This window comes from Ruegeria sp. F5, assembly GCF_056533845.1.
In genome coordinates, this window is the sequence record NZ_JBQFOU010000012.1 from 55,216 (window position 1) to 110,280 (window position 55,065).

The following is a 55,065-nucleotide window of genomic DNA, read 5'->3' on the forward strand; positions in this document are numbered from 1 at the left end:
CCGTCGGAAGAGGCCATGAACAATACCTATATCAAGGGCCCGTATCCGCAGAAAACGCAGCGCGTCGTGACGCGTATGTGGACCAAGATCAAGTCAGGCACCTGATCTGACAGCGCGGGGCGGCCAACGCCCCGCGCCTTTCCTGTCCGGACCGATATGCGGGGGCCGCTTTGAACTCTGACGTTTTTGCGCCGTGGGACGACCCACAGGCGAAACCCTTGATCCAGTTCCAGAATGTCACCAAACGTTTCGGAGCGTTCACGGCAATCGACAACCTGTCGCTGGACATCTTCGAGCGCGAGTTTTTCGCCCTGCTCGGGCCCTCGGGCTGCGGCAAGACAACCATGATGCGGATGCTGGCGGGGTTCGAGACCCCGACCGAGGGGCATATTCTGCTGGCCGGGCAGGATATCGACCCGATCCCGCCCAACAAACGGGCGGTGAACATGATGTTCCAGTCCTACGCGCTGTTCCCGCACCTAAGCATCTGGGACAACATCGCCTTTGGCCTGCGCCGGGACAACATGCCCAAGCATGACCTGGAAGAGCGGGTCGAGGAAATGCTGCGCCTGACCCGGCTGGAACAGTTCGCCCGCCGAAAACCGCACCAGATTTCCGGCGGGCAAAGGCAGCGGGTGGCGCTGGCGCGGTCGCTGGCCAAGGCACCCAAGCTGCTGTTGCTGGACGAACCGCTGGGCGCGCTGGACAAGAAACTGCGGCAGGATACGCAGTTCGAACTGATGGATATTCAGGAAAAGACCGGCACCACCTTTGTCATCGTCACCCATGATCAGGAAGAAGCGATGACTGTCGCCAGCCGCGTGGCGGTGATGGATCAGGGCAGGCTGATGCAGGTCGCCACCCCGGATCGTATTTATGAAAACCCGAACTCGGTCTACGTGGCGGATTTCATCGGCGACGTGAACATCATCCAAGGCCGCGCGACGGCGAACGGGGAACAGACCTTTCAGATCGACTGGGCCGAGGGGCAGGCGCCGCTGACCGCAACCTCGGCAACCGATCTGTCGCACGGCCAGTCCTGCCACCTGGCGATCCGGCCCGAGAAGGTGACGATCTCGGTCGACCGCCCGGCAGATGCGATCAACGCCATTCAGGGCAAGGTGCATGACATCGCTTATTTGGGCAATCTGTCCACCTACCACGTTGAACTGGCAAACGGCACGATCATCAAGGCGCAAACGGCCAATACCCGCCGTATCTCGCGCCGGTCCTTTACATGGGAAGACCCGGTCTGGCTGTCCTGGACAGCAACCGCCGCGGTCCTGCTGGCAGACTGATGCGCCGCGCCCTGCTGATCGCCGTTCCTTATGTCTGGCTGCTGGCGCTTTTTCTGGTGCCGTTCTTCATCGTCCTGAAGATTTCGCTGTCGGACACCGAACTGGCGATTCCGCCCTATACCCCGACGCTGGACCTGTCGCAGGGATGGGCGGGCATCCGGGATTTCTTCAGCCAGCTGGACTTTGAAAGCTTCGTCTGGCTGACCGAGGACGATCTGTATTGGAAAGCCTACCTGTCCAGCGTCAAAATCGCGCTGATCTCGACCTTCTTCACGTTGCTGGTCGGCTATCCCATCGCCTATGGCATGGCCCGCGCCCCGGAAGAGTGGCGGCCGACGCTGATGATGCTGGTGATTCTGCCGTTCTGGACCTCGTTCCTGATCCGCGTCTACGCGTGGATGGGAATTCTGTCGAACGAAGGCTATCTGAACCAGTTCCTGCTGTGGACCGGGATCATCTCGACCCCGCTGACCATTCTGAACACCAACACGGCGGTCTATATCGGCATCGTCTATACCTATTTGCCGTTCATGATCCTGCCGATCTACTCGGCGCTGGAACGGATGGACGGCTCACTGATCGAGGCTGCCGAGGATCTGGGCTGTTCTCGCCTGCAGGCGTTCTGGCTTGTGACCATTCCGCTGTCGCGCCCCGGTATCATCGCGGGCTGTTTCCTTGTGATGATCCCGGTAATCGGTGAGTTCGTCATCCCGTCACTGCTGGGCGGGTCCGGCACGCTGATGATCGGCAAGGTGCTGTGGGAAGAGTTCTTCTCGAACCGCGACTGGCCGGTGGCCAGCGCCGTGGCGGTGGTTCTGCTGCTGATCCTGATCATCCCGATCGTGCTGTTCCAGCGCAACCAGCAGAAACAGACGGAGGCCGAGAAATGAACAGGCTGAGCTGGTTCAATACGGTCTCGCTGACGCTGGGCTTTGCCTTTCTGTATATCCCGATGATCATCCTGATCATCTTCAGCTTCAACGAAAGCAAGCTGGTGACGGTCTGGGCGGGTTTCTCGACCAAATGGTACGCCGAGGTGGTACAGAATCAGGCTTTTCTGGACGCCGCCTGGGTGACCGTGCGCGTGGCAGTGTTTTCGTCGACGCTGGCCACCATTCTGGGCACCGCCGCCGCGCTTGTTCTGGTGTGCGGCGGGCGGTTCCTTGGCCGCACGCTGTTTTCCGGCATGATCTACGCGCCGCTGGTGATGCCCGAAGTGATCACCGGCCTGTCGCTGCTGCTGCTGTTCATCGGCATCGGGCTGGACCGGGGTATCCTGACCATCGTGCTGGCCCATACGACGTTTTCCATGTGTTATGTCTCGGTTGTCGTCTCCTCGCGCCTTGTGACCTTTGATCAGTCGCTGGAAGAGGCCGCTTTGGACCTTGGCTGTTCCCCGGCACAGGCGTTCCGGCTGGTGACGCTGCCGATCATCGCGCCGGCGGTGATCTCGGGCTGGTTGCTGGCCTTCACCCTGTCGCTGGACGATCTGGTGATCGCGTCCTTCACCTCGGGCCCGTCGGCCACGACCCTGCCGATCAAGATATTCTCAGCCGTGCGTCTGGGGGTCAGTCCCGAGATCAACGCGCTTTCCACGATCATGATTGCGGTTGTCACGGTCGGCGTGATCACGGCATCGCTGGTGACAAAACGCGCGATGGTGCGCCAGCGGCAGGATGAGATGGCCGCCGCGCGCGCTGAATGAGGCGGATTTTCCCGGACTACACCTATGGTCCGGGCCCCCGCGACGGGTGCTGGTGGGATGAGACGATTGCCAGCCCCGACTGGCCCACCCATCAGGGCGATCTGCGCGTAGATACTGCCATAATCGGCGGCGGGTTCACCGGATTGTCCGCTGCGTTGCATCTGGCCGAAAGCGGGACCTCGGTCGCGGTGTTCGAGGCGGAAACGCCGGGCTGGGGCGCCTCGGGGCGCAACGGCGGGTTTTGCTGTCTGGGTGGATCGAAGCTGGATCATGCAACTCTGGCGCGCCGCGTTGGGCCTGTCGCTAGCGAAGGCTATGCGAGGGCCGAGGCGGAGGCCGTGCATCTGGTCTCCGATCTGCTGGCGCGCTATCGGATCGATGCCGACACCCATTCCCAGGGCGAAACCCAGCTTGCCCATTCCCGGCGCGCAATGGACAGGCTGCGCCGGGATGCAGAGGAAACAGGCACATTGCACGCGGCAAAGGACTTGCCAGCGCTGGGGCTGAGCGGGCCGTTTCACGGCGGTTACACGCTGCCGGTGGGCTTTGGCCTGAACCCGCGAAAATACCTGTTCGGTCTTGCCAGCGAGGCCCGATCTCAAGGGGCTGAGATGTTTCAGAGAAGCCCGGTTCTGAAGGTCGACAAAAGCGGGTCGGGGTTCGATCTGCGCACACCAACAGGTCGCGCTACAGCTGAAACGGTTCTGATCTGCACCAACGGCTATTCCAGCGAAGACATCCCGGCCTGGATGTCCGGTCGCTACATGCCCGCCCAATCCACGGTTCTGGTGACGCGCCCCCTGACCCCGGCCGAGCAGATGGCGCAGGGCTGGACCTCGGGTCAGATGTGTTACGACACCCGCAATCTGCTGCACTATTTCCGGCTGATGCCCGATGGGCGGTTCCTGTTCGGCATGCGCGGCGGGTTGCGGTCGTCCCCGGCCTCTGAGGCCGCGATCCGGCGCAAGGTTCAGCAGGACTTCCGGCGCATGTTCCCGGCGTGGTCCGGGGTCGAGGCAACGCATATGTGGTCGGGCTTGGTGTGCCTGTCCGGCAATCTGCTGCCCTATGTCGGGCCGGTCCCCGGGCAGGCGGGGATGTTTGCCGGGTTTGCCTATCACGGAAACGGCGTTGCGATGGGCACCTATTGCGGGCGGGCCCTGGCGCGGCTGGTGCTGGGTCAGAACAGCCAACTGCCCGCGCCTATGACGCAACCGCCCCGGCGTTTCCCCTTTGGCCGATGGCGCAGGGCACTGATGCCACCGCTCTACGCCCTGATGGCGCTGGCTGATCTGAGGTGACAGCGCGACTAAATCAGCGCCAGTTCCAGTTGCAGACCGTCGGCATAATCTGCCGCGCCGCGCTCGGCCCGCCACAGACAATAGGCGGCCATGCGCCAGGCAAACCAAGGGCGAAGAGTTTGGTACCGAGAGACAACCTCGGCATTGTCATAGGCCATCAGGAATTGCTGGATTTCCGCCGGGCTCAAAGGCGTTCCGCGATACAGGCGCTGCATCGCGGGGGACAGAAACAGCGCGAGGTCTTCGCACGGATCGCCCCTGGCCGGGCATTGCCAGTCAATCAGGGTCAGCCGGTCGTCTGAGACCAGAATGTTCCCCGCCACGGGGTCGCCGTGGATCAGACAGGTCTCGGAAGCCGGTGGTACATGAATTTCGGGGCGCTGATGCATAAGCGGTTTGGACGTATCGGATGTACAATCCGCCAATATACGCTGCCCGTGCGCCGCCAGATCCTCGCTGCCATTGCAGGCTTTTGGCAGGGGCATCGACACCGGTTGCGCATGCAGGTTGCGCAGCAAGACCCCCACCGCCTCGGGTCCTGCGCGCCAGGGCGATCCGGGCGCGTGGTCATAGAGAACCCAGTGATCGGTCCGGTATTGCCCCGTCGCGCGCAGGCGCGGCACAAAACCGGTGGGTTCAAGCGCTTGCAGGCATCCGGCCTCAAGCTCGGCATCGTTGCGGAACAACGGATTCCTCAGGTCGGTGCGATAGAGTTTCAGGACCTTGTCGCCATCCTCGCCTAGAACCTTCCAGACCTGATTGGTGCGCCCGCCATAGAGTGTTTCGAACCTCACGGCAGAGGTCACCAACCCCCGCGACAGAAGTTGCCGGGTCAGGTCGGACGGTGGATCGGGCAGGTCGGACAGCGGAGTTACCAATCGAGCGAGTCGGGATTTGCCAAGGTTTGACCCGTCCTGCCTGACAGATCAAGCGCCGGTTCTGACACCAGTGACGGAGGTGGCCTGAACCGCCAGACCGCCCTGCAGAGTCAGGATCACCGACCCTTCGGCGATCTGTGCTTCGATCACTTTGGAATAGGCCGCTGCCGGGGCTTCGGAAACAAGCTCATCCTTGCGATGGCTTTCCAGCGTCGCCGTGTAATTGCCCACAGGCAAAGGGTTGCCCTGCGCATCCGTACCGGCCCAGACAAATTCGGCGTCGGTTGCGGGCAGAGTCGCGCGGCTGACCTCATCCCCCTGATCGTCGCGCACGACCAGCGTGACCTCATCGGCGGTCGGGTCGGGCTGGGCGAACAGCGTGACCGGGGTACCGTCAAAGTGAAACCCTGAACCGGAGCGCACATCCATGCCGACCCAGTTGCCAAGATCCGCAAGATTGACGCTGCCCAGAGCCGTGGCCAGGGACGACAGCAAGTCGTTGGTCTGGACCTGCTGCTCGACCATCGAGAATTGCGCCAGTTGCGATGCGTAATCCGAAGCGTCCATCGGCTCTAACGGGTCCTGATTCCGCGCCTGCGTTGTCATCATCAGCAGAAACGTCTCAAAATCTGACGTCACCGCGGCGGTTTTGGACGCGGGGCCGGGCTGAGCGGCTGGCTGCACAGAGTGGGTTGGCGTGATCATGTGTTAAAGCCTCATATCAATACCGGTGGCCGGGGTGCTGCGCTGCGGATAGGTCGGCGCGCCGGCCTCGGCAAATTCCGTTTCAATGACCTGTCCCGGCTGGGAGTCGGGCTGGTCTTGATGCGACTCTGACGGCGTTCCCAGATCCAGCGAGAGGTCGCCAAATCCCAGTTTCTGAAACTCGGTCGTCAGAACCGCGATGTGTCGGCGCATCAGGTCCAGCGTCTCTGGCCGTTCCGCCATGATCGCCAGATGCAACCCGTCATCGCGTCCGTTCATGATGATCGACACGCGCCCCAGCTCCTCGGGGTTCAGGGCAATCTCGACCGCGCCGGACCCGGGCCGCGCGGTGATCGCAGCCGCCATCTGACCGGCGATAGCCCGCGAGATTTCCGCCCGCGCAATCGCCGAGGCCGCATTCGGTTGCGGGGCGATGTCGCGCGTAAGCTGCAGCAACTGCTCGGATCGGGTGTTGTTAAGCCCTTCGCTTTCAGAAACCTGCGGTGCGTCTTCTGTTTCGGCGGATTTCATGGATGCGGTTAGCTGCATCTGCGCGACCGTGGGGGGGTGAACCGGCAGGGCGGGTTTGGGCGATTCGACCGGTGTGGCAGAGGCCTGCGGGTTGCCGTGCCTGACGTCGATATCCGGGATAGGTTCATCTGGCGTTCCCATGGGAAGGGGCGTCTTGCCCACCACACCCAGTTCAACCTTTTGCGGAGCGTTGGCGTGTGACGGTTCGGCGATGAGGGGTGGTGCAGGCTGAGTCTGCGCAGCGACGGGCATGTCAGCACGCGACTCAGTCTGCGAGATGGCCAGACCGGCTTTGTCATGTACCATCTTCGCTTCAACCGGAACCTCAGGGGCCTGACTGTTGATTTGAGATGCCGCCACGGATCCCTCCGCGCCCTCGACCGGGGCGGGAGGCGTTTGGGCAAGCGCATCGGGAACCGGTTCGACGTCAACCTCAGCCGCTTCGATATTGGCATCCGCATGGGTAGGAACGGCTGTTTCCCCACCGGGTCCCGCAGAATCCGTAAGTGTTACCAAGGTCAGAACACCCTGAAAATCTGTGGACACTTCGGCCTCGCCGTCGTGCCGTTGCAGGACAGCGGGCTTTGCCGCCGTGGCTGGCGCTGCGGGTGTCAGGGTAAGAGGGTTGGGCATTTTGCTCCGGCTCCATCTGGTCTGACCGCAAACCTGACCGCAGGAAGTTACGTTTATTTTAACTGCTTTCGCCTTTGATCGAAAAAGTTCGATGCAATTTTCGGAGAAAGCAATGAAGGTTTCCGCACCCCCTCCGATGGCGCAAATGCCATCCCCCCCGGACAAGCTGCGGGCAGCGGCGGTTGAGCTTGAGGCCGCGTTTCTGGGCGAAATGCTGAAATCCGCCGGTTTGGGCAAAACGCGCCAGGCATTTGGTGGCGGGGCGGGCGAAGATCAGTTCGCGTCCTTTCTGGCGCAGCATCAGGCGCGGCAGCTGGCACAATCCGGCGGCGTCGGCCTGTCCGAGGTCATTTTCAAATCACTGATGGAGAACTCTGATGACGGCTGACCGCGACCTCTCGCTGATAAAGTCCCTGGAAGAATTGCTGGATCTCGAGCGTACGGCGCTTGTCGATGGGGACCTGGATCGTCTGACCCATATGGTGCCGGAAAAGGAAAAGCTGATCGGCGCGATCAACGATCTGCAGGTGCGGGACAGCGCACAGTTGATTCAGGTGCAGAAAAAGGTCGAACGGAATCAGGCTTTGCTGAACAGCGCTGCCGACGGGATTCGTGCCATTGCCGCCCGGATGGCCGAGCTGCGGCGGGTTCGGCAGGAATTCAGCACCTACGGGGCCGACGGGCAGCGCAGCGGGTTCACTGTGCGCGGCGCACCGAAGCTGGAAAAACGGGCATAGCGACCGGGTTGATTCAAATCCGAAATTTCCGGTCGGGGCGTCTTAGCACTCCGTTAGGAGATCGGGGCCAAAAGTGAGCCTGCACCTGAAACAGCAGGTGGCGCGAATGGCCCTATGGCATGTCGCACAGGTCAGAAAGACGCCAAGGCCCGCGAGGCGCGCGGGGTGAACAAGGGCAAAATGGCCCAAACCTGAAAGGATGACATCTATGTCCAGCATTCTGACAAACAATGGCGCAATGGTTGCGCTGCAGACCCTGAAATCGGTCAACAAGAACCTGGAAATGACCCAGAACGCGATTTCGACCGGCAAGGACATAGCAACGGCAAAAGACAACTCGGCCGTTTGGGCGATCTCGAAGGTCATGGAATCGGACGTCAAGGGCTTCAATGCGATCAAGGACAGCCTCGCACTGGGCGAATCGACCGTCGCAGTGGCGCGGAACGCATCGGAAACGGTCACTGACCTGCTGACGCAGATGAAGGAAAAGGTCATCGCGGCGCAGGAAGACAATGTTGACCGCGACAAGATCAACGCCGATGTGACCGCTTTGCGCAATCAGATTGAATCGGTTGTCGGGGCAGCGCAGTTCAACGGGCTGAATCTGGTCAACGGGGTGACGGGCGCAACAATCCTGTCTTCGCTTGACCGCGACAGTTCGGGCGCGGTGACGCCGAACACGATTTCGGTGGCGGCGCAGGATTTGTCGATTGGCGGTTATACGGCCAAGGCGGTTCTGGACGGTTCGACAGGTCAGACAACCGATGACGACACGGCCGGGTTCACGATGGACAAGGCGGGCGGCACTGGCAACATCGTGATCGACAGCTCGGTCGATAACTTTGCGGTTGGCGATTCGATTTCGATCACCGTCGGCGATCAGCGGGTGTCCTACACCGTTCAGGCCAGCGATCTGGAACCTTCGGGCACCTATGACGACGCTTACACGGATGCGCTGGTCGCGGTTGGCCTGAAGAACCAGATCGACGCGCTGGGCATCACCGGGGTGGCGGTCGATTACGACTCGGGCACGCCCAACACTCTGACCTTCGTGACCGGGGCGGCAACGGCAGGGGCGGATGCGGATCGTGACGTGACCGTTTCGGCGCAATTCACCAATGCCGGAGCCGGTGGTCTGGGCGCGCTAAGCTCGATCAACGTGTCTACCGCAGCCGGCGCGTCCGCAGCGCTTGGCACGATTGAAACCCTGATCGACAGATCGATCGATGCCGCAGCGGCGTTTGGGTCGGCGCAGAGCCGTATCGAAACCCAGAACGACTTTGTGTCCAAACTGACCGACTCGCTGAAATCCGGTATCGGCTCGATGGTTGACGCCAATATGGAAGAAACCTCGGCCCGTCTGCAGGCGTTGCAGGTGCAGCAGCAGCTGGCAACCCAGTCGCTGTCGATTGCCAACCAGGCACCGCAGTCGATCCTGTCGCTGTTCCGCTAATTCCGGAACCGGATCGGGGCGCGGTTTTTGCGCCCCGGTTCTGACTGCCTGATGACTGCTCATAGGAAGGATTGCACGTGACACCGCAAACGCTCGCCCATACCGCCTACGCCCAGACTGCCGCCCCGACAAGGACGCCGCGGGATACGGAGTATGAGGCGATTTCGAAAATCACCCGCCGTCTCAAGGCCGCAGCGGCCAGACAAAAGGCGGACTTTGCGGGATTTGTTCAGGCCGTGCATGAAAACCGACGTCTGTGGACCGTCCTGGCCACGGGGGTCTCGGATTCCGCCAACGCGCTACCCAATGACCTGCGCGCGCGCATATTCTATCTGGCCGAGTTCACGGAACGGCACAGCAGCCAGATTCTGGGCAATAACGCGACGGTTGATCCCTTGCTCGAGATCAACACCGCCGTTCTGCGCGGGCTGCGCCAAGCGGGGGCGATGTGATGAGTGGTTTGGTTCTTAAGCTGGCGCCGAAAGAAAGGGTTCTGATCAACGGCGTGGTGATCGAAAACGGCGACCGCCGCAGCCGGTTCTCGATCATGACACCGCAGGCGAACGTCTTGCGGCTGAAAGATGCCATTCACCCGGATGAGGTCAACACGCCAGTGCGGCGCGTGTGCTATGCCGCGCAGCTTGTCTTGTCCGGAGATACCGAGCCCGATCAGGCCCGCCAGCAATTGCTGCGCCGGGTTGAGGAGTTGAGCCAGGTTTTCACCGACGCGGACAGCCGCCGTGTTCTGGCCGAAGCAACGGATGCTTTGGTCGGAGAGCACTACTACAAATGCCTGAAATCCCTGCGGTCGCTGCTGTCCCGGGAAGAGCGGCTGATGGCCTATCAGCAATGAGTTTTCAGCCTGTCATACCCTCGGGCGGGCTGGTCGGCTGGCGGTTTCTGCAGCGAACCTATGATGCGCAGCTTCAGAGTTTTACGTCTTCGAATGTGAACGAGCGCGAAACCAAGTATTTTCTGGACAATATCGGCAAGGTCGAGACGGCTGGGGATTTGGTCTCGGATCGCCGGTTGCTGCAGGTCGCATTGGGTGCATTCGGGTTAGAGGGTGATCTGAACAATCGTTTCTTCATCCGGAAAATTCTTGAAGACGGTACAAATGCGCAGGACGCGCTGGCCAACCGGTTGTCGGATAAACGGTACCGCGAATTCTCTGACGCGTTTGGCTTTGGCCCCGGTGAGGTCAGGAAAACCGGCCTGACCACGAATATGGAAAAGGTCGCGCAGGATAGTCTGGTCACGCGGTTCGAGGTTTCGGTGGGGGAATCCGATGAAACGATGCGCATCTCGCTATACGCCCAGCATAGGCTGTCGGACCTGGCCCGGGGCGATGCGAGTGTGGATACGAAATGGTTCGACCTGATGGGCCTGCCGCCGCTGCGCAGCATGATGGAAACCGCCCTCGGCCTGCCGCCATCCTTTGCGCAGCTGGATCTGGATACTCAGTTGGGTGAGTTCAAAGACAGGCTGTCCCGTCTCACCGGCTCAGACGATCTGGCGCAGTTCGCGGACGAGGAGGCAATCGGGAAACTGACCGACACCTATCTGGCACGCAGTCAGATCGCGCAATTGCAAAGCAATGTTTCTCCGGCTCAGACGGCTTTGATTCTGTTGGGCGCAGCTGGGTGAGCCAATTTGGCTACGACGCGGAAAACCAATGCTGGCACATAACTCATGCCGAACATAACGCGTCCAGCCGCTTTCGGCGGGTCGCGCCATAAATCCGATGGATCAGTGACATCCGCCCCGTTCGTCACGCGTCCAGAACAGCATCTGCCGAGGTTCGCAGCGCATAGCTGGTAACCGGTTGCGACACGTTATGCAGTTTGACCTCGCCCAGCGGCAGGGCATTGGAGCAGGCAGGTTCGATGTCTTCGGACACAACAATGCGATGGCTGACCGTTTTGCCGTATTCCCCCAAACGGGCGGCTATGTTGGCGGCCTGACCGATGACGGTGAAATCGAGACGTTCGCGAGAGCCCACATTGCCATAGGTCACACGGCCATAAGCGAGGCCGATCGAGCAATCGCAATGAACCTCGGCTCCGGCTTCCCGCAGCTCGCCCAGTTTTTCGACGATCCCAATGGCCGTGCGTTGGGCATTGACGCGGGCCGCCCCTTCGTTTTCGCCGGATGGGAACACCGCCAGCACAGCGTCGCCGATGAACTTCAGCACTTCGCCGCCATTGGCATGGACGATTTCGGACACGGTTTCAAAGAACTCATTCAGCAGATTGATATAGGCGGTCCGGCCCAGCCGTTCTTCCAGACTGGTCGAATTGCGCAGATCGCAGAACATGATCGCGGCATCGATCTCATCACCGTCGCCGCGCCGGATCTCACCGCCCAGCACCCGCGCGCCCGAGCGTTTGCCCACATAGGTCTCGAGCAGAACCTGCGCGTTTTCGCGCTGCATGAACACTTCGTAATAGCGGGCGATCACCGTCGAGCATTCGAATACCAGCCCCAGATTCTCGGTGGTGAAGCCATCGGGATGATCGCAGGTCAGGGTCAGCACATTGGTCCGTCCGTCCGAGAAAGACATCGGCATGGCGACGTAATCGGTGGCCCCCTTGGCGCGCAGATCCTCGATGATGGGGAAACTGTTATGCGGATTGTCGTCGTTCACCCGCTGGCGGACCCCGCCCAACCCGTTCGAGACATGCCGCAGCGGGCTGTTGATAAAGGCCGGGTGATCGTAAATTTCATAGGTCGGCGCGCGGGTCAGAATCTCGGCCTGATCTTTTTCCCAGATATAGTGTTTCCCCGCGATCAGAGGGTGCAGGGACCAGGCCAGAATGCTCAGGCGCTGAATGGCGATGCCGTGTTCCAGCATCTTTTCGGCCAGCGCCTTGGTAAAGGCTTCGGGCGTGTCCGACAGCGACGCGCCGCGCATCAGCCAGTCGATCAGAGGCCCGCTGATATTCCCGTCATCGGGTTCGCGCAGGCGGTTCTCGCCCAGATCGATGTCGGTATAGGCGCTGGACATGAAACCGATATGGCCCTGGATAGCCACGCTTTCGGGCAGCGCCTCTTCATAGGCCCAGACGCAATTGGCCAGCCGCTCGCCGGCCAGTTCGATATCGTGATAGGTTGCCGTGCCTTTGAACGGGCAGAAGGTCTGCAACTCGGTCTCTTCGCTCAGCTCGACAAGAACGTCCTTGCGGGGGATGTAGATCGTCGGCTGCAGGCGCGTTTCATACATCACCTTGGCGTCTTCGCTTTCGGCCAGAAGGATATCATCGCGGTAAACGGCGATCCTGCCATTCAGCCGCTCTACTGAAATCTCATAGCCTTTGAGTTTAGGTGTGGCGTGGACGTTCATCATCGACCTCCCTTGCCCGGAGTCTTTCTAGAATGGGTCTTCGGGGGAACTATTCCAAGGGGGATAATGCGAAATTTGCCAATCGGGAGCGTGCGAAGCGCGCCCTCAGACCATTTGGATAACGTCCTTTTCGATGGACAGCATATAGCCCTTTTTGGCGATATTCTTGACCAGCAGCTCACTGACCATCTGGTTGCCCAGCGCATCGCGCAGCCGCTTGATCCGCGTGGCCCCGGCGGCCTCGTCACAATCGGCGGCGTCGCGGCCCGAGATCATCGCCTCGATCTGCGCGCCCGACAGCACCTCGTCATCCAGCCGGGATTCGGCCAGAACCGACAGGGTTTCCATCGCGGCAGTGGTCAGTTTGAAATCCATATTGTTCAGGTAAACGGTGTTTTCCTCGCGGCTGATCAGCAGCGAAGTGACCTGAATGCCGGTGCGTTCGATCTGGGCCATGCGCCGGTTCAGCAGGACCAGCATTACCAGAAACACCAGCGCCGAGATCATCATGGCGCAGGCAAAGACCAGCAGCACGTAAATCACCATGCGATAGCTGGACAGGGTGTCGGCAAAGGCGGTGCCCGATTGCGCGAGGATTTCCAGCAACCGGATTTCGGCCTGCGAAGTCAGGTCGCTTTCCACGAACAGACGCTCCACCCGCGCGTTGAAGGCGTTGGCATCGGGCAGGGTGGCAAACAGGAACACGGCGGCGGTGATCAGAATCACGACGATGGCTGCAAGGCCCAGACCAACCAGCCGAACGCCGGACCGCCGCGCCTCAGTAACGGAGATAGAATTTTCCGGCATTGGCCTTCCTTTGATCCAACCCTTCCGGCCCAAACACGGACTGGACGTTCAGCAAGGTCCAGCCCGACGCTTTCAGGCGCTGGGCGACCTCGTTCTTTGCCTGCCCCTTGTTGCAGGACGACACCTGCATCACGCCATAGTGCAGGCGCAGCGGATTGTCCTGTTTGGCCTTGTAATCCGCATAGCAATCCGCGGCGGAGGCGGCAGAGCCAACCGATATCAGGGCCACCACGGCCAGAGAAGAGATGATCTGTTTCATAGGCCGCATCCTGCGCATGGCTTGGGCGGATATTCAATAACCCAAGGGGTTTGCGGGGCCTGATATCGGATAACAAATCCCCGTTATTGCTTGTCTGCAGGGGGTGGGCCCAGTGTCGGTGCAACAAATACGCGGCCCGAGGCAGGTCGCCCAATCACTCGAAAGGACAGGTGCCATGCATAAGAAATTTATCGCTCTGATCATTGCGGCCGCCGTTGCCGTAACCGGGATTTCAGCCTCACAGGCGCGGGCAGCGGATACCGGGGATATTCTGACCGGGCTCGCCGCGATTGCGATCCTTGGGGCCGCCGTCAATCATTACTCCAAGGACAGGCGCGAGGATAAGGTCGAGCGGCATTACCACAATCACGTGTACCAGGAGCCCAGGAAGAAGCGCCACAAGTCCAAGCGGCTGCCCAAACGCGTAAAGCGTTACGACATCCCGCAGCGCTGCCTGCGCACCTACGAAGGATATGGCAATCGCCCGCTGCTGCGGCCGAAATGCCTGAACAAGCATTACAAACATGCCAACAGCCTGCCGCAACAATGCAAGGTTGGTTTCTGGAATGGCCACAAGGTGAAGCGGGCCTATGAACCCGCATGCCTGCGCCATCACGGATACCGTGTGGTTTACTAGTACCTATTTCGAGCAGGAGCGGTGCCACAGAAGCACCGTTACGGGAGAGGGCGGCGCAAGCTGCCCTCTCTTTTTTTGCTTGCGGTGTCGGGCGAAACGCGGTTTGCCGGGGGGATGAGCTTGCCGAATCTTGATCTGGAACAGGCGCTGCTGTCGCGTGGCCATACCCGCATCGCCGGGGTGGATGAGGTCGGGCGTGGCCCCCTGGCCGGGCCGGTGGTGGCCGCCGCCGTCATCCTGAACCCGCAGGACATTCCCGACGGGCTGAATGATTCGAAGGCACTGACCGCCAAGCGGCGTCTGGCATTGGATGACGCCTTGCGCGCGCGGTCCGAATTTGCCGTGGCCGAGGCGTCGGTGGCCGAGATTGATGAGATGAACATCCTGCGCGCCTCGCATCTGGCGATGGTGCGGGCGGTCGCGGCGCTGGACCCCGCCCCGGATTTCCTGCTGATCGACGGCAACATGATTCCGCGCGGCATGAAGATCCCGTCTCAGGCGGTGGTCAAAGGGGATGCGCGGTCGGTGTCGATTGCGGCGGCCTCGATCATCGCGAAAAACTGGCGCGATCAGCGGATGGTGGATTTAGCGCAACAGCATCCCGGCTACGGGTGGGAGACAAACGCAGGCTATCCGACAAAAATGCATCGCGAGGCGCTGCGAAATCTCGGCGTGACCCCACATCATAGACGTTCGTTCAAACCGGTCCACAATATCTTGTATCAAGAGTAAATCGTAAGTCGCTGATTCAAAAAAGAATTTGACGGCGAATCGTCTTTGACTCATCCTTGTCTCAACCAAATGAGCGCAAAAGCGCCGTGGACACTTGAGGCAGTGATATGACAACGACCACCAAAAAGGGCGCAAAGGCGCTCCCTTTAAACATGATTCTATCCGGGGACTGCATCGAAGCGATGAACAGTCTGCCCGAGGCGTCGGTTGACCTGATTTTCGCGGACCCGCCCTATAATCTGCAACTGAAAGGGCAGTTGCACCGGCCCGATAATTCTCAGGTGGATGCGGTTGACGATCACTGGGATCAGTTTTCCAGCTTCGGGGCCTATGATCAGTTCACCCGCGACTGGCTGAAGGCGGCGCATCGGTTGCTGAAACCCAATGGCGCGATTTGGGTGATTGGCTCTTATCACAACATTTTCCGCGTCGGCTCGGCCCTGCAGGATGCGGGGTATTGGATTCTGAACGATGTCGTGTGGCGCAAGTCGAACCCGATGCCGAATTTCCGTGGCAAGCGCTTTACCAACGCGCATGAGACGATGATCTGGGCCAGCAAGCGCGAAGGCGCGAAATATACCTTTAACTACGAGGCGCTGAAGGCGCTGAACGAAGGCGTGCAGATGCGCAGCGACTGGGTTCTGCCGATCTGTACCGGGCATGAGCGCCTGAAAGATGAAAACGGCGACAAGGCGCATCCGACGCAGAAGCCGGAATCGCTGCTGCACCGGGTCCTGATCGGCTCGACCAATCCCGGCGATGTGGTGCTGGACCCGTTCTTTGGCACCGGCACCACCGGCGCGGTTGCCAAGATGCTGGGGCGCGAGTTCATCGGCATTGAGCGCGAGGAAAGCTATCGCAAGGTCGCCGAAAAGCGCATCGCCAAGGTCCGCAAGTTCGACCGCGAGGCGCTGGAGGTCAGCGCCAGCAAACGCGCCGAGCCGCGCGTGCCCTTTGGTCAGTTGGTCGAACGCGGCATGCTGCGTCCGGGTGAGGAACTGTATTCCATGAACCAGCGCCACAAGGCCAAGGTCCGCGCCGACGGCACGCTGGTCGGCGATAACGTCAAGGGTTCGATCCATCAGGTCGGCGCGCATCTGGAAAACGCGCCCTCCTGCAATGGCTGGACCTATTGGTGCTTCAAACGCGATGGCAAAACCGTGCCTATCGACGTGCTGCGCCAGCAGATCCGGGCCGAGATGCACAACTGATTTCCAGAACACCGCCGGTGCCTGTGGCCTGACACAAGGCACTACGCCTTGCCCCGCCGTTTTCGGCGGGGTCTTTTGTTTTCATCCTATTGGTGATTGCATAAGGCACCCCTGACAGACCCCGCGAAAGGCGCAGGCCATGACTGACAGCACCGCAGGCGAATCCCGCTTCGGCAGGTTCTTTGTCACCCAGCCGGACAAGTACGACCTGGACAATAAATATACCGAGGCCGTCCTTGAACGGCACAAACGCGAAGGGCTGGAACTGGCCGTGCGCGCCCGGTGGATCGCGATGGGGCTGACCGGAGTTCTGCTGATCTATCTGAACCCGCACCCCGAGGTGCTGTGGTATCACTTCATCCTGCTGCTGATCTGCGGCAACGGCTGGCTGATCCGCCGCGCGGGCCGGGTGGGGCAATCGCGGACCGAACTGTTGCTTATCTTCGTCGATCTGCTGATCATGACCCTTGGTATGATCATTCCCAACCCGTTCAGCGACGATGTACGGCCTTTGGCGATGCAGTACCGGTTCGATAACTTCCAGTATTTCTTCATCATTCTGGCGGCGGGCACACTGGCCTATTCCTGGCGCACGGTGATCGCCATCGGGTCCTGGACCGCCATGATGTGGACCGTTGGCTGGATCATCGCGTGGTGGGTGGCGACCCCGATACCGGGCATCAGCGAACGGGTGGCGCAGGCTTTGCAGGGCTACCCGGATGTGGCGGACCTGCTGGATCCGAACAGTTTCATGGTGTCTCAGCGCATTCAGCAGGTCATCGTCTTCGTGATGGTGGCGGTGACGCTTGGGGTATCGCTGCGGCGGCTGAACAACCTGCTGATGACCAATGCGGGGCTGGAGCGGGAAAGGGCGAACCTGTCGCGCTATTTCTCGCCCAATGTGGTCGAGGAGCTGAGCCAGAATGACGAGCCGCTGAAACAGGTGCGCAAGGAGAACATCGCCGTCCTGTTCATCGATATCGTCGGCTTCACCCGGTTTTCTGCTGGTCGCGATCCGTATGAGGTGATCGAGATTCTGCGCGGATTTCATGCCCGGATGGAGACCGAGGTGTTCCGGCATCACGGCACCCTGGACAAATATCTGGGCGACGGGCTGATGGCGACTTTTGGCACGCCGGTCCCGACGCCGCTGGACGCGACAAATGCGATCTCGTGCGCGCGGGCGATGGTTGCGGCCATCGAGCGCTGGAACACCGAGAGACGCCGGAATGGCGAGCCCGAAATCAATGTCGGGATCGGTGTTCACTACGGGCCTGTCGTGTTGGGAGATATTGGGGCCAACCGGCTGGAATTTGCGGTGATCGGGGACGCGGTGAATGTGGCGGCCAAGCTGGAAGCGATGACACGTTCGCTGGGCACCCGCGTTGTCATCAGCGACGCCCTGCGCAATCAGGCGGTCAGCGAAGGCCCGGCGGCGCAGACGGTGATTGAGGGGTTCGAGTCCCGCGCCGCGCTGGCCGTGCGCGGCGTCGAAGGCCCAATGGATGTGTGGGTGATCTGAACCCCTCCCGCCGGGCAGCGCGCCGCGGTCACGCGTTTGGCTGCGGGTTGAGCGCCTTGTTGTAGGGGTGCCAGTCGGTGATTTCGGGGTAATATTGCCGCCGCCATGCGCGCACCCTGGGGTTCATGACCCGGCGCCACAGAGGCGGGATCATCGCGGCCACGGTCATGACCGGATAGCCATAAGGCAATTGCGGTGCGGTATCCGGTGTGTGGTGTTGCAGCAGCGGAAAGCGGCGGCTCGGTTTGTAATGGTGGTCCGAGTGCCTTTGCAGGTTGATCAGCAGCCAGTTGGACGCTTTCTGCGAGGCATTCCAAGAATGGCGCGGCAGGACATGTTCGTATTTGCCTTCGCCCATGTGCTTCCGGGTCAGGCCGTAATGTTCGACATAGTTGACCAGTTCCAGCTGCCAGATGGCGACGCCGGCCTGCAGCAGGAACAGGCCCAGCCCGGACCAGCCGCCAACCAACAGCGCCAGCAGCATCATGCCGCCTTGTAGCGCCCAGTATCGCCAGAACGGATTTGCGCGGTCGGTCCAAGGACGGTCCTTGCGCGCCAGTTTGGCCCGTTCGGCCCTGAAAGCCGACGCCAGACATTGCCAAAGAACACGGGGATAGAAGCGGTGGAACCCCTCGTTATAGCGGGCGGTGACCGGATCGCGCGGGGTACCGACATAGCGGTGGTGGACCAGCAGATGTTCGGACCGGAAGTGGGAATACAGCACCATGGCCAGAAGGACATCGCCCAGCCAGCGCTCGAACCGCGATTTCTGGTGCATCAGCTCGTGGCTGTAGTTGATCCCGATGGTGCCCGAGATTACGCCCATCCCGAAAAACAGCCCGAGCTTCGCCGCAATCGTCAGGTGATCGGCGCGGGTCGCGTACCAGAGCAGGCCGTACAGGGTCAGGAACTGCACCGGCACCCACAGTTTGGTCAGCAGGATGTACCAGCGCAGCACCCCGTCGGGCGTCTCGGGGTCGGCGTTTTGCAGGTTCAGCCCGGTCAGGCGGTCAAGCACGGCAAACGCCCACCACGTGGACAGCGGCACCAGCAACACCCATCCGCCGCCCGCCACGGCCGTTGCCAAGATCAGCGGGATCAGCAGGAAGGACAGCCAGAAGGGCAGCGCCGAGTGCCAACGTGACAGGGTGTCTGATGCGATCATTACGGTGCTCCGAAAGGATGCGGTCAGCCTATCCCTGACTGACCAGTTTGCACAGCGGCCTGGTGGCCGCGCCAGAGGTCATGGGCCTTGCGCATCACAGTGGGCAGGTCGCCGGGTTTGAAACTGTGTTTGTCCAGCACGGTCAGCCCCTCGGGGCAAATGCCTGCAGGCAATTCTGCGGTCCAGATGCTTAACACAAGGTGAAAATGCGTGAAGGTGTGCCGCACCTCACCCGGCAGGACGCGCCAGTTGGCGGGAAAGGGCGGGGCCTCGGACGGGGTGTCGGACCAGTCCGAGCCCGGCCAGCCGAGCATGCCGCCCAGCAGGCCCTTGTCGGGACGGCGTTCCAGCAGCATTGCGCCATTTGCGCTGCGGGCGATGTAGACATGTCCGAACCGGGTGGGTTTGGGCTTTTTCGGCGTTTTCTTCGGCAAGTCCGCCTGAGTTCCGGCCACCCGCGACAGGCACGGATCGCGCAAAGGACAGATGCCGCAGGCCGGGGATTTGGGCGTGCAAATGGTCGCGCCCAGATCCATCACCGCCTGCGAGTAATCGCCGGGCCGCTTCGTCGGGGTCAGCGCTGCGGCTTTGTCCTTGAGCGCAGGTTTCGACCCCGGCAGCGGGTCGTGGATGTCGTAAAGCCGGGCCATGACCCGTTCGACATTGCCGTCCAGCACCGTCTCGGGCCGGTCAAAGGCGATGGCCGAGATCGCGGCGGCGGTATAGGGCCCGATGCCCGGAAGCTGCAACAGCGCATCATGGGTGTCGGGGAAGCACCCGCCATGCTCATCCGCCACCACCCGCGCGCATTTCAGCAGATTGCGGGCGCGGGCGTAGTATCCCAGCCCGGCCCATTCGCCCATGACCTGATCGTCCGGCGCGGCTGCCAGCGCTTCGACGGTTGGCCAGCGGGTGGTGAACCGGGTGAAGTAGTCGCGCACGGCGGCCACGGTGGTTTGTTGCAACATCACCTCGGACAGCCACACGCGGTAAGGGTCGGGTTGCACCCCGGCCCTGCGGTCTGCCGGACCTACACGCCACGGCATGTCGCGCGCGTGGCGGTCGTACCAGTCGAGCAGGGCGGTGCTCACGTCAAATTCACCGATGTCACGCAAGTTTTATTCATCTCTCTGTCGGGTTTCGCTGGCACCTGCCGGTCTGCCCATTACAATAGTGGCGCAGGAGTTGGAAACCAGATGCAGCGCAGACGTTCTTCGACCCGCGGGTTCAAACGCACCGCGACTTTGCTGAACGACCAGATTCGGCGCGCCGGGGAAACCCGCGGCTTTGCCGTATCGCGCCTGTTGACACATTGGGCCGAGATTGTCGGGCAGGACACCGCCGCCATCGCGCGCCCGGTGAATGTGGGCTATGGCCGGGGCGGCATGGGCGCAACCCTGACGGTACTGACCACCGGGCCGCAGGCCCCGATGCTGGAGATGCAGAAGGATCAGCTGCGCCACAAGGTCAACGCGGTCTACGGCTACAACGCCATCAGCCGCATTCGCATCACCCAGACCGCTCCGACCGGATTTGCCGAGGGGCAGGCCAGTTTCGACCACAAGCCGAAACAAGCAAAACCTGAAATTGCACCCGAAATCGCAGCCGAGGCTGACAATGTGTCGCGCGACGTAAACGACAGTGATTTGCGCGCTGCCCTTGAACGTCTGGGCCGCAACGTTTTATTCAAGCAGAAACGCTGAGAAAGGGCCGAGAATGAGCCGTATTGCAACCGGAATCTGTGCGGCTGTCGCCGTGGCCGCAGGCGGCTACTGGCTGTCGCTGTCGAACTCTACCCCCGCCTATCCGCTGGTCAGCAGCGCCGAGGCGCAGGAGGCTGATCTGGACACCTCGACCATCGTCGAGATGGTGCAGGGGGCCGAGGATGCGCCGGTCGAGATCATCGAATACGCATCCTACACCTGCCCGCATTGCGCGAATTTCCATCAGGGGGCGTATAAGCAGCTCAAGAAGGATTTCATCGACACCGGGAAGGTCAAGTTCATCTACCGCGAGGTGTACTTTGACCGCTACGGCCTGTGGGCCTCGATGGTGGCGCGCTGCGGCGGCCCCGAGAAGTTCTTTGGTATCACAGATCTGATCTTTGAAAACCAGTCGGAATGGATCAATGCCGGTGGTGATGCGGAGATCGTGGGTGAATTGCGCAAAATTGGCCGTCTTGCCGGGATCGACAATGATCAGCTTGAGGCCTGCTTGCAAGATAGCACTCGCGTGGAAACGTTGGTGGCCTGGTATCAGGAAAACAAGGAACGCGACGGGGTGCAGGCAACGCCCTCTTTCGTGGTGAACGGCAAGATGGTTTCGAACCAGTCCTATGAGGATTTCAAGGCGCAGATCGAAGAAGAACTGGGCAGCTAAGCCCGTTTCCAACGATCCCGGCCGGTCCCTGCTAGGGTGCAGGGGCCGCCTTCAACAGCATGTCTTTGACCTTGTCGGCCTCGTCCACACGCAGACGCACCGGCAGGGTCAGCACCTTGTTGCGAAAGGCAGGCGGCAGGCGCACGGCGTCTTTTTCCGTCGTGACCATCTGCGCACCCAACTGCCGCGCGTCGTTTTCCAATCGTGTCATGAGCGCCTGCGTCAGCGGCTGGTGATCGTCCAGCGCTTCGGCCCTCATAAGCTCGGCCCCTTGCGTGCGCAGGGTCTGGAAAAACTTCTCCGGATGCCCGATCCCGGCAAAGGCCAGAACCCGGGTATCGCCCCAGTCCATTCCGGTTTGCAGCGGCTCCACGGCACCCCGCGCGTGCGGCACCGTCAGTTTGGCGCTCCAGTGGTCGGCAAACACCGTTTGAGCCGGGGCGTCACCCAGCGACAGGACCAGATCGGCGCGCTGCAGCCCGGCGTCGACCGGTTCCCGCAGGGGCCCCGCAGGCAGGCACAGCCCGTTGCCAAATCCGCGCTGGGCATCCACCACGATGATCGAAAAGTCCTTGGCGACCGAGGGGTTCTGGAACCCGTCATCCAACAGGATCGCGGTTGCCCCGTCAGCAGCAGCGGCGCGCGCCCCGGCGGCGCGGTCCTTGGCGACCCAGACCGGGGCGAACATCGCCAGCAACAGCGGTTCGTCGCCGACCTGCGCCGCCGTATGTTTGGCCGGATCGACCCGCACCGGGCCGTCCAGCGAACCGCCATGGCCGCGGCTGACGACATGGGGCGCGTGTCCGCCGCTGCTGAGCTGTTCAATTGCCCAGATCACGGTTGGGGTTTTCCCTGTCCCGCCCGCGTTCAGATTGCCGACGCAGATCACCGGAACGCCGGGCCGGATACCCTGACCAGACGCCACCCGCCGGGCCGTGGCCGAGGCATAGAGCCTGCCCAGCGGGGCCAGAAGCCGCGCGCGCAGGTCCAGCCGGTCCGGGGCGGTGTTCCAGAACTCAGGTGCCCGCATCTTGTGCACTCCGTTGGTCCAGCGTTTCCTGCACCATATCGATCAACAGGTCCGCCTGCGGCGCGCCTTCGGTAATCATCTGCCACCCGGCCAGCGCCATATCCGCCGCCCGGTCCGGGGCCAGAAGCGCTTCGACCGCATCGCCCAGTTCGGTGGCGGTTCGCACCTCCTGCGCCGCATCGACCTGTTTCAGGCGATTGTACATCTCCTGATACCGATGCACAAAAGGACCGTGGATGATGGCCGAACCCAGCGCGATGGCCTCGAGCGGATCGTGCCCGCCTGCACCGCGTTCCAGCGAGCTGGCCATGAAACTGACCGACGACACGCGGTGCCACAGGCCCAGATCCTCGGGTTCCGAGGACAGGATGACCTGCGTGGTATCCTCGATCGGCGTGCCGTCGTCCCAGTTGGCGCAGCGCAGGTCCATCGCCTCGAGCCGGCGGTGCAATGGCGCGGCCTCGCCGGTATCAGCGACATGCAGGATCAGCGCCAGACGGGGCAGAACCCGCAGGGCCTGACGGTGGGCGCTGAGGACCGAGATGAACTCTTTGTCGATCACCCCGGCGGCCAGCCAGACCGGGCGTCCGGCAAAGGCGTGAGTGATTTCGATCAGCTCGTCCTCGGGCCAGGATCGGGGGATCGGGCTGATCTGCAGCGGCGGGGCCTCGGCCACTTTGGTCGAGGTGACGCCAAGCCGCCGGATCTGGCGCGCGGCTTCTGCCGTTGGCGCAAGGATGGTCTGGAAACAGTCGAACGTGCATCTGGCGATATCGGGCAGCCACCGCACGCCCAGCGGGACCGTGATGTCCGGCTGTGCCTCGGTCAGGACCATCGGAATGTCGTGTTCATCGGCGCGGGTGATCAGGTTCGGCATCAGGCCACCGCCAACCCAAAGCGCCATGTCGGGCCGCCAATGATCCAGAAAGCCGCGTGTCGTTCGTGCGTTGTCCACCGGCAGGGCGACCAGCGGATAGGCGCTGCCTGTCCAGCGGTTCAGATCGGCATCCGGCGGCGCGGTCAGAAGAACCGAAATCCCCGGGCGGGTTTGCTGCAGGCGCTGGCAGAAATCGCACACCGCGCGCAGCCGGTCCTGCGCGGCGACATGCACCCACAGCACTTCGCCCTCGGGACGCGGCAGATCGTAGTGCCCGGCGGCGTTCGGCCCGTTCCAGGACAGAATCCGGTAGGCCGCAAGGCTCAGAGAGCGCGGCTTGCTCATGCCCCGATCCCGGGGCCGTTCGGGTCGAGCAGCGCGAATATCTGCGCGTGCAGGCCGGCGCCCATGCCAATCACGCCGTTCAGACGCGGATGGGCATTGTTGAACCGCAGCGGCTGGCCGGTTCTGTCGGTGCATATGCCCCCGGCTTCGCGAATGATCAGATCTCCGGCGGCGATGTCCCATTCCCAACTGGGCCGCAGTGTCAGCATCCCGTCGAACCGCCCCTGCGCCACCAGCGCCATGCGATAGGCCAGCGAGGGGCGGTAGGCGCGTTTGAATTCGGGAGCCTGCCCCTGATGCCAATGATGCGGATCAAGGTTGGGCCGTGCCGCCAGTACTTCCGCTTGTGCCAAAACAGCCTCGTCCGAGGCCTGCAGAGGCTGTCCGTTCAGTGTCGCCCCCTGACCCTCGGCGGCGGCATAAAGCAGGTCGCGCAGGGGCAGGTACACAACGGCGGCAGTCACCTCGCCCTTTTCGGCCACCGCCAGCGAATGCGCCCATGTGCGGGACCCTTCGGCAAAGCTGCGGGTGCCGTCGATCGGGTCGATCACAAACACATGGTCGCGGGTCAGGCGGTCGGCAGTGTCCTCGGTCTCTTCGCTCAGCCAGCCATAACCGGGCCGGGCTGCGGGCAGCCGCTGTTCCAGCATCGCGTTGACGGCCAGATCGGCCTCGGTCACCGGACCGGCCCCGCCGGGCTTGTCCCAGCGCTGCGCCTGCGCGCCGGAATACCGGGTTGCGATCTTGCCCGATTCCAGCGCGGCTTCGATCAGCAGGGGCAGGTCAGTTGCCGGCAAGTGTCATCCCTTCGATCAGCACCGACGGCACGACGCGCGACAGGTAGGTCCGCGCGTCATTGGCCGGGATGATCCGTTTCAGCATGTCGCGCAGATTGCCCGCGATGGTGCATTCGTTGACCGGATAGGCGATCTGCCCGTTTTCGACCCAGAAACCTGATGCGCCACGGGAATAATCGCCGGTATTTGGGTTGATCGTCGATCCGATCATCGACGTCACCAGCAGCCCAGTGCCCATATCGCGCAGCAGGTCGGCCCGGCTGTGCGTGCCTTGCGTCAGGCTCAGGTTCCAGTTGCTGGGCGAGGGCGGGCCGGACACCCCGCGCGTGGCATTGCCGGTCGAGGTCATTTTCAGCTTGCGGGCGCTGGACAAATCCAACGTCCAGCCGGTCAGCACTCCGTTTTCGACAATCGCACGGCGACGGGTCGGCAGCCCCTCGGCATCGAAAGGGCGAGAGCCCGAGATGCGCGGGCGGTGGGGGTCTTCGATCAGCGACAGGTGCTTGGGCAGAACCTGTTCGCCCAGACTGTCCTTCAACCAGGACGCCCCGCGTGCGATGGCCGCGCCGTTGCCGGCGGCCAGCAGATGCCCGATCAGCGAAGATGAGATGCGTTCGTCAAACAGAACCGGGAAGCTGCCGGTGGCGGGCTGGCGCGCGCCAACCTGTTCCACGGCACGTTCACCTGCAGTGCGCCCGATCTGGTCAGGCGCGCGCAGGTCGGACTGAAAGGTCCGGCTGTCGCCGTCATAATCCCGCTCCATCCCGGTGCCTTCGCCCGAGATCGCAACGCAGGAGGTCGAGCGGCTGCTGCGCTCGTACCCGCCGGAAAAGCCATTGGTTGCGGCCAGATGGACCCGGTGCGTGCCATAGCCGGCGGCGGCGTCCGAGACCTGCGACACGCCCTCAACCGCCAGCGCTGCGGCCTCGGCGGCCAGCGCATCCCGCATCAGCGCCTCGGCGGTGGGTTCGGGGGTCGGGTCGAACATCTCGAGCGCCTGCATGTCCCAGTTCCTGGCCAGCTGGTCGCTTGCAGCCAGCCCGGTGAACGGGTCCTCGGGCGCCTCACCGGCCATCGCAACGGCACGTTCCGCCATCGCGGTCAGCGTTTCCGGGCGGCTGTCCGAGCTTGAGACGATGGCCTGCCGTTTTCCCAGAAACACGCGCAACCCCAGATCGGTGCCTTCGGACCGTTCCGCATGCTCCAGCGTGCCGCCGCGCACCTCTACCGAGACCGAAGACCCGTCGATGACAATCGCATCAGCCGCTTCGGCCCCCGCCTTGCGGGCTGCGTCCAGCAGGTTGTGGCTGATCTCTTCTGGTGTTCGGGTCATGTCGCCTCCGGAATGATTGCACAGGACGTAGCCCCGGACCGCCCGCCCCGCAAGACCTGTGAACCGATTGAAGTATGAACAAATCCTGTGGAAACCCGGGCCCCGGGTGCAGGCAGGAAGAAGGCCGCGTGATTACGGCCTTCTTCCGGGGCGCATTATTTGATGCGCTGGCCGTTGGCCAGAATCTGGCCGTCTTCGGTGAACTCGATAGTCGAATTCAGCGTATCGGGCTGATCGCCCGGAACCGCCATCATGCCCATCATCATCCGGGCCCCCAGCGCGTCACTCTCGCCGATCACGCCCATGCCGATCAGCGTGTCGATCAGCGCGTTCGCACCCGAAAGCTGCAGGTTCGCCACGCCCGAAGGCGCGGGCATCCCGCCGTATTCCTGAGTGTTCGAGTTGTCAAAGGTGAAATCCCCGTCTCCGGTCAGTTTCGCCCCGACCAGCGACACCAGCAATTCGTTGATTTTCAGCGAATGCAGTTCACCGGGCGCCTCGTCCGAGGTTTCCAGCTGGGTCGCGGTTTCGGGGTCGAAGATGTTCATCAGAACCTTCGCCGTACCGGTGGCGTCCAGCGCAATGGTCGCCGGATCGCGCGGCAGGGCACCGGCGGGGTCGAAGATGCTCCACAACACATCGGACATGGTGAAATCGGTCAGGTTGACGCCAAAGCCAAAGGGCTGAATCTCTTCCGATTGCTTGACCGGGAATTCGAATTTCAGACCGGCGCTGTCCATCGCGATCTCGATGGGAAAGGGCAGATCGGCGGTGGTCACGGCCAGCTTGGTGCTGTTTTGTTCGATAACATAGGCAAGGCGCTCGGCGTCGATGCTGGCGGCGAAACGCCCGCCATCCGACGAGCTGCCCATCGAAAAGGCCTCACCCTCGCTGACGCCGCTGATATCCGTGGCACCCGAAGCATAGGTGAAATTGCCCGAGAAGGAAAAGCCGGCCTCGTAAAGCGCCTTGGGGTCGGACAGGTCGATCCCGACCGGGATAATGTTGTCGCCGTCGAAGGACAGCTCTTTCAACACCCCGTCGATCAGGCCGCTATCGCCGCTTTCAGGCTCTTTGAAGCGCAGGGTATAGGCCATGTCACCGGCTTTGAACGTCTGCGCGATGTTCCGGGTTTCACCGATGCGCATGCGAGAGCTTCCGGCCAGATCGCTCATGCTGACGCTGACGCCAAGCGCGTCTTCGGGCATGTCCTCGCCTTCGACCTTGAGCGAATCCAGCACGATCCCCAGCGTGGCGGCGGTGTAGTCATAGGTCATGTCGTCGGGCGCGCCCGACACCACCATGTCCAACTGATCGTGGGAATAGACGATATCGACCGAAAAGGCCTTACCCTCGGCATCGCCGGACGCGGTCATCGGAAATCTGTTGGGCAGGCCGATGCTAACAGTGCCATCGCCGTTTTCCGTCAGCTCCATCGCGGGCACGGTGACGGTGAACTGCCCGTCCTCTTCCGGCATGTCCAGCGTAACGGTCATGTCCGAAATGGTGATCACATCGCCCGACACGCTCTGATCGCCGGTAACGCTGTAGCCCATCGACTCGAAATAGGTCTGCCAGTCGGACCAGACGTCATCCGCGGTCAGATCGGCCAGCGCGCCTTGGGTGGCGACCGCATAGGCCAGGGCTGCGCCACAACCGCGGCGTAGAAAAACAGACATAGGATACCCTTCGTTATCAATTTTGCGCGCATCGTCGGGTCTGGGGCTGCCATCGTCAAGGGGCAAGGGGTAGACCGCTTCCCCGTTTCCGCGCTACCCCTGCAGAAAGTTCACGGCGCAATGAAAGAGGAGCGGCACATGCAGGGGAAAACGGTACTTATTACAGGCGCCAGCCGGGGCATCGGGGCCGAGGCAGGGCGCGTTTTTGCCGCAGCCGGCGCCAATGTCGCGCTGGTGGCGCGCAGCCGCGACCAGATCGAGGCGCTGGCGGCGGCGCTGGGTGAAAATGCCATCGCGCTGGCCTGCGACGTCAGCGATTTCGCGCAGGTCGAACAGGCGGTGGCCGATTGCGTCGCGCGCTTTGGCGGTCTGGATGTGCTGATCGGCAATGCCGGGGTGATCGAGCCGATCTTTCATCTTTCGAACGCCGATGTCGCCAACTGGAGCCAGGCGATCGACATCAACCTCAAGGGCGTGTTCTACGGCATGCGCGCGGCCCTTCCGGTCATGCGCGCAGCGGGTGGCGGAACGGTGCTGACGGTTTCGTCGGGCGCGGCCTCGAACCCGGTTGAGGCATGGAGCCACTATTGCGCGTCAAAGGCCGGGGCGAAAATGCTGACCGAATGCCTGCATCTGGAAGAGGGCCATAACAGCATCCGCGCCATGGGCCTGTCCCCCGGCACCGTCGCGACCGACATGCAGCGGGTCATCAAGGCCAGTGGTATCAATCCGGTCAGCCAGCTGGACTGGGATGTGCACATTCCGGCAGACTGGCCTGCACGGGCGTTGCTATGGATGTGCTCGGGCGATGCGGATGAGTTTCTGGGCACGGAAATCTCGCTTAGGCAGGAGGACGTTCGCGCAAGGATTGGCCTGACGTGATCGAACTGGTGCAAGAGGACGGTCTGTGGACCGTGACGATCAACAACCCCGGCAAGGCCAACGCGCTGACCGGGGCGATGCTGACCGAACTGGCCGAGATTGCCGAAGCCGCAACCGAAGCTCGGGCGCTGATCCTGACCGGGGCGGGCAAGGTGTTCAGCGCCGGCGCCGATCTGGAGGAGGCGCGGGCGGGGCTTGCAACCTCGGACGTGTGGGAGCGGCTGTCCGGTGCGATTGCCGCGTTGCCCTGCCTGACCGTCGCGGCGTTGAACGGCACGCTGGCGGGCGGGGCGAACGGCATGGCGCTGGCCTGCGATCTGCGTATTGCCGTGCCATCGGCCAAGTTCTTCTACCCGGTCATGAAGCTGGGCTTTCTGCCGCAACCCTCTGATCCCAAACGCATGTCTGCGCTGATCGGACCGGCCCGAACCCGGCTGATCCTGATGGCCGGACAAAAGATCACCGCGCAGGAGGCCTATCGCTTTGGCCTCGTGGACCGCGTGGTCGAACCCGAGGACCTGATGCAGACGGCCCGCGATCTGGTCGCTGACAGTCTGGGCGCGGACCCGAAGATTGCCGCAGGCATTGCAAGGCTCTGCGGATGAGGCTGTCAGCCCTGCGCCTGCGTGTGGCCGACCCCGACCGGCTGGCCGCCTTCTACCGCGATGCGCTGGGCATGTCGGTGCGCGCCGAGGGGTCGAACCGTCGCGTTGGCTATAAGGGTCAGGATGCCGATCTGCTGCTGATGCCCGGTGGCGGCGGCTATGCCCATGACCGGGGCCAGCGCTACTGGAAGATCGGCTTGACCCTGCCAGATGTCGATCTGGCCGCCGCGTCGCTGCACCAGCAGGGCGTCACCGTCAGCACGCCGAACCAGTTTCTGGATATCGGCTATATGTGTCACCTGAGCGACCCCGAAGGGTTTGTCATCGAACTGCTTCAGCACGATTTCGAAGGCAACCGCCCAGACAACGCGGCGAACCCCGAGGCCCCGTTTGCCCAGGCGCGGATCGGTCAGATCACGTTGCGGACCGGGGATATCGCTGCCGAGGATGCGTTCTGTCGCGCACAGGGCATGCGGCTTCTGTCCGTGCAGGATGTGGCCCCGTATGGGTTCGACCTGCATTTCTATGCCTTCACCGAAGATGCGCCGCCAGACCCCGATCTCTGGTCGGTGGCAAACCGCGAATGGCTGTGGAAACGCCCCTATACAACGCTGGAATTCCAGCATGTCAACGGAGCCAGTTTTGCCCTGGTCCCCGACTATAAAGGGATCGAGGTTGAGGGGCTGGGAGGCCCTCTGACAGATCCCTTTGGCGACCCGGTCCTGCCCGGCTGATCACCGCCCCCGCCGCTTGCCCGGCACTTTCGAACGGAAACCGGGCGGGCGTTTGCGGACCCAGCCAAGGAATTTCTCAAGCCGGGGATGGGCGCGCAGGGCCTCGACCGTGTTGAAGTTGCGGGCCAGTTCCGCCTCGGTCAGGGTGGCGTGGACTTCTTTGTGGCAGATCTGGTGCAGCAGGACGGTCGGTCCGCCCTTGCCTCCTTTGAGTTTTGGGATCAGATGATGCAGGCTGCCCGACCCGTCGGGGATCGGGCGGTCGCAAAGCGGGCAGATCGGATCGCTGGTCTTCATGGTGTATGAAATTTGCGCCAACAGGCGGCCAAGGCAAGAGGGTGAAAATGGCGCAGGCAGTGGTGATCGGGGCAGGGCCAGCGGGTTTGATGGCCGCTGAACAGCTTGCCGCCGCCGGTCATGCGGTGATTGTGGCCGAGGCCAAACCCTCGGTCGCGCGCAAGTTTCTGATGGCGGGGAAGTCGGGGCTGAACCTGACCAGGGACGAGCCGTTCGAGACGCTGATCCGGTCCTATGACGAGGCGGCGGAGTGGCTGCAGCCGATGATCGCCGAATTCGATGCCGAGGCCGTTCAGAACTGGGCGCGTGGCTTGGGGCAGGAGTTGTTCACCGGCTCGACAGGCCGGGTGTTTCCGACGGTCATGAAAGCCTCGCCGCTGCTGCGCGCATGGCTTGCGCGGCTGGCGCAGGCGGGGGTCGAGATCAGAACCCGCTGGCGCTGGACCGGGTGGGACGGTGAGGCGCTGGCCTTCGATACGCCGGATGGGCCGCAGAGGCTGAACACAGACGCGACAATCCTTGCGATGGGCGGGGCCAGTTGGGCGCGGTTGGGCTCGGACGGGCAATGGGCCGACGCGCTTGCCGAACAAGGCGTGGCGCTTGCCCCCTTTGCGCCCGCCAATGTCGGGCTGCTGGTCGATTGGTCGGATCACATGACACCCCATTTCGGCGCACCTGTGAAAGGGGCCGCCCTGCAGGCCGGAGCGTTGCGATCACGCGGCGAGGCGGTGATATCTGCGCGCGGGCTTGAGGGTGGCGGTGTCTATGCCATCTGCAAAGCGGTGCGCGCGGGCGCGCCGCTGACGCTCGACCTGATGCCGGACCTTGCGCGCGACGACATTACCGCGCGCCTGAGCAAACCGCGCGGCAAGGCCAGCCTGTCCAATCACCTGCGCAAAGTGCTGAAGCTGGATCCGGCCAAGATGGCCCTGCTGATGGAGTTTGGCCGCCCGATTCCCAACGCGCCGTATGACCTTGCGCGGCTGCTCAAGGCTCTGCCCATTCGCCACAACGGGCTGCGCCCGATGGACGAGGCGATCTCGACCGCAGGCGGTGTGCGGCGCGATGCGGTGAACGATGGCCTGATGTTGACCACCAAACCGGGCGTCTTCTGCGCCGGTGAGATGCTGGATTGGGAGGCCCCGACCGGTGGTTACCTGCTGACCGCCTGCCTTGCGACAGGCCGCTGGGCGGGCCGGTCGGCTGCCAGATGGCTAAAGGCCAACCGCTAGGTCCGAAGATCAGCGCGACCGGGCCAGCATCGCCAGACGGATCATCGCCCGTTCCACCAGCGCCATCGCAGGCGCAGTTTGACCGGCAGACCGCAGCGACAGGTCGGTATCGGTCAGCACCGTCAGCGCGGTCTGCAGCTTGGGCGCGCCCCAGCCCTGCGCCTGCCGCAGAATACGGTCGCGCCGCTTGCCATAGACCGGTGGGCGCAGCTTGCCGATCCCCTGTGCCGCCCCGCCCGGGTCCGACGCGCAGGCATAAAGCGTCCGAAAATGCCGGGTCGCGCCGATGCATAGTGTGACGCCGTTGGTGCCTTGTGCCTGCAGGCGGCGGATCAACGGCCCGATCTCTCCGGCGCGGCCCTCGGCGACGACGTTCAGAACATCGTCCAGCGCGGCCTCAGTCGAGCGCGGGGCGCAGGCCTCGATATCCTCAATGTTCAGTTCCGAAGAATCGCCGCGTTTGTAGAGCGACAGCTTCTCGACCGTCTGCGCGAAATCGCCGGGGCTGAGGCTGGTGGCCAGTTCACTCAGCGCCGACATCGACTCGCGCGGGATGTTCTGCAGCCCGGCGTGGGCCAGCACCCGCTCGACCTCGGCCCGCGAGGGCGGATCGTCGTAGATGCCGACGGCATAGGCGTTGGCATGCGCCTCGAACGCCTTGCGAATCTTCGAACCTGGCTTGAGTTGCCCCGCCGTCACGATGATCTGGGCGTCGCCGGGCACCCAATCTTCCAACGCGGCGAGGATCGATGGTGCGGCGGAATCGGTCGTGTCCTCGACATACACCGCGCGGGGGCCGGGGAAGAATCCCACCGCCTTGACCGCATCCAGCAACAGGGCCGGATCGCCGCGCAGGTCGCTACCGGGCAGGCGGGTCAGGCGCATTTCCTCTTCAGCACCGGCCCCAAGAAGGGCGGCCAAGACTTGCTGGCGTTTCAGCGCGACGCGCATGGCATCCGCGCCATAGATCAGCAGACCGGTTTTGCCCGCATCCGGCTTTGCGAAATACCCATCCGCCTCGCGCGGGCTCAGCTTCATGCGGTCAGGCCCGGCGTGGCGTAAAGGCGGTTCATGATCTGGCTCGACAGAATCACCATCAGCCGTTCCTTGGCGTCCCGCTCATCCGCCAGGGTGGAGACCGTGGACCCGGCGGCCGAATAGCCGACAAAGTCGGATACGGTGCCCGATGCCACGATCTGGCCGGTTTCGTTAGATCGCAACGAATATTGCGCCTGTCCGTCGATGGAATAGCGGTTGGTTTCGTTTGTCGTCGTGATCGCGGCGGCCCGGATTCGGGTCGAGACCTTAACGTCCAGCTTGTACGCGCCGCCTGAAGCCGCGCTGCGGCCCAGTTGCTGTTCCAGATTCTGCACCAGAAGATAGCTGTCGACCGTGTTGGGGGCCGATACAGCAACCTTGCCGTAAAGCTCTGACCCCGATCCGCCCGGGGCGTAGACGGGTTGGAACCCGCAGGCGGCCCCCAAGAAACAGGCTGCCAGCGGCATCAACAGCAGGGTTCTGCGATCAAACGACGACATTCACGATCCGGCCCGGGACTACGATCACTTTCTTCGGCGCTGACCCATCCAGCGCCTTTTGCACAGCTTCGGTGCTGAGCGCGATTTTTTCAACCTCGTCCTTGGCCATGTCCTTGGCCACGCTGATTTCCGCACGGCGCTTGCCGTTGATCTGGATCGGCAGGGTGACGGTGTCATCGACCAGCATCGCCTCATCCGCGATGGGCCAGGGGGCGGTGGCGACCAGCCCCTCGCCGCCCAGCAATTGCCAGAGCTCCTCGGACAGGTGCGGGGTCATGGGGGACATCAATTGCGCCAGCGTTTTGGCGGCCTCGCGTTTGGCAGCCGAGCCCGCCTTGGATTTCGCCAGCGTGTTGGTAAAGGCATAAAGCTTGGCAATGGATGCGTTGAAGCCAAAGGACTCGACGCCACCCGAAACATCGTGAATCGCCTTGTGCATCTCGCGCAGCAGGGTTTCATCCTCAGTATTGGCCGGGTTGTCCGACTCAGCGACTTCCGAGGCGATGCGGTGCACACGGCTGAGATGCTTGAACGCGGCCTCGGCCCCGGAAGCGGTCCATTCCACATCCCGCTCGGGCGGCGAATCGGACAGCACAAACCAGCGCGCGGTGTCTGCGCCAAAGGCCGAGATGATGCTGACCGGATCGACAACGTTCTTCTTGGATTTCGACATTTTGGCCGAGGGGATGACCTCGACCTCGGTGCCGTCAGCCAGTTTGCCGTCGGTCACGTCCTCGGGCAGGTGATAGACCGGGCGGCCATTGGCGTCGCGGGTCTGGTAAATCTCATGTGTCACCATGCCTTGGGTGAACAGCGCATCGAAGGGCTCGATGGCTTTTTTGGGCAGATGGCCGGTGATGTTCATCGCGCGCGCGAAGAAGCGGGAATAGAGCAGGTGCAGAATCGCATGCTCGATACCGCCGATATACTGGTCCACGTTCATCCAGTACTCGGCCTCGGCCAGATCGGTGGGGGTTTCGGCGCGCGGCGCGGTGAAGCGGGCGAAATACCACGACGAATCGACGAAAGTGTCCATCGTGTCGGTCTCGCGCTTGGCAGGGGCACCGCATTTCGGGCATTCGCAATCGCGCCATGTGGGGTGACGGTCCAGCGGGTTGCCCGGTTTGTCAAAACTGACATCATCGGGCAGGCGGACCGGCAGGTTTTCTTTCTTCTCGGGCACCACACCGCAGCTTTCGCAATGCACGACGGGAATCGGGCAGCCCCAATAGCGCTGGCGGCTCAGGCCCCAGTCGCGCAAGCGGTATTTGGTGACGCCTTCGCCCCAACCGGCCTTTTCGGCGAAATCGACGGTGGCATTGATCGCCTCGTCGCCGGTGGCCTCGGTCAGGCCGGCGAAATGGTTCACCCAGCGGACTTTCTCGGTCTTCGGCGGAACAAACGCGATCTTGTCGACCGGCGCGCCATCCTCAAGCGCGAAGAAGGTATCGACCACGGGCAGGCCGTATTTACGGCAGAAATCGAGGTCGCGCTGGTCATGTGCCGGGCAGGCAAAGATCGCGCCGGTGCCGTAATCCATCAGGATGAAGTTGGCGATCCAGACCGGCAGTTCCCAATTCGGGTCCAGCGGGTGACTCACGCGGATACCGGTGTCATAGCCCAGCTTTTCGGCGGTTTCGATGGCCTCTTCCGTGGTGCCGCCCTTGCGGCATTCGGCAACAAATTCAGCGGCTTCCGGGTTCTCGGCCTCAAGCTGCTTGGCAATCGGATGATCCGGCGAGATGCCAACGAAAGACGCGCCCAGCAGCGTATCGGGCCGTGTGGTATAGACGGTGATCGGCTCACCCCCATCCGTGCGTTCAAAGCCAAATTGCAGGCCGCGCGATTTGCCGATCCAGTTTTCCTGCATCAGGCGCACCTTGGCGGGCCAGTTGTCCAGCGTGTCCAGCGCGTCGAGCAGTTCCTCGGAATAATCGCTAATCTTAAAGAACCATTGCGTCAACTCACGACGCTCGACCAATGCGCCCGAGCGCCAGCCGCGCCCGTTTTCGACCTGTTCGTTGGCCAGAACGGTCATATCAACCGGGTCCCAGTTCACCACGGCGTTCTTGCGGTAAACCAGCCCGGCCTGGAGCATATCCAGGAACAGAGCCTGCTGCTGGCCGTAATATTCCGGGTCGCAGGTGGCAAACTCCCGCGACCAGTCGATCGACAGGCCCAGAGGCTTCATCTGCCCGCGCATGTCGGCGATATTGCCATAGGTCCAGTCTTTCGGATGTCCGCCGATGGCCATCGCGGCGTTTTCGGCAGGCATCCCGAAGGCATCCCACCCCATCGGGTGCAATACGTTATGGCCGGTCGCCAGCTTGTGCCGCGCGATCACGTCGCCCATCGTATAGTTGCGCACATGCCCCATATGGATCCGCCCCGACGGGTAGGGGAACATCTCAAGCACGTAGTATTTCGGCTTGTCCGCCTTGTGGTTGGCGGTGAAGATTCCGGCCTTGTCCCAGGCCTCTTGCCATTTTGCTTCGATTTCGGTGGCCGAGTAGCGCGACATCGTGCGGTCCTTCGTGAATGAATACGCCGGGTGGGAACCCGGCGTGGTCTTAGTGCGATTTTTGTCGGGTTGCTAGAACTTACTGTCTGCAATGCGTAGCTGGCGTGCCCGCGACAGGATGGCGTCCTCGACCGCGCGGGTGGTCGCGGCGCTGACCGGGGCACCGCCGCCGGACTGCAGCGCGACCGACAAAGACCGCGCCGCAAGGGCCGGATCGCTGATATGCACGGTTGCCCGGTACGACCGGCCACCGCCCGGAGGTGTCCCGTAACCCGTTACAATCACACCGGTAAACGGATCGACCTCTTGCACAGGCAGGAAATTCAGCACATCCAGCGATGCCGCCCAAAGGTACCGGTTCACATTTGTCGTCTGTTCCGCATTGCTGCGGTCGAACACATCCCAGATGGTCGAGCGGTTCGGATCGTTCAGTTCCTGTTCGTCCGTATTGCCGCCGGTGATCAGGTTGGGATTATAAGCCGACGGAGAGGTGCGATTCTGCCCGCATGCCGAGACTGCCGCGGTCAGCACGATCAAACCTAGAATCTTCGGCATGCGCATAATCTGTCAGTCCTGTTTCGCTGTTTGTGCGTGGTTCGAGTGATACTCCTAGACAAGGACCCATGGCGCAACAACCCTATTCTTAGGAAATATACGCTTCTCAACCGGATAACGGGGCGAAAAAGGACTGTGGCATCCTTGCACCAATTTGATCTCAATGAGGCCAATGGACTTATGCCAAGCTTGCGTGAAGGGGGCAAAAAGAGCGAAACGGTGTCCGTGCTGAGACATGTGCAGAGGCATGTGTCGAGTAGAAAATTTTGAAACCGAGGGAAACAAGATGAAAAAAGTTCTCTTCGCAACGACGGCGCTGATGGCGACCGCTAGCGTTGCAGCAGCTGAAGTGAAATTCAGCGGTTACGGCCGTTTTGGTCTGGGTTACGCAGAAGACCGTTCCGGTGACGTGGTCGTCCTGACCACCTCAACAACCGCAGCTGGTGGTACAACAATCACCACTGCTGGCACCACTGGCCCTGTTGACACTGACGACACCATCCTGGTCTCGCGCTTCCGTCTGAACATCGACGGCATCGTTGAAACCGACGGTGGCGTACGCTTCGAAGGTCGTGTTCGTCTGCAGGCTGACGAAGACAGCGGCAACGGCGAAGCCAACGAAGCTGGCCTCAACGGCGCACGCTTCTCGGTCATCTTCGGCGGCCTGCGTGTTGACGCAGGCAACGTTGCAGGTGCCTTCGACAACCTGGCAAACTACTACGGTAACGAAGTTGGTCTGGAACTGTTCGCCGGTCAGTACTCGGGCGTTGACTATGACTTCCTGGCCTACTCGTCGACCGGTTCAGGTGCGAACGCTGTGTTCTTCCAGTACGCAGTTGGCGATTTCGCCTTCGGCGCATCCTATGACCAGCAAACAATCGTTGCCGGCGTAGGCGGCAGCGTTGAAGACGCTGACCGTTGGGACATCAGCGCGACTTACACCTTCAACAACATCACTGCAGCCGTTGCATACGGTGAAACCAGCGGTGCTGGCTCGGTTAGCTCGCAGAGCCTGGCCGTTCTGACCCTGGGCGCAGAGTTCGGCGACTTCTCGGGTACTCTGTTCGTTGCGGACGATGACGTTGTCAACGACACCTTCAACGGTACCGCGTACGGTCTGTCGGCTGCCTACAACCTGGGCGCTGCAACCACCCTGCTGTTCACCTACGGTGACGGTTCGGCTGACGGCGACCTTCAGCAGATCGCTGTTGGTGCCATCTACGACCTGGGTGGCGGTGCATCGCTGCGTGGCGGTATTGGCCGCAACGACTGCGACATCTGCTCGAGCGACCAGATCGTTGCTGACTTCGGTGCTCAGTTCAACTTCTAAGTTGGTCTGAACCACAAAGTTTAGGGGCGGGTCTTCGGACCCGCCCTTTTCTTTTGCGCCAACATGGTGTTTTCCTGCGCGTAAGACAGATTGAGGACCGCCATGTCGCTGCAAGACATCTCTGCCCGCATTACAAATGCCGAAGCCAGCGCCGGGCGGGGGCCCGGGTCAGTCAAGCTGATAGCCGTGTCCAAGGTGCAGCCCAACGACCGGGTGCAAGCGGTTCTGGAACAGGGGCATCGCTGTTTCGGCGAGAACCGGGTTCAGGAAGCGGCCGGAAAATGGCCCGCCTTCAAAGAGCAGTTCGAGGGCATCGATCTGCATCTGATCGGCCCGCTCCAGACCAACAAAGCCCGGCAGGCGATGGAGCTGTGTGACGCGATCCACTCGGTCGACCGGCCAAAACTGGCCAAAACTCTGGCCCGTCTGGCGCAGGAAATCGGCGCTTGCCCGGATCTGTTCATTCAGGTCAACACCGGGGAAGAGGAGCAGAAGGCCGGGGTTCTGCCCTCGGACGCGGATGCGTTCATTGCCGAATGCCAGGGCCTTGATCTGCCGGTTCGCGGTCTGATGTGCATCCCTCCGATCGAGGAAGAACCGTCGCTGCATTTTGCGCTGCTGGCCAAAATTGCTGCGCGCAACGGGCTGGATGGCCTGTCGATGGGGATGAGCAGCGATTTTGAACAGGCCATCGCGTTGGGCGCCACCCATGTCCGGGTCGGGTCTGCGATTTTCGGCGAGCGGGTCAAACCGCAGGAATGATCAGGCGCGTGCCGGGCGCAATCCGGCCTGCGATCCAGCGCAGATGATCGCGCCTGAATGCCACGCAGCCCTCGGTCGGATACCCCGGACGCCGCCATTGGTGCAAAAATATCGCCGATCCCATGCCGGGCACCGCATTTGGCCAGTTCCAGTCGGTGATCACCACCAGATCATAAAGCGGGTCCGCCCGGCGCAGCTTTTCATGGCTGAACGGATAGGGCGCGCGCACCAACTGGTTGTAGTCCTCGTCGGACATATCGTCCGACCATAGGTCCGATGGCCCGATGGGTCTTGCCCAGCGCACGGGCGCGGCGATCCGGTCTGGCCGGTACAGCATTCCGACAATGCGATGCACCCCTGTTGGGGTTGCCCCGTCGCCTTCGCGTTTGGAATTGCTCAACCCGCCTTTCCCGATTGCGCAGGGAAACATCCGGCCCCAAAACCGCACCCCTTGGGGGGTCAGAACCAGATCGTCCGGCGTCACAGTAAATGCCCGGATTTGGCAGCTTTCGTCGCCAGATAACCACGATTATGGGCGGTTTCCCCAACTTTCAGCGGGACGCGTTCGGTCACTGCGATACCCGTGCGTTCCATCATCGCGATCTTGGCAGGGTTGTTGGTCAGCAACCGGACCGAGGTAAAGCCCAGTGATTTCAGGATGTCCGAGCCCAGGCGGAAGTCCCGCTCGTCATCCTCGAACCCCAGCCGGTGGTTGGCCTCAACCGTGTCAAACCCCTGGTCCTGCAGGAAATACGCGCGCATCTTGTTTGCCAGCCCGATGCCGCGCCCCTCCTGATTCAGATACAGCAGCACACCGGCGCCCTCAGAGCCCATCTGCGCCAGCGCGCCGCGCAATTGCGGGCCGCAATCGCATTTCAGACTGCCCATCAGGTCGCCGGTGAAACAGGCGGAATGCAGCCGCGCCAGAACCGGCTTGTCGCGGTCGGGGCGGCCGATCTCGACCGCGTAATGTTCCTCGCCGCCATCCTCGGGGCGGAAAACGTGCAGGCGTCCGGCCTCGGACACCTCCATCGGCAGCCGGGCGGCGACCACCGGGTGCAATGCACTGCGCGCCGCCAGATGCGGTGCGGCGCGGGTGTGATCGATGCAGGTCAGCCCGTGCGCCGGCGCAAAGGAGCGACCATCTTCGACCGGCACCACAACCACCGCAGGCAGAAGCCGCGCGGATTTGGTCAGCGCGATGGCCAGCCGGTGCAGATTGGCACTGCCCTGCCGGTCCGTCATCAGCGGGCCCTTCATCGGGGTGTTCAGATCGTCCGAAGGGTCGGCCACGGCCTGCACCCAGCCGATATCCGCATCCGCCGGGATCAGCACCCGCGCCAGATCGCCATCATAGGCGCGCGCTTTCAGCGTTTCCGCCCGCCGCCCGGTGATCGCAACCACCGGATCGCCGCCCAGCCCCCGCAGATCGGCCAGCCGCTGCGCCCCCAGCGTTTCGGTCGCAGCCGCAAGCACGCTGACCCCGCTGTCATCGGTCAGGACCACCGGAACCCCCATGCGCAGATCCGCGCGGGCGCGTGCCAGCAGCTCGGTTATGTCGGGGATGAGACTCATCTGTGTTACCCTATAACGTTCACCGCCTCTGGTACTGCTTTCGAATAGAAATGTGAAACATTTCCTCCGCGTCCGACACGAAGGCGTGAGGCGGTTGCAGCAAATCTTGCTGATTGCATATTCCACGCGCAAGTGATGGAAAAGGCTTAGGAGGACCGGGAAATGGCTCAGCTCAAGAAAATCCTGCTGGTGGATGACGACGCAGACCTGCGCGAAGCGCTCAGCGAACAGCTTGTTATGACCGAGGATTTCGATGTGTTCGAAGCATCAGACGGTCAATCCGCGATGGAACGCGCGCGCGAGGCGATTTACGATCTGGTTATTCTCGACGTGGGCCTGCCCGACACAGACGGGCGCGAGCTGTGCCGCCTGATGCGCAAACAAGGCGTCAAAAGCCCGATCCTGATGCTGACCGGACATGACAGCGACGCCGACACGATTTTGGGCCTGGATGCGGGCGCGAATGATTATGTCTCGAAGCCGTTCAAGTTCCCGGTGCTTCTGGCCCGTATCCGTGCACAACTGCGTCAGCATGAACAATCCGAGGATGCGGTCTTTGTCCTTGGCCCCTACACGTTCAAACCCGCGATGAAGATGCTGATCACCGAAGAGGATCGCAAGATACGTCTGACCGAGAAAGAGACCAACATCCTCAAGTTCCTGTACCGCTCGACCGACGGCGTGGTCGCCCGCGATGTGCTGCTGCACGAGGTCTGGGGCTACAACGCCGGTGTCACGACCCACACGCTGGAAACCCATATCTACCGTCTGCGGCAGAAGATCGAGCCCGATCCGTCCAATGCGCGCCTTTTGGTCACAGAATCCGGCGGATATCGCCTTGTCTCTTGATCAACGGTAGATTGACGTGGATCAAAGTGATACTCTGTAAACAAGTTTAGTTTACACCCATCCCGCGCATGTCCGGGTTATGACATGCACCTCCCTGTTGGACTGCCGGGCCTTATGGCCCGGCTTTTTTTGTGCAGTTTCGGTGCCTTTTGGGTCCCCGCACCGGGATGAACAGCGTTGCGATTCCTCAAATGTTCATGTAATGTTCTGCATAGCTTTAGTTGGGAGGTATTCTGGTGATTCAGGGAAGTTGCTTTTGCGGGGCCGTCGAATTTCAGTTGGCCCGTGAACCGTCCGTTATGGGCACATGTCATTGCTCGCGCTGCCGAAAAGCCGGGGCCAGCACGATTGTATTCGTCAAGAAAGAAGACCTGACCTGGGTTAAGGGTAAGGAAAATGTCGCCTTTTACCGACCGGGCCCGCCTTACAAATATGGCAGATGTTTCTGCAAAACCTGCGGTACGTCTTTGGGTGAGATTCTGTCAGAGGAAGACAGTTTCCCGATTGCCGCAAATGCGCTGGACACAACGCTAAGCCTCAAGGTGCAATTCCACGAGTTTGTGTCCGAGAAACCGGATTGGTACGAGATTTGCGATGACGCACCCCAGTCCGAAGGGCATCCCACATAGCCCGGATTTTTCCGATGGCACCTGAACCGGCACCACGCTAGGGTGCGCCAACCGCGACAGAGGAACATTTTCCATGCCCTTCACCCTTGCCACCTGGAACATCAACTCGGTCCGTCTGCGCGAACCTATCGTGCTGAAATTGCTGCAGGAAGAAGCGCCCGATGTGTTGTGTCTGCAGGAATGCAAGTCTCCGGTCGAGAAAATCCCGACCGAGGGGTTCGCGGCGCTGGGTTACACCCACATGATCGCGCGGGGGCAAAAGGGGTATAACGGCGTCGCCATCCTGTCGCGCCTGCCGATGGAAGAGGTCGGTGACAAGGATTTCGCCGGTCTGGGCCATGCGCGCCATATTGCGGGTCGTTTGGAAAACGGCGTGACGATCCACAATTTCTATGTGCCTGCGGGCGGCGATATCCCGGATCGCGAAAAGAACGAGAAATTCGGCCAGAAACTGGATTACCTGACCGATATGCGCGACTGGTTCCATGCCGAGAAACCGGAAAAATCTATCCTCGTCGGCGACCTGAACATCGCCCCGCGTGAAGATGATGTCTGGTCGCACAAGCAGTTGCTCAAAGTGGTCTCGCACACACCGATCGAGGTCGAAACACTGGCCGAAACACAGGATGCGGGCGGTTGGATCGATATCACACGCAAGGATATCCCCGAGGGTCGGTTGTATAGTTGGTGGTCCTACCGCGCGCGCGACTGGGACGCCGCCGACAAAGGGCGGCGCTTGGATCACGTCTGGGCCACGCCCGATATCTCGAACGCCGGTCATTCCAGCCGCATCCTGCGCGATGCGCGCGGGTGGGAGAAACCCAGCGATCACGCCCCGGTCTTTGCAACATTCGACCTGTGATTGTGCAACTCTGCACTTGGTTTCTGTCCCGCTCGGTTGCATATAGGGCGCAAATTCGAACGAAAGAGTGATTGCCATGGACCTTCTGAACCCCGCAGCCGGACCTGAGACCACCGATCTGATCAAGGACGGGTCCGAGGCCACCTTTATGGCCGACGTTATCGAGGCATCGCAGGACACGCCGGTGATCGTCGATTTCTGGGCCCCCTGGTGCGGCCCGTGCAAAACGCTTGGCCCGCAACTGGAAGAGGCTGTAGCCGCCGCAAAAGGTGCGGTGAAGATGGTCAAGATCAATGTGGATGAGGCGCAGATGATCGCCTCGCAAATGCGCATCCAATCAATCCCGACCGTCTATGCCTTCTTCAAGGGCCAGCCGGTGGATGGGTTTCAGGGCGCTTTGCCGGGGTCCGAGGTCAAGGCTTTTGTCGACCGTGTGATCGAAGCCGGGGGCGGCGAAAGCCCCGGTGGCCAGTTGGATGACGCCGTGCAGGCCGCCGAGGAAATGCTGGCGGAAGGGGCGGCGGTGGATGCGGCGCAGACCTTCTCGGCCATTCTGGGCGAAGACCCGAACCACGCAGCCGCCTATGGCGGGCTGGTCCGTGCGCATATCGCGGCGGGGGATCTGGATCAGGCCGAGGCGATCCTGAACGGCGCACCCGCCGAAATTTCAGATGCGCCTGAACTCGAGGCCGCCCATGCGCAGCTTGAACTGGCGAAACAGGCCGCTGATGCCGGTCCCGTGGCCGATCTGACCGCGGCGGTCGAAGCGGATGCCGACAACCATCAGGCGCGGTTCGATCTGGCGCAGGCGCTGCACGCCAATGGCGATGTGGAAGAGGCCGTGGCGCAATTGCTGGAACTGTTCCGGCGGGATCGCGAATGGAATGACGGTGCCGCCAAGGCGCAGCTGTTCACGATCTTCGACGCGCTCAAGCCCAACGATCCGATTGTTCTGAATGGGCGGCGCAAGCTCAGCTCGATGATATTTGCCTAATTTCTGATCAGAGCTACACTCGGATACATGATGCATCCCGCTGACCTGCCGGATACGGTATCCGTTTTTCCATTGCCCGGGGCGCTGCTGCTGCCCCGTTCGCGCTTGCCGCTGCATATCTTCGAGCCGCGCTACCTGCAGATGCTGGATGACGCGCTCAGGACCAAAGAGCGGCTGATCGGCATGGTCCAGCCCAACCCCTCGATCAGCGATGACAGCAAATTGCACCAGATCGGTTGCGCCGGTCGCGTGACCCAGTTTTCCGAAACCGAAGACGGTCGCTATCTGATCACCCTGACCGGTGTGTCGCGGTTCCGTATCCGGGCCGAGCCGGATGCCTTCACCCCCTATCGCCGCTGCGAAGTTGCGTGGGACGGGTTCGACCGCGATCTGGGCAAGGCCGAGAAGGACGACAATTTCAACCGCACCCGGTTTCTGACCTTGCTGGAACGTTTCTTTTCCTCGCGCCACCTGTCCACGGATTGGGATTCGCTGAAGGATGCCGATGACGAATTGCTGGTCAACTCGCTGTCGATGCTGCTGGATTTCGACCCCGAGGACAAACAGGCCCTGCTCGAGGCTCCGTGCCTGCGCACACGGCGCGAGACCCTGGTGACACTGATCGAGTTTGCACTGCGCGGCGGCTCAAATGAGGAAACACTGCAATGAGCACCCCCGAACACGCCTTTGACCGCCACATGCTCGAGGCGCTGATCTGCCCGCAGACCCACACCACCCTGCATTACGATGCTGACAAACAGGAACTGGTGTCCAAAGCCGCCGGTCTGGCCTTTCCGATCCGCAACGGGATTCCGGTGATGCTGGTGGATGAGGCGCGCGAGTTGGATTAGATTGAGCGGCCTTGCAGCAGTTTCGGCAGGTCTCCGGTCAGCCCGGCGGCCTCGCGCACGAAACCGCGGCGCAGGCCGGGCAGTGATCCGACGATGCCCATGCCGATATCCCGGCCCATCCGCAATAGCGGATTGTCGTTGGAAAACAGCCTGTTGAACACATCTGTCGCCATTGCCAGCGAAGCGGTGTCGAACCGCCGCCATTCCTGATAGCGCTCCAGCACCAGCACGGATCCGATGTCCTCGCCGCGCCGTCCGGCGAGGGTCAGAACCTCGGCCAGCGCGCCCACATCGCGCAGACCCGCGTTCAGACCCTGGCCTGCAATGGGGTGCATGCCGTGGGCCGCGTCGCCGACCAGCGCGAGGTGATCCGCGACGAAGGAATTGGCGATGGTCAGGTTCAGCGGATAGGTGAATCGATCGCCCTGCAAGCGGATCTCGCCCAGAAAATCGCCGAAGCGGGGGCGCAGGACCTGTAGATAGTCGGCCTCGGACATGGCATTGATGCGGTGCGCGGTCTCGGTGCGTTCGCTCCAGACAATGGAACTGCGGTTGCCGGTCAGTGGCAGGATGGCCAGGGGGCCCGGCGGCATGAAGAACTGATGCGCGATGCCGTGATGGGGCAGGTCATGCTCGATGGCGCAAACCAGCGCGGTCTGGCCGTAATCCCAGCCGGTCCGTTTGATCCCCGCCCGCGCGGCGGTGCCGCTGCGGCGTCCGTCACAGCCGACCACCAAGTGGCCCGAAACGGTTGACCCGTCATCAAGGGTCAGCGACACGCCCGCCACATCGATCTGTTGTGAAACAACCGTCTTGCCGCTGATCTGGGTGATGCGCTTTTCCTCGCCCATCGCGTCCAGAAAGGCGCGGCGCAGGTGGCGATCCTCAACCATGTAACCCATCGGGCCTTCTTCGATTTCCGCATGGTCGAAATGCATGAAAAACGGCGACGGGCCCGCGCCCGCATGGCCGTCGGTTACCTTGATCTCCAGCATCGGCTGGGCGTGGTCGGCGACGCGGTCCCACACACCAATCGCATCCAGCAGCCGTTGCGAGGCCAGCGCCAGCGCGTAAGCCCGCCCGTCAAAGGCGGCATTCTTGCGCACTTTCCCGGTCAGAGAATCGATCACGGTGACGGAATGCCCCGTTTGCGCCAATGCCAGAGCCAGTGCCGGGCCGTTCAGGCCGCCGCCAACGATCAGGATATCCGAAGCCGTGTTCATGCCCGCACTATGCGCGCCCTTTCGGGATTGTCCATGTGCGGTCCTGTCGCTACCGTCCGGATCAGGCGGAAAATCCGAAGGGGGGCGAGATGCAGGATTGGCTGACCATGACAGCATGCGATCTGGGGCGCGGTATCGGCATGGGCCAGATCGACCCGGTCGAACTGACCGAGACCTATCTGAGCGCGATTGACGACCATCCCCATCGCGACCGCATCTATGCCCGCGTCACCCATGACCGGGCGCGGGCCGAGGCGAAAGCGGCCAAGGAACGGGCGGGCCTTGGCCTGCGGCGTTCCCTGCTGGATGGGGTGCCGATCAGTTGGAAGGATTTGTTCGACACCGCCGGGACCGCGACCGAGGCCGGATCGGCGCTGCTGAAAGGCCGTGTTCCGGACGCGGATGCGATTGTGCTGCGCAATGCCACCGCGATGGGCACGGTGTGTCTGGGCAAAACGCATATGAGCGAACTGGCCTTTTCGGGGCTGGGTCTGAACCCGATCACCGAAACCCCGCCCTGCATTGATGATGAGGACGCGGTGCCCGGAGGCTCGTCTTCCGGCGCTGCGGCGTCGGTTGCTTGGAATCTGGCAGCTGGTGGTATCGGCTCGGACACCGGCGGGTCGGTGCGCATACCTGCGGCGTGGAACAATCTGGTCGGTCTGAAAACCACCGCCGGGCGGATCAGCCTTGAGGGGGCCGTGCCGCTGTGCCTGCGGTTCGACACCGTTGGCCCGATTGCGCGCTCGGTCGAGGATGCGGCCCATATGCTGGCGGCGTTAGAGGGTGGAAGCCCGGCCGACCTGCGGGGTGCCTCGCTGCAAGGCCGCCGGTTCGCCGATCTTCAAAACGTCGTCAAAGACGATCTGCGTGATGCGCCGGGGCGGGCCTATGACGACGCATTGGCCCGCCTCAGGGAGGCAGGGGCCGAAATCGTCCCGCTGGACGTGCCGGAACTGAATGAGGCGATGGGCCTGACCGGGGTTCTCTATACCACCGAAGCCTACGGATTGTGGCGGGACGTGATCGAGGCGAACCCCGGGGCGATGTATCCCGAAATCCTCGAACGGTTCCGCATGGGCAAAGGGTTTTCGGGGCCGGAGTACGTGGCCGCGTGGTCAAAGCTCAAGGCCTGCCGCACCGCATGGGATGCGGCCACCGCCGGGTTTGACGCGGTCCTCGCCCCGACTGCCCCGATTCTGCCGCCCAATCTGGAGCGCCTGATGAACGATCACGACTATTACGTGACCGAGAACCTGCTGGCCCTGCGCAACACCCGGATCGCCAATCTGATGGGGCTGGCCGCGCTGACCCTGCCCACCGGAACCCCCGGTTGCGGGCTGATGATGCTGGGCTATCCGGGCTCGGAAGAGGCGCTTTTGCGGCTGGGGTCCGCGGCGGAAACCGCGCTGGCCTGAATGCCACAATCCCCTGATTCGGAACCTCTTTGTCTGGACGAAGGGGGCCTTGGGCTGTAATCTGCCAAAAAAACGGGGCGCCAATGACCCCGATATTGAGGCAGTAGTTATGGATTTCCCCGAGCGGTTTTCGGACCTACCGGAATATGCATTCCCGCGTCTGCGCACCCTGTTGGATCATCACCAGCCGGGTGGCGATGTGATTCATATGACCATCGGCGCGCCAATGCATGAATTCCCGGCCTGGGTCCCGGATGTGATCGCGGAAAACGCTGCCGGGTTTCAGGGCTATCCGCCAAACGAAGGCTCGCCCGAGCTGCGCGGCGCGATCACCGGCTGGATCAAGCGCCGTTATGGCGTGACAATGGACCCCGAAACCAACGTGATGGCCCTGAATGGCACGCGCGAGGGGCTTTACAACGCCGCGATGGCGCTTTGCCCCGAACAGAAGAACGGGCAGAAGCCGGTCGTTCTGTGCCCGAACCCGTTTTATCAGGTCTACATGGTCGCCTCGATCTCGGTCGGGGCCGAGCCGGTTTTTGTGCCCGCAACCGCCGCAACCGGGCACCTGCCCGACTATGCCGGACTGCCCGCAGAGGTGCTGAACCGCACCGCTGTGGCCTATATCTGCTCACCCGCCAACCCGCAGGGGGCTGTCGCGTCGCGCGAATATTGGGCGGACCTGATCAGTCTGGCCGAGACCTATGATTTCCGCATCTTCGCCGATGAATGCTATTCCGAGATTTACCGCGACGAGGCCCCAACCGGTATTCTGACCGTGGCGCAAGAGCTTGGGGCCGACCCGGAGCGGATCACCCTGTTCAACTCGCTGTCGAAACGGTCGAACCTGGCCGGGCTGCGCTCGGGCCTGATTGCAGGCGGGCCGGAAACGATCCGGCGGGTCAAACAGTTGCGCAGCTACGCGGGCGCGCCCTTGCCGCTGCCGCTGCAGGCTGCGTCGGCCAAGGTCTGGGCGGACGAAGCCCATGTTGCCGAGAACCGCGCGCTTTATCAGGAAAAATACGCCATCGCGGATCGAGTCTTTGCAGGGGTGCAGGGCTATATGCCGCCCGAGGCCGGGTTTTTCCTGTGGCTGCCGGTGGAAAACGGCGAGGAAACCGCATTGAAGCTGTGGCAGCAGACCGGCGTACGGGTCCTGCCGGGCGCATATCTTTCTCAGGGCGATCCGGGGCAAAACCCGGGCGAGCATTTTATCCGGGTCGCGATGGTGGCCCCAAAAACAGAGATGGAGCGCGGGCTGATCACGCTGCGCGACTGCATCTATTTGTGAGGTACGAGGGCAAAATGGCATCATTGAACGCGCGCAACCGCGACCCGTTACTGGACAGCACCACGCAGGCGGCCATCGAACGGCGCAGCAAGGAACTGATCGGGATTGCCCTGATCCTGCTGGGGCTGGCCGCCGCCGCGATGATCTGGTCTTACACGCCGGATGATCCGAACTGGATGGTATCGACCGACGCGCCGGTGCAGAACTGGATGGGACGGGTCGGCGCTTCGATCGCCGCGCCGCTGTTCATGATTGTCGGTTGGGGAAGCTGGGGTATTGCGCTGGTTCTGATCGGCTGGGGCCTGCGCTTTGCGGGTCATTTTGGTGAAGATCGCGCCGTTGCGCGGCTGATCTTTGCGCCGATCTGGATCGCTGTCGTTTCCGTCTATGCCGCGACGCTGGTGCCCGGCGATGCCTGGCGCGCAACACACAGCTATGGGCTGGGCGGGCTCTTTGGCGACACGGTGATGGGCGCGTTGCTGACGCTGTTGCCGATCTCCTCGCATTTTCTGGTTAAGCTGATGTCGCTGGCGATGGCGTTCGGCATGCTGGCTCTGGGCGTGTTTGTGCTGGGCTTTACCCGGGCCGATGTCCGGCGTGGGCTGCGGGCATTCCTGCTTGGCCTGGTGATGTCCTACGACATGCTGATGAACCTGCTGGGTCGCGGGGCCTCGGCCACCGCGCAGGCCGCGCGGGATCGCCGTTCGCAATGGGAAGACCGTCGCGCTGCGCGTCTTGAGCCTGCGTTTGACGACGACATGGCCTATGCCGACCCGCTGTTTGAGGATGACGAGGAGGAGGCACCGGAACCCGCACCCAAGATGGGTCTGCTGGCCCGCATGCCGGGGCTGATCCGCCGCCCCGATCCGATGCCGGAACCGGAACTGATCGATCCCGAGCCAGTTCACGGCTTTGACGAGATGCCCGGTGAAGATCGCATCCGGTCAAAAATCTCTGCCGCCGTGCGCAATCGCAAGGTTGCTACGGGAGAGATGGCCCCGGAACCCGATCCGAACCTGCCGCTGACCAAAGGCCGGGGCAGGGGGCCGGACCCGCTGATCCTGAACCGGGGCGTGGAAGACGGCTTGCCGCCTGAACCGCCGGTCACGTTGGACGGTCTGCCGCCCGAGCCGGTGCTGTCTGCGGATGTCGCGCCTGCATGGCAGGAGCCGGAGCATGACGACTATGCGCCCGAGCCCGACTATGACGACGACGCGGTGTTCGACGATGAGCCCGCGCCGCAACAGCGCCCGGCGATGAAAATCCCGGTGGCCGAACCGCGCAAGCCGGTGGTCGCGCAGCCTGTGCGCCGGACCCCGCAGCCCTCGCGCCGCGCGCAGGCCGAGGCGCAGCCCGCGCTGTCATTCGAGGACAAGCATTCCGATTTCGAACTGCCCCCCCTGGGCCTTTTGTCGAACCCGGCCAACATCCAGCGCCACCACCTGAGCGATGAGGCACTGGAAGAAAACGCGCGGATGCTGGAAAACGTGCTGGACGACTATGGCGTCAAGGGTGAGATCGTCAGCGTCCGCCCCGGCCCCGTTGTCACCATGTACGAACTGGAGCCTGCTCCGGGTCTGAAAGCCAGCCGGGTGATCGGCCTTGCAGACGATATCGCGCGCTCGATGTCGGCCCTGTCGGCGCGGGTTTCGACCCTGCCGGGCCGCTCGGTGATCGGTATCGAACTGCCCAACGAAAACCGCGAGATGGTGGTGCTGCGTGAGATTCTCGCCAGCCGCGATTTTGGCGATGGCAACCACGCGCTGCCGCTGGCCTTGGGCAAGGATATCGGCGGTGAGTCTGTGGTGGCGAACCTTGCGAAAATGCCTCACCTGCTGATCGCGGGGACCACCGGGTCCGGTAAATCGGTGGCGATCAACACGATGATCCTGTCGCTGCTCTATAAGCTGACACCGGATGAATGCCGCCTGATCATGATCGACCCAAAGATGCTGGAACTTTCTGTCTATGACGGCATCCCGCATCTGCTGTCGCCCGTTGTCACCGACCCGAAAAAGGCGGTTGTGGCCCTGAAATGGGTCGTGGGCGAGATGGAGGATCGCTATCGCAAGATGTCCAAGATGGGCGTGCGCAACATCGCGGGCTACAACGGCCGCGTGAAAGACGCGCTGGCCAAGGGCGAGCTGTTCAGCCGCACGGTCCAGACCGGCTTTGACGACGAAACCGGCGAGCCGATGTTCGAGACCGAGGAATTCGCCCCCGAAGCGATGCCCTATATCGTCGTCATCGTCGACGAGATGGCCGATCTGATGATGGTGGCAGGCAAAGAGATCGAGGCCTGCATCCAGCGTCTGGCGCAGATGGCGCGGGCCTCGGGCATTCACCTGATCATGGCCACACAGCGCCCCTCGGTCGATGTGATCACCGGCACGATCAAGGCGAACTTCCCGACCCGGATCTCGTTTCAGGTCACCTCGAAAGTCGACAGCCGCACCATTCTGGGTGAGATGGGCGCCGAGCAACTGCTGGGGCAGGGCGACATGCTCTATATGGCGGGCGGGGCCAAGATCACCCGTTGCCACGGGCCATTTGTCTCGGACGAGGAAGTCGAGGAAATCGTCAACCACCTGAAACAGTTCGGTCCGCCCGATTACATGAGCGGCGTGGTCGATGGCCCGGCCGAGGAAAAGGCCGACAATATCGACGCCGTTCTGGGCCTGAACACCGGTGGCAACACCAATGGCGAGGATGCGCTGTACGACCAGGCGGTGGCGATTGTGATCAAGGATCGCAAATGCTCGACCTCGTACATTCAGCGGAAACTCGCCATCGGGTACAACAAGGCCGCCCGGCTGGTTGAGCAGATGGAGGACGAAGGCGTTGTTTCGGCGGCAAATCACGTCGGCAAACGCGAAATCCTGGTCCCCGAGCAATAGGATATTTAATAACAAGGGCAGAGCGCCTATCTGTGAGCCATGAAACAGATTGCTTTTGCCCTTGCTCTGACACTGGCCGCGCCTGCCGCGTGGGCCGCCGACAAGCTGCCTTTGTCGCAGATTTCCAATTATCTGAACGGGCTGAAAACCGTTCAGACCACCTTTACGCAGGTCAATGACGACGGTTCGCTGAGTACCGGAAAGCTCTGGCTGGAACGTCCGGGCAAGATGCGGTTCGAATATGACCCGCCCAACAGCGCGGTGGTGCTGGCCCGGTCCGGCAGCGTCAAAATCTTCGACCCCAAATCAAACCAGCCGCCCGAGCAATACCCGCTGAGACGGACCCCGCTGTCGCTGGTGCTGGCGCGGAATGTGAATCTGGGTCAGGCGAATATGGTTGTGGGCCATGATTTCGATGGCACTGCCACGGTGGTGACCGCGCAGGACCCCAAAAACCCCGACTCGGGGCGGATCGAGCTGATGTTCACCGACAACCCGGTCGAGCTGCGCAAATGGGTGATCCACGACAATGCGGGCGGCCAGACCACGGTGCTGCTGGGTGCGCTGACCGAAGGCGGTCAACTGGATCAGAACCTGTTTTCAAGCAGAACAAGAAGCGGGTCTGGCAACCGCTGACCCGCCTTAAGGCTTAGTGCCGGCAGGTCGCCAGCTGCGCCTGATACAGGTTGGCACGCGCATCCACGTCATTGGCAACATTCAGCAGCCATGATTTGCCGTTGTGGCTGCCGCGCGCATAGCCGGTGTGACCTTCGTGATAGGCCAGATACTGGTTGCGCGTGTCGGACGGATGAATGCCGTTCCGCTCGTAGCTTTTGTTCATGTACCAGCCGATGAAATCCGAGGCATCCCGGATGCGGTCCCGCTTGGCCCGGCGTTTGCCGGTTTCGCGCTGGTACTGATCCCAGGTGCCGTCCAGCGCCTGACCATAGCCATAGGCGCTGCTTTGGCGACCCATCGGAATGACGCCCAGCACATATCTGTGCGGCGTGCGCGCATCGTGGCGATAGCGGCTTTCCTGATAGATCGTCGCCATCTGGACGTGGACCGGCACGCCCCATTTGCGTTCGGTGCTTTTGAACGCCCTGATGTAATCGGGCTTTTCACGCGCAATGCTGCACGCGTCATTCAGTTTGCTGGGCGGTTGTTTCGAACCACCCCCACAGGATGCCAAAAGCAGCACCCCGAAGAGTACGATAAGAATTCTGCTCATGTGCCTCGTGCCTTTTTTCCGCATTCTAGCGCAGATTGAGCGCCGAGGAAATCACAATCGCTACAGAACCATAGCCAGAACCATCGGCAGCGCTGCGACCGACAACAGGGTCGAGACCATGACCATCCCCGCCACAGCGTCCGCATCCGCCCCGAATCGTTCCGCCAGCAGATAGGATGTGACCGCGACCGGGGTGCACATCTGCAGAACCAGAACGCCAAAGGCGACGGACTCCAGTTCGAACGCGGCGGCTACGGCCCAGCCAAGCCCGAAGCATACGGCCAGTTTCAGCAGCGACAGCCACACCGCCCGCCCCAAGTTATGCGTGCTGAGCCGCGCAACCGCAACGCCGACGGTCACCAGCATCAGCGGCACCGCCATCTGCCCCAGCAGATCAAGTGTGTTGGTCAGGAACACAGGCGTCTCCCACCCGCGCCACAGAAACAGCGCGCCCAGGATGGTCGCCCAGACCATCGGCTGGCGCATCACCTGCCCGAACGCGCCTTTGCCCGCGACAAGGTAGATCCCGTAAGTGAATGAAAACAGGATGGATACGGCCAGAAACAGCACCGCATAGCCCAGCCCGGCCTGACCAAAGGCAAACAGGCACAGCGGCAGGCCAAGATTGCCGGTATTGCCGAAAATCAGCGGCGACAGATAGGTGCGCTGATCCAGTTTCAAGACCCGGACCAGGACCCAGAACACCGCCACCAAAGCCAGGTTGGCGACAAGGGTTGCGACCGTGAAGCGCGACAGATCGCCGCCCGAAATCTCGGATTGCATCAGCGCGACGAAGATCAGGCTTGGCAGCGCAAGGGTCATGCCGAACCGCGTAACGAATTGAAGCCGATACTCGAATCCCAGCCGGACCCATGCAAAACCGATGCCCGCCAGAAGAAAGACCGGGGCCGCAATTTCGAACACTGTCAGTAGAAGGTTCACAGACTGTTTCCCCGAAATTCGGATCAATGATTGGATTTTCTGCCCGAAAACAGGTAGTAAATGCTTTGGGGGCATAAACAAATGCTAAAGACACGCGCCAAGTACGGCCTGGGACAGGTGGTCCGTCACAAGAAACATCCCTTTCGAGGGGTGATCTTTGACGTGGACCCAGAGTTTTCGAATACCGAAGAATGGTACGAAGCTATTCCCGAGGACAGCCGGCCCATCAAGGAACAGCCGTTTTACCACCTGTTGGCGGAAAACGACCAATCCTTCTATGTGGCTTATGTTTCAGAACAAAATCTGGTCGCCGACTATTCCGGCGAACCGGTCGAACACCCGGATATCCCAAACATGTTCGGCCCGTTCGAGGACGGGTCCTACCCGCTGCATTTCCATCTGAATTGATTCAGTCCGGCGTCCGCCTTTAGGCGGGTGAGATTTCAATATCCCAACGCGCATCCGTCTTTTCTGGGGTCGCTTGCCCCCTCAAGAACACCGTCATCCCGGATTCGGATCGCTTGCGCTCCACCCAAGGGGGTTTCCGGGTGCTCAATAGTGTGCCCCATTTCCGATAATTGTTTCGCGACCTGTGCCGGGAAGCCACGTTCGACCATTAGAACCGGCCCGTCGGCAAAGGCGCGGGGGGCGTCGATCGCCTCCTGCAGGTCCATGCCGAAATCCGTAAGGTTCGACACAAACCGCGCGTGGCCGGTGGGCTGATATGCCCCGCCCATGACGCCAAATGGCATCAGCACGCGCCCGCCCTGTTTCAGCAGGCCGGGGATGATCGTGTGCATCGGGCGTTTGCCGCCGCCCAGCTCATTCGGATGACCCGGCTGCAGATTGAACCCCGCCCCCCGGTTCTGCAGCAGAATGCCGTATTTTTCCGAGGCAATGCCGGATCCAAAACTGTGGAAGATCGAATAGATCAGCGACACCGCCATTCTGTCCCGGTCGACCACGGTGATATAGACCGTGTCCTTGTGGATCGCCTCGGTCAGCGGGGCGGCGGCGGGCATTGCGGCCTTCGGGTCGATCAAAGCGGCCAGCTTGGCAGCGGTGTCGGGGTCGAGGAGCCGGTCCACACCGGCCATGTGATCGGGGTCAGCAATGAACCGGTTGCGGGCGTCATAGGCCAGCTTGGAGGCCTCGGCTTCGATATGCACCCGTTCCGCACCAAGCGGGTCCATGGCGGACAGGTCGAAATGTTTGAGAATGTTCAGCAGCAAGATCGCCGTCGCGCCTTGCCCGTTCGGTGGATGCTCGACAAGGTCGATGCCCTGATAATCCCCGCTCAGCGGTTCAGCCGGGGTGCAGCGGGTGGTCTGAAAGTCTTCCGCCGTGTGCAGGCCACCCATCGCCGACAGGGCCAACACCATGTCCTGCGCAATCTCGCCCGAATAGAACGCGTCGGGCCCGTGTTTCGAGATCTGGCGTAGAACCTCAGCCTGGCCGGGGGCGCGGAATATCTGGCCGGTGCCCGGTACCTTGCCGTTGATCAGATAGTGGCTGCGCGCCGCACCCTGCAGCGTGTCAGCCCCGCTTTGCCAGTCGAATGCCACGCGCGGGGCCACCGGAACGCCCTGTTCCGCATAGCGAATCGCGGGCTGCAGAATCGCATCCAGACCCAAACACCCCTCGGAGTCGGCCAGATGGCAAAACGCATCCACCGCGCCCGGTATCGTCACTGCATCGGCGCTGTTCAGGGGCACGGCAGACAGGCCCTGGTCCCGCAACCTGTCGGCACTGGCCGCTGCTGGGGCACGGCCCGACCCGTTCAGCGCGCGCACGTCACTTTCACCGGCGCGGTTGAACAACACAAAGCAATCGCCGCCCAACCCCGTCATCTGCGGCTCACAAATGCCCAGCACCACCGCCCCGGCAATCGCCGCATCCATCGCGTTGCCGCCTTGCCCCAGAATGTCGAGCGCAACCTTTGCAGCCAGCGGATGCGATGTCGCACACATCCCCTCGGTGGCCAGAACTTCGGACCGGCCCGGTTTGTGCAAATCCCGCATATTACCCCTCCTGTTGCCTGCAACGGGGCGAAGGTAAAACCTGATCCGGTATTGTCCAGCAATTTAAGGGGGGGGAAGTTCCTCGGCGCCGGTCACTGGGTGGGGGCTGTGATTAATGGCGCCGAGGGAAGCTATCTGAGCTACAAGACTAGGTATGATGCTGGTTTTGGGCGCTACAATGGTTCGAAAGAGGCCTTATTGTGGCCATTTGCGGTCAATCATGGCGGTCAAAGTCAAAGCGCAGGGACAGCAGGTTGCATCCCTGACGCCGCTCATACCGGATATCGCTTGTCAGTTGGTGGATCAGAAACCAGCCAAACCCGCCCTCGGGCAGGTCCTGAACCGATGATCCGATCTGCGCCGGAACCCCGTCGGGCGGCTGGCACCCCGGCAGCGGGTTCCCGGTATCCGTGATCAGGATGTCCAACTGATCCTGATCCAGCCTGCACGACACCTGAACCTTCGTCGC

The 55,065-nt window shown here is 62.1% G+C and carries 59 protein-coding genes (2 of these 59 cut by a window edge); 34 read left to right on the plus strand and 25 right to left on the minus strand.

The window, feature by feature from the left end:
- The 5 genes from ACR0K1_RS17510 to ACR0K1_RS17530 all read left to right on the plus strand — a co-directional run.
- Positions 1-105, plus strand: the 3' portion of a protein-coding gene (locus ACR0K1_RS17510; RefSeq protein WP_480851364.1) for a polyamine ABC transporter substrate-binding protein. 981 nt of this gene lie to the left of the window's left edge; only the last 105 of its 1,086 coding nucleotides appear in the window; the start codon falls outside the window, past its left edge; its stop codon occupies positions 103-105.
- Positions 106-170: 65 nt separating this feature from the next.
- Positions 171-1,298: an ABC transporter ATP-binding protein gene (locus ACR0K1_RS17515; protein ID WP_480615624.1), complete on the plus strand. Its 1,128-nt coding sequence runs from the start codon at positions 171-173 to the stop codon at positions 1,296-1,298.
- A complete protein-coding gene (locus tag ACR0K1_RS17520) occupies positions 1,298-2,188 on the plus strand; it encodes an ABC transporter permease subunit (RefSeq protein ID WP_480615626.1) in 891 nt (296 codons plus the stop codon). Before ACR0K1_RS17515 ends, ACR0K1_RS17520 begins: the two co-directional genes overlap by 1 nt.
- A complete protein-coding gene (locus ACR0K1_RS17525) occupies positions 2,185-3,003 on the plus strand; it encodes an ABC transporter permease (RefSeq protein ID WP_480851365.1) in 819 nt (272 codons plus the stop codon). The genes ACR0K1_RS17520 and ACR0K1_RS17525 overlap by 4 nt, the downstream gene beginning before the upstream one ends.
- Positions 3,000-4,304 (plus strand): NAD(P)/FAD-dependent oxidoreductase, encoded by a 1,305-nt coding sequence (locus tag ACR0K1_RS17530; RefSeq protein ID WP_480615630.1) that lies wholly within the window; start codon positions 3,000-3,002, stop codon positions 4,302-4,304. Before ACR0K1_RS17525 ends, ACR0K1_RS17530 begins: the two co-directional genes overlap by 4 nt.
- An 8-nt stretch (positions 4,305-4,312) precedes the next feature.
- Here ACR0K1_RS17530 and ACR0K1_RS17535 read toward each other — a convergent pair whose 3' ends face one another.
- The 3 genes from ACR0K1_RS17535 to ACR0K1_RS17545 are packed head-to-tail and all read right to left on the minus strand — an operon-like array spanning position 4,313 to position 7,051.
- Positions 4,313-5,182 (minus strand): phosphotransferase, encoded by an 870-nt coding sequence (locus tag ACR0K1_RS17535; RefSeq protein WP_480615632.1) that lies wholly within the window; start codon positions 5,180-5,182, stop codon positions 4,313-4,315.
- A 48-nt stretch (positions 5,183-5,230) separates the two neighbouring features.
- A complete protein-coding gene (locus ACR0K1_RS17540) occupies positions 5,231-5,887 on the minus strand; it encodes a flagellar hook capping FlgD N-terminal domain-containing protein (protein WP_480615634.1) in 657 nt (218 codons plus the stop codon).
- Between the two features lie 3 nt (positions 5,888-5,890).
- Positions 5,891-7,051 carry a flagellar hook-length control protein FliK gene (locus ACR0K1_RS17545; RefSeq protein ID WP_480851366.1) on the minus strand — a complete coding sequence of 387 codons (1,161 nt, stop codon included), beginning with the start codon at positions 7,049-7,051 and terminating at the stop codon, positions 5,891-5,893.
- A 112-nt stretch (positions 7,052-7,163) separates the two neighbouring features.
- Between ACR0K1_RS17545 and ACR0K1_RS17550 the strand changes: the two genes are divergently transcribed.
- The 6 genes from ACR0K1_RS17550 to ACR0K1_RS17575 all read left to right on the plus strand — a co-directional run bounded on the left by ACR0K1_RS17550 (position 7,164) and on the right by ACR0K1_RS17575 (position 10,888).
- The gene (locus tag ACR0K1_RS17550; protein ID WP_480851367.1) at positions 7,164-7,439 is read left to right on the plus strand and encodes a rod-binding protein; all 276 of its coding nucleotides are present in this window, start codon (positions 7,164-7,166) and stop codon (positions 7,437-7,439) included.
- Positions 7,429-7,788 carry a flagellar biosynthesis protein FlgN gene (locus ACR0K1_RS17555; RefSeq protein WP_480615640.1) on the plus strand — a complete coding sequence of 120 codons (360 nt, stop codon included), beginning with the start codon at positions 7,429-7,431 and terminating at the stop codon, positions 7,786-7,788. Before ACR0K1_RS17550 ends, ACR0K1_RS17555 begins: the two co-directional genes overlap by 11 nt.
- A 208-nt stretch (positions 7,789-7,996) precedes the next feature.
- The gene (locus ACR0K1_RS17560) at positions 7,997-9,241 is read left to right on the plus strand and encodes a flagellin N-terminal helical domain-containing protein (RefSeq protein ID WP_480851368.1); all 1,245 of its coding nucleotides are present in this window, start codon (positions 7,997-7,999) and stop codon (positions 9,239-9,241) included.
- 77 nt (positions 9,242-9,318) lie between these two features.
- Entirely contained in the window at positions 9,319-9,693 is a 375-nt protein-coding gene (flaF, locus tag ACR0K1_RS17565) for a flagellar biosynthesis regulator FlaF (protein WP_480615644.1), read from the plus strand.
- Entirely contained in the window at positions 9,693-10,094 is a 402-nt protein-coding gene (flbT, locus tag ACR0K1_RS17570) for a flagellar biosynthesis repressor FlbT (RefSeq protein ID WP_480851369.1), read from the plus strand. Before flaF ends, flbT begins: the two co-directional genes overlap by 1 nt.
- On the plus strand, positions 10,091-10,888 hold the full coding sequence (locus ACR0K1_RS17575) for a DUF1217 domain-containing protein (RefSeq protein WP_480851370.1): 798 nt from the start codon (positions 10,091-10,093) through the stop codon (positions 10,886-10,888). Before flbT ends, ACR0K1_RS17575 begins: the two co-directional genes overlap by 4 nt.
- 124 nt (positions 10,889-11,012) lie before the next feature.
- Here the strand turns inward: ACR0K1_RS17575 and ACR0K1_RS17580 are convergent, their stop codons facing one another.
- From ACR0K1_RS17580 to ACR0K1_RS17590, 3 genes are all read right to left on the minus strand, one after another.
- Positions 11,013-12,584 (minus strand): DUF427 domain-containing protein, encoded by a 1,572-nt coding sequence (locus tag ACR0K1_RS17580; RefSeq protein WP_480615650.1) that lies wholly within the window; start codon positions 12,582-12,584, stop codon positions 11,013-11,015.
- Between the two features lie 105 nt (positions 12,585-12,689).
- Positions 12,690-13,391, minus strand: a complete 702-nt coding sequence (locus ACR0K1_RS17585; protein WP_480615652.1) for a winged helix-turn-helix domain-containing protein — start codon at positions 13,389-13,391, stop codon at positions 12,690-12,692.
- Entirely contained in the window at positions 13,363-13,650 is a 288-nt protein-coding gene (locus ACR0K1_RS17590; protein WP_480615654.1) for a hypothetical protein, read from the minus strand. Before ACR0K1_RS17590 ends, ACR0K1_RS17585 begins: the two co-directional genes overlap by 29 nt.
- A 175-nt stretch (positions 13,651-13,825) precedes the next feature.
- On the opposite strand from ACR0K1_RS17590, the gene ACR0K1_RS17595 reads away from it, so the two are divergent.
- The 4 genes from ACR0K1_RS17595 to ACR0K1_RS17610 all read left to right on the plus strand — a co-directional run bounded on the left by ACR0K1_RS17595 (position 13,826) and on the right by ACR0K1_RS17610 (position 17,752).
- Positions 13,826-14,287 carry a hypothetical protein gene (locus ACR0K1_RS17595; protein WP_480851371.1) on the plus strand — a complete coding sequence of 154 codons (462 nt, stop codon included), beginning with the start codon at positions 13,826-13,828 and terminating at the stop codon, positions 14,285-14,287.
- 114 nt (positions 14,288-14,401) lie between these two features.
- The gene (locus tag ACR0K1_RS17600) at positions 14,402-15,019 is read left to right on the plus strand and encodes a ribonuclease HII (protein WP_480851372.1); all 618 of its coding nucleotides are present in this window, start codon (positions 14,402-14,404) and stop codon (positions 15,017-15,019) included.
- 107 nt (positions 15,020-15,126) lie between these two features.
- Positions 15,127-16,230: a DNA methyltransferase gene (locus ACR0K1_RS17605; protein WP_480615660.1), complete on the plus strand. Its 1,104-nt coding sequence runs from the start codon at positions 15,127-15,129 to the stop codon at positions 16,228-16,230.
- Positions 16,231-16,369: 139 nt separating this feature from the next.
- Positions 16,370-17,752: an adenylate/guanylate cyclase domain-containing protein gene (locus tag ACR0K1_RS17610; RefSeq protein ID WP_480615662.1), complete on the plus strand. Its 1,383-nt coding sequence runs from the start codon at positions 16,370-16,372 to the stop codon at positions 17,750-17,752.
- Between the two features lie 28 nt (positions 17,753-17,780).
- Here ACR0K1_RS17610 and ACR0K1_RS17615 read toward each other — a convergent pair whose 3' ends face one another.
- Together ACR0K1_RS17615 and mutY are read right to left on the minus strand one after the other, a co-directional pair.
- A complete protein-coding gene (locus ACR0K1_RS17615) occupies positions 17,781-18,917 on the minus strand; it encodes an alkane 1-monooxygenase (protein WP_480851373.1) in 1,137 nt (378 codons plus the stop codon).
- Positions 18,918-18,940: 23 nt separating this feature from the next.
- Positions 18,941-20,008 (minus strand): A/G-specific adenine glycosylase, encoded by a 1,068-nt coding sequence (gene mutY, locus ACR0K1_RS17620; protein ID WP_480851374.1) that lies wholly within the window; start codon positions 20,006-20,008, stop codon positions 18,941-18,943.
- Positions 20,009-20,113: 105 nt separating this feature from the next.
- On the opposite strand from mutY, the gene ACR0K1_RS17625 reads away from it, so the two are divergent.
- Both ACR0K1_RS17625 and ACR0K1_RS17630 read left to right on the plus strand, forming a co-directional pair.
- The gene (locus ACR0K1_RS17625) at positions 20,114-20,620 is read left to right on the plus strand and encodes a DUF721 domain-containing protein (RefSeq protein WP_480615668.1); all 507 of its coding nucleotides are present in this window, start codon (positions 20,114-20,116) and stop codon (positions 20,618-20,620) included.
- 13 nt (positions 20,621-20,633) lie between these two features.
- Positions 20,634-21,296: a DsbA family protein gene (locus ACR0K1_RS17630; protein ID WP_480851375.1), complete on the plus strand. Its 663-nt coding sequence runs from the start codon at positions 20,634-20,636 to the stop codon at positions 21,294-21,296.
- Positions 21,297-21,327: 31 nt separating this feature from the next.
- On the opposite strand, the gene lpxK is transcribed toward ACR0K1_RS17630, so the two are convergent.
- The 5 genes from lpxK to ACR0K1_RS17655 all read right to left on the minus strand — a co-directional run bounded on the left by lpxK (position 21,328) and on the right by ACR0K1_RS17655 (position 27,357).
- The gene (lpxK, locus tag ACR0K1_RS17635) at positions 21,328-22,326 is read right to left on the minus strand and encodes a tetraacyldisaccharide 4'-kinase (protein ID WP_480851376.1); all 999 of its coding nucleotides are present in this window, start codon (positions 22,324-22,326) and stop codon (positions 21,328-21,330) included.
- Positions 22,313-23,548 carry a 3-deoxy-D-manno-octulosonic acid transferase gene (locus ACR0K1_RS17640; protein WP_480851377.1) on the minus strand — a complete coding sequence of 412 codons (1,236 nt, stop codon included), beginning with the start codon at positions 23,546-23,548 and terminating at the stop codon, positions 22,313-22,315. Before ACR0K1_RS17640 ends, lpxK begins: the two co-directional genes overlap by 14 nt.
- Positions 23,545-24,345, minus strand: coding sequence for an inositol monophosphatase family protein (locus ACR0K1_RS17645; RefSeq protein WP_480851378.1), 801 nt, complete (start codon positions 24,343-24,345; stop codon positions 23,545-23,547). The genes ACR0K1_RS17640 and ACR0K1_RS17645 overlap by 4 nt, the downstream gene beginning before the upstream one ends.
- Positions 24,332-25,678 (minus strand): TldD/PmbA family protein, encoded by a 1,347-nt coding sequence (locus ACR0K1_RS17650; protein WP_480851379.1) that lies wholly within the window; start codon positions 25,676-25,678, stop codon positions 24,332-24,334. Before ACR0K1_RS17650 ends, ACR0K1_RS17645 begins: the two co-directional genes overlap by 14 nt.
- A gap of 155 nt (positions 25,679-25,833) precedes the next feature.
- Entirely contained in the window at positions 25,834-27,357 is a 1,524-nt protein-coding gene (locus ACR0K1_RS17655) for a DUF2125 domain-containing protein (protein ID WP_480615680.1), read from the minus strand.
- 138 nt (positions 27,358-27,495) lie between these two features.
- Between ACR0K1_RS17655 and ACR0K1_RS17660 the strand changes: the two genes are divergently transcribed.
- From ACR0K1_RS17660 to ACR0K1_RS17670, 3 genes are read left to right on the plus strand one after another with little or no spacing between them, the layout of a single operon-like run.
- Entirely contained in the window at positions 27,496-28,239 is a 744-nt protein-coding gene (locus tag ACR0K1_RS17660) for an SDR family oxidoreductase (RefSeq protein WP_480851380.1), read from the plus strand.
- A complete protein-coding gene (locus ACR0K1_RS17665) occupies positions 28,236-28,844 on the plus strand; it encodes an enoyl-CoA hydratase/isomerase family protein (protein ID WP_480615684.1) in 609 nt (202 codons plus the stop codon). The genes ACR0K1_RS17660 and ACR0K1_RS17665 overlap by 4 nt, the downstream gene beginning before the upstream one ends.
- Positions 28,841-29,578 carry a VOC family protein gene (locus tag ACR0K1_RS17670; protein ID WP_480615686.1) on the plus strand — a complete coding sequence of 246 codons (738 nt, stop codon included), beginning with the start codon at positions 28,841-28,843 and terminating at the stop codon, positions 29,576-29,578. The genes ACR0K1_RS17665 and ACR0K1_RS17670 overlap by 4 nt, the downstream gene beginning before the upstream one ends.
- Here the strand turns inward: ACR0K1_RS17670 and ACR0K1_RS17675 are convergent, their stop codons facing one another.
- Positions 29,579-29,875, minus strand: coding sequence for an HNH endonuclease (locus ACR0K1_RS17675; protein WP_480615688.1), 297 nt, complete (start codon positions 29,873-29,875; stop codon positions 29,579-29,581).
- A 47-nt stretch (positions 29,876-29,922) separates the two neighbouring features.
- Between ACR0K1_RS17675 and ACR0K1_RS17680 the strand changes: the two genes are divergently transcribed.
- Positions 29,923-31,107: a TIGR03862 family flavoprotein gene (locus ACR0K1_RS17680; protein WP_480615690.1), complete on the plus strand. Its 1,185-nt coding sequence runs from the start codon at positions 29,923-29,925 to the stop codon at positions 31,105-31,107.
- A 9-nt stretch (positions 31,108-31,116) separates the two neighbouring features.
- On the opposite strand, the gene holA is transcribed toward ACR0K1_RS17680, so the two are convergent.
- The 4 genes from holA to ACR0K1_RS17700 all read right to left on the minus strand — a co-directional run bounded on the left by holA (position 31,117) and on the right by ACR0K1_RS17700 (position 35,727).
- Positions 31,117-32,145 carry a DNA polymerase III subunit delta gene (gene holA / locus ACR0K1_RS17685; RefSeq protein ID WP_480851381.1) on the minus strand — a complete coding sequence of 343 codons (1,029 nt, stop codon included), beginning with the start codon at positions 32,143-32,145 and terminating at the stop codon, positions 31,117-31,119.
- The gene (gene lptE, locus ACR0K1_RS17690; RefSeq protein ID WP_480615694.1) at positions 32,142-32,645 is read right to left on the minus strand and encodes an LPS assembly lipoprotein LptE; all 504 of its coding nucleotides are present in this window, start codon (positions 32,643-32,645) and stop codon (positions 32,142-32,144) included. The genes holA and lptE overlap by 4 nt, the downstream gene beginning before the upstream one ends.
- Positions 32,632-35,166, minus strand: a complete 2,535-nt coding sequence (gene leuS / locus ACR0K1_RS17695) for a leucine--tRNA ligase (protein WP_480615696.1) — start codon at positions 35,164-35,166, stop codon at positions 32,632-32,634. Before leuS ends, lptE begins: the two co-directional genes overlap by 14 nt.
- A gap of 72 nt (positions 35,167-35,238) precedes the next feature.
- On the minus strand, positions 35,239-35,727 hold the full coding sequence (locus ACR0K1_RS17700; protein ID WP_480615698.1) for a DUF3576 domain-containing protein: 489 nt from the start codon (positions 35,725-35,727) through the stop codon (positions 35,239-35,241).
- Positions 35,728-36,007: 280 nt separating this feature from the next.
- Between ACR0K1_RS17700 and ACR0K1_RS17705 the strand changes: the two genes are divergently transcribed.
- Both ACR0K1_RS17705 and ACR0K1_RS17710 read left to right on the plus strand, forming a co-directional pair.
- Entirely contained in the window at positions 36,008-37,051 is a 1,044-nt protein-coding gene (locus ACR0K1_RS17705; RefSeq protein ID WP_480615700.1) for a porin, read from the plus strand.
- 102 nt (positions 37,052-37,153) lie between these two features.
- Positions 37,154-37,813 carry a YggS family pyridoxal phosphate-dependent enzyme gene (locus ACR0K1_RS17710; protein WP_480615702.1) on the plus strand — a complete coding sequence of 220 codons (660 nt, stop codon included), beginning with the start codon at positions 37,154-37,156 and terminating at the stop codon, positions 37,811-37,813.
- Here ACR0K1_RS17710 and ACR0K1_RS17715 read toward each other — a convergent pair.
- Positions 37,797-38,297: a L,D-transpeptidase family protein gene (locus ACR0K1_RS17715; RefSeq protein ID WP_480851382.1), complete on the minus strand. Its 501-nt coding sequence runs from the start codon at positions 38,295-38,297 to the stop codon at positions 37,797-37,799. The two genes, ACR0K1_RS17710 and ACR0K1_RS17715, sit on opposite strands and share 17 nt — an antisense overlap.
- Positions 38,294-39,388, minus strand: a complete 1,095-nt coding sequence (gene ribA, locus ACR0K1_RS17720) for a GTP cyclohydrolase II (RefSeq protein WP_480851383.1) — start codon at positions 39,386-39,388, stop codon at positions 38,294-38,296. Before ribA ends, ACR0K1_RS17715 begins: the two co-directional genes overlap by 4 nt.
- 162 nt (positions 39,389-39,550) lie before the next feature.
- On the opposite strand from ribA, the gene ACR0K1_RS17725 reads away from it, so the two are divergent.
- The 6 genes from ACR0K1_RS17725 to ACR0K1_RS17750 all read left to right on the plus strand — a co-directional run bounded on the left by ACR0K1_RS17725 (position 39,551) and on the right by ACR0K1_RS17750 (position 43,573).
- Positions 39,551-40,237 (plus strand): response regulator transcription factor, encoded by a 687-nt coding sequence (locus tag ACR0K1_RS17725; RefSeq protein WP_480851384.1) that lies wholly within the window; start codon positions 39,551-39,553, stop codon positions 40,235-40,237.
- Between the two features lie 236 nt (positions 40,238-40,473).
- Positions 40,474-40,866: a GFA family protein gene (locus ACR0K1_RS17730; protein WP_480615708.1), complete on the plus strand. Its 393-nt coding sequence runs from the start codon at positions 40,474-40,476 to the stop codon at positions 40,864-40,866.
- Positions 40,867-40,939: 73 nt separating this feature from the next.
- Complete coding sequence (locus tag ACR0K1_RS17735) at positions 40,940-41,728, plus strand: exodeoxyribonuclease III (RefSeq protein WP_480615710.1); 789 nt, start codon at positions 40,940-40,942, stop codon at positions 41,726-41,728.
- A 76-nt stretch (positions 41,729-41,804) separates the two neighbouring features.
- The gene (gene trxA / locus ACR0K1_RS17740; RefSeq protein ID WP_480615712.1) at positions 41,805-42,722 is read left to right on the plus strand and encodes a thioredoxin; all 918 of its coding nucleotides are present in this window, start codon (positions 41,805-41,807) and stop codon (positions 42,720-42,722) included.
- Between the two features lie 27 nt (positions 42,723-42,749).
- The gene (locus tag ACR0K1_RS17745; protein ID WP_480615714.1) at positions 42,750-43,391 is read left to right on the plus strand and encodes an LON peptidase substrate-binding domain-containing protein; all 642 of its coding nucleotides are present in this window, start codon (positions 42,750-42,752) and stop codon (positions 43,389-43,391) included.
- Positions 43,388-43,573, plus strand: a complete 186-nt coding sequence (locus ACR0K1_RS17750) for a Trm112 family protein (RefSeq protein ID WP_480615716.1) — start codon at positions 43,388-43,390, stop codon at positions 43,571-43,573. Before ACR0K1_RS17745 ends, ACR0K1_RS17750 begins: the two co-directional genes overlap by 4 nt.
- Here the strand turns inward: ACR0K1_RS17750 and ACR0K1_RS17755 are convergent.
- Positions 43,570-44,796, minus strand: coding sequence for an FAD-dependent monooxygenase (locus ACR0K1_RS17755; RefSeq protein WP_480615718.1), 1,227 nt, complete (start codon positions 44,794-44,796; stop codon positions 43,570-43,572). The genes ACR0K1_RS17750 and ACR0K1_RS17755 overlap by 4 nt on opposite strands.
- An 89-nt stretch (positions 44,797-44,885) precedes the next feature.
- Between ACR0K1_RS17755 and ACR0K1_RS17760 the strand changes: the two genes are divergently transcribed.
- The 4 genes from ACR0K1_RS17760 to ACR0K1_RS17775 all read left to right on the plus strand — a co-directional run bounded on the left by ACR0K1_RS17760 (position 44,886) and on the right by ACR0K1_RS17775 (position 51,038).
- Positions 44,886-46,214, plus strand: a complete 1,329-nt coding sequence (locus ACR0K1_RS17760; protein ID WP_480615720.1) for an amidase — start codon at positions 44,886-44,888, stop codon at positions 46,212-46,214.
- Positions 46,215-46,323: 109 nt separating this feature from the next.
- Entirely contained in the window at positions 46,324-47,505 is a 1,182-nt protein-coding gene (locus ACR0K1_RS17765) for an aminotransferase class I/II-fold pyridoxal phosphate-dependent enzyme (protein WP_480615722.1), read from the plus strand.
- Between the two features lie 14 nt (positions 47,506-47,519).
- Entirely contained in the window at positions 47,520-50,402 is a 2,883-nt protein-coding gene (locus ACR0K1_RS17770; RefSeq protein WP_480615724.1) for a DNA translocase FtsK, read from the plus strand.
- 39 nt (positions 50,403-50,441) lie between these two features.
- Complete coding sequence (locus ACR0K1_RS17775; protein WP_480615726.1) at positions 50,442-51,038, plus strand: LolA family protein; 597 nt, start codon at positions 50,442-50,444, stop codon at positions 51,036-51,038.
- Between the two features lie 13 nt (positions 51,039-51,051).
- Here the strand turns inward: ACR0K1_RS17775 and ACR0K1_RS17780 are convergent, their stop codons facing one another.
- Together ACR0K1_RS17780 and ACR0K1_RS17785 are read right to left on the minus strand one after the other, a co-directional pair.
- A complete protein-coding gene (locus tag ACR0K1_RS17780; protein WP_480615728.1) occupies positions 51,052-51,633 on the minus strand; it encodes a transglycosylase SLT domain-containing protein in 582 nt (193 codons plus the stop codon).
- 60 nt (positions 51,634-51,693) lie between these two features.
- Positions 51,694-52,575 (minus strand): AEC family transporter, encoded by an 882-nt coding sequence (locus ACR0K1_RS17785; protein ID WP_480851385.1) that lies wholly within the window; start codon positions 52,573-52,575, stop codon positions 51,694-51,696.
- An 81-nt stretch (positions 52,576-52,656) separates the two neighbouring features.
- On the opposite strand from ACR0K1_RS17785, the gene hspQ reads away from it, so the two are divergent.
- Entirely contained in the window at positions 52,657-52,983 is a 327-nt protein-coding gene (gene hspQ, locus ACR0K1_RS17790; protein WP_480615732.1) for a heat shock protein HspQ, read from the plus strand.
- Positions 52,984-53,018: 35 nt separating this feature from the next.
- On the opposite strand, the gene ggt is transcribed toward hspQ, so the two are convergent.
- Both ggt and ACR0K1_RS17800 read right to left on the minus strand, forming a co-directional pair.
- The gene (ggt, locus tag ACR0K1_RS17795) at positions 53,019-54,596 is read right to left on the minus strand and encodes a gamma-glutamyltransferase (protein ID WP_480851386.1); all 1,578 of its coding nucleotides are present in this window, start codon (positions 54,594-54,596) and stop codon (positions 53,019-53,021) included.
- Positions 54,597-54,810: 214 nt separating this feature from the next.
- On the minus strand, positions 54,811-55,065 hold the 3' portion of the coding sequence (locus ACR0K1_RS17800; RefSeq protein ID WP_480615736.1) for an ATP-binding protein. Its footprint extends 195 nt past the window's final position; the window shows 255 of its 450 coding nt (coding positions 196-450); its start codon lies beyond the right edge, outside the window; it ends in the stop codon at positions 54,811-54,813.

Bases quoted from the DNA above. Each gene is read 5' to 3' on its own strand.
- ACR0K1_RS17610 (WP_480615662.1), top strand. From the start codon at position 16,370: ATGACTGACAGCACCGCAGGCGAATCCCGCTTCGGCAGGTTCTTTGTC.
- ACR0K1_RS17765 (WP_480615722.1), top strand. From the start codon at position 46,324: ATGGATTTCCCCGAGCGGTTTTCGGACCTACCGGAATATGCATTCCCG.
- flbT (WP_480851369.1), top strand. From the start codon at position 9,693: ATGAGTGGTTTGGTTCTTAAGCTGGCGCCGAAAGAAAGGGTTCTGATC.
- ribA (WP_480851383.1), bottom strand. From the start codon at position 39,388: ATGAGTCTCATCCCCGACATAACCGAGCTGCTGGCACGCGCCCGCGCG.
- ACR0K1_RS17560 (WP_480851368.1), top strand. From the start codon at position 7,997: ATGTCCAGCATTCTGACAAACAATGGCGCAATGGTTGCGCTGCAGACC.
- ACR0K1_RS17530 (WP_480615630.1), top strand. From the start codon at position 3,000: ATGAGGCGGATTTTCCCGGACTACACCTATGGTCCGGGCCCCCGCGAC.
- ACR0K1_RS17615 (WP_480851373.1), bottom strand. From the start codon at position 18,917: ATGATCGCATCAGACACCCTGTCACGTTGGCACTCGGCGCTGCCCTTC.
- ACR0K1_RS17675 (WP_480615688.1), bottom strand. From the start codon at position 29,875: ATGAAGACCAGCGATCCGATCTGCCCGCTTTGCGACCGCCCGATCCCC.
- ACR0K1_RS17575 (WP_480851370.1), top strand. From the start codon at position 10,091: ATGAGTTTTCAGCCTGTCATACCCTCGGGCGGGCTGGTCGGCTGGCGG.
- ACR0K1_RS17585 (WP_480615652.1), bottom strand. From the start codon at position 13,391: ATGCCGGAAAATTCTATCTCCGTTACTGAGGCGCGGCGGTCCGGCGTT.
- ACR0K1_RS17745 (WP_480615714.1), top strand. From the start codon at position 42,750: ATGATGCATCCCGCTGACCTGCCGGATACGGTATCCGTTTTTCCATTG.
- ACR0K1_RS17600 (WP_480851372.1), top strand. From the start codon at position 14,402: ATGAGCTTGCCGAATCTTGATCTGGAACAGGCGCTGCTGTCGCGTGGC.
- ACR0K1_RS17680 (WP_480615690.1), top strand. From the start codon at position 29,923: ATGGCGCAGGCAGTGGTGATCGGGGCAGGGCCAGCGGGTTTGATGGCC.
- ACR0K1_RS17590 (WP_480615654.1), bottom strand. From the start codon at position 13,650: ATGAAACAGATCATCTCTTCTCTGGCCGTGGTGGCCCTGATATCGGTT.
- ACR0K1_RS17650 (WP_480851379.1), bottom strand. From the start codon at position 25,678: ATGACCCGAACACCAGAAGAGATCAGCCACAACCTGCTGGACGCAGCC.
- ACR0K1_RS17630 (WP_480851375.1), top strand. From the start codon at position 20,634: ATGAGCCGTATTGCAACCGGAATCTGTGCGGCTGTCGCCGTGGCCGCA.
- ACR0K1_RS17755 (WP_480615718.1), bottom strand. From the start codon at position 44,796: ATGAACACGGCTTCGGATATCCTGATCGTTGGCGGCGGCCTGAACGGC.
- ACR0K1_RS17540 (WP_480615634.1), bottom strand. From the start codon at position 5,887: ATGATCACGCCAACCCACTCTGTGCAGCCAGCCGCTCAGCCCGGCCCC.
- hspQ (WP_480615732.1), top strand. From the start codon at position 52,657: ATGCTAAAGACACGCGCCAAGTACGGCCTGGGACAGGTGGTCCGTCAC.
- lpxK (WP_480851376.1), bottom strand. From the start codon at position 22,326: ATGCGGGCACCTGAGTTCTGGAACACCGCCCCGGACCGGCTGGACCTG.
- ACR0K1_RS17640 (WP_480851377.1), bottom strand. From the start codon at position 23,548: ATGAGCAAGCCGCGCTCTCTGAGCCTTGCGGCCTACCGGATTCTGTCC.
- ACR0K1_RS17555 (WP_480615640.1), top strand. From the start codon at position 7,429: ATGACGGCTGACCGCGACCTCTCGCTGATAAAGTCCCTGGAAGAATTG.
- ACR0K1_RS17545 (WP_480851366.1), bottom strand. From the start codon at position 7,051: ATGCCCAACCCTCTTACCCTGACACCCGCAGCGCCAGCCACGGCGGCA.
- ACR0K1_RS17595 (WP_480851371.1), top strand. From the start codon at position 13,826: ATGCATAAGAAATTTATCGCTCTGATCATTGCGGCCGCCGTTGCCGTA.
- ACR0K1_RS17770 (WP_480615724.1), top strand. From the start codon at position 47,520: ATGGCATCATTGAACGCGCGCAACCGCGACCCGTTACTGGACAGCACC.
- ACR0K1_RS17520 (WP_480615626.1), top strand. From the start codon at position 1,298: ATGCGCCGCGCCCTGCTGATCGCCGTTCCTTATGTCTGGCTGCTGGCG.
- lptE (WP_480615694.1), bottom strand. From the start codon at position 32,645: ATGTCGTCGTTTGATCGCAGAACCCTGCTGTTGATGCCGCTGGCAGCC.
- ACR0K1_RS17700 (WP_480615698.1), bottom strand. From the start codon at position 35,727: ATGCGCATGCCGAAGATTCTAGGTTTGATCGTGCTGACCGCGGCAGTC.
- ACR0K1_RS17780 (WP_480615728.1), bottom strand. From the start codon at position 51,633: ATGAGCAGAATTCTTATCGTACTCTTCGGGGTGCTGCTTTTGGCATCC.
- ACR0K1_RS17580 (WP_480615650.1), bottom strand. From the start codon at position 12,584: ATGAACGTCCACGCCACACCTAAACTCAAAGGCTATGAGATTTCAGTA.
- ggt (WP_480851386.1), bottom strand. From the start codon at position 54,596: ATGCGGGATTTGCACAAACCGGGCCGGTCCGAAGTTCTGGCCACCGAG.
- ACR0K1_RS17525 (WP_480851365.1), top strand. From the start codon at position 2,185: ATGAACAGGCTGAGCTGGTTCAATACGGTCTCGCTGACGCTGGGCTTT.
- ACR0K1_RS17775 (WP_480615726.1), top strand. From the start codon at position 50,442: ATGAAACAGATTGCTTTTGCCCTTGCTCTGACACTGGCCGCGCCTGCC.
- ACR0K1_RS17725 (WP_480851384.1), top strand. From the start codon at position 39,551: ATGGCTCAGCTCAAGAAAATCCTGCTGGTGGATGACGACGCAGACCTG.
- holA (WP_480851381.1), bottom strand. From the start codon at position 32,145: ATGAAGCTGAGCCCGCGCGAGGCGGATGGGTATTTCGCAAAGCCGGAT.
- ACR0K1_RS17735 (WP_480615710.1), top strand. From the start codon at position 40,940: ATGCCCTTCACCCTTGCCACCTGGAACATCAACTCGGTCCGTCTGCGC.
- ACR0K1_RS17670 (WP_480615686.1), top strand. From the start codon at position 28,841: ATGAGGCTGTCAGCCCTGCGCCTGCGTGTGGCCGACCCCGACCGGCTG.
- ACR0K1_RS17625 (WP_480615668.1), top strand. From the start codon at position 20,114: ATGCAGCGCAGACGTTCTTCGACCCGCGGGTTCAAACGCACCGCGACT.
- ACR0K1_RS17705 (WP_480615700.1), top strand. From the start codon at position 36,008: ATGAAAAAAGTTCTCTTCGCAACGACGGCGCTGATGGCGACCGCTAGC.
- ACR0K1_RS17655 (WP_480615680.1), bottom strand. From the start codon at position 27,357: ATGTCTGTTTTTCTACGCCGCGGTTGTGGCGCAGCCCTGGCCTATGCG.
- ACR0K1_RS17750 (WP_480615716.1), top strand. From the start codon at position 43,388: ATGAGCACCCCCGAACACGCCTTTGACCGCCACATGCTCGAGGCGCTG.
- ACR0K1_RS17660 (WP_480851380.1), top strand. From the start codon at position 27,496: ATGCAGGGGAAAACGGTACTTATTACAGGCGCCAGCCGGGGCATCGGG.
- ACR0K1_RS17760 (WP_480615720.1), top strand. From the start codon at position 44,886: ATGCAGGATTGGCTGACCATGACAGCATGCGATCTGGGGCGCGGTATC.
- ACR0K1_RS17605 (WP_480615660.1), top strand. From the start codon at position 15,127: ATGACAACGACCACCAAAAAGGGCGCAAAGGCGCTCCCTTTAAACATG.
- ACR0K1_RS17710 (WP_480615702.1), top strand. From the start codon at position 37,154: ATGTCGCTGCAAGACATCTCTGCCCGCATTACAAATGCCGAAGCCAGC.
- leuS (WP_480615696.1), bottom strand. From the start codon at position 35,166: ATGTCGCGCTACTCGGCCACCGAAATCGAAGCAAAATGGCAAGAGGCC.
- ACR0K1_RS17550 (WP_480851367.1), top strand. From the start codon at position 7,164: ATGAAGGTTTCCGCACCCCCTCCGATGGCGCAAATGCCATCCCCCCCG.
- trxA (WP_480615712.1), top strand. From the start codon at position 41,805: ATGGACCTTCTGAACCCCGCAGCCGGACCTGAGACCACCGATCTGATC.